Origin of the sequence: Phocaeicola sp. ICN-14070 (assembly GCF_037892625.1) — a bacterium.
Taxonomy (GTDB): domain Bacteria; phylum Bacteroidota; class Bacteroidia; order Bacteroidales; family Bacteroidaceae; genus Phocaeicola; species Phocaeicola plebeius.
The window spans coordinates 1-47,932 of record NZ_JBBKBF010000028.1 but is presented as its reverse complement, the minus strand read 5'-3'; the positions used below and the strand labels follow the sequence as shown (position 1 = coordinate 47,932).

Below are 47,932 nucleotides of genomic sequence, written 5' to 3'. Positions count from 1 at the left end.
AATATGGAGGGAAATGCAAAAATAGAAGCGTGTGATACGGTGAATGTAACTCCGCGTTTCAAGGTGCTTCAAGCTGTAGATTGCCCGGATTTAGGACGGGAAAAAGGTAAGTGGTACACTGCTGTTCCTCCTTTGGCAAGATGTGGAACGGGTTTAACTCCAGCAGACTATTTTGGACGAACATTGGCAGATAGCCTTCCAGCTGATGTAGAAATAGGTGTTATTAATGTGGCTGTGGGAGGATGTAGAATAGAATTATTTGATAAGGATAATTATGCTTCGTATGTGGCCGGATCTCCAGATTGGTTAAAAAATATGGTCGCTGAGTATGATGGAAATCCTTATGCCAGATTAATCGAGCTTGCTAAACAAGCTTCTCGGTGTGGAGTTATAAAAGGTATACTTCTTCATCAAGGAGAATCCAATACCGGAGATCCGGATTGGCCGATGAAGGTAAAAAAAGTATACGATAATATTCTTTCAGACCTTGGTTTGCAGCCTAACTCATTGCCTCTTTTAGTTGGTGAGCTTGTTTCTGAAGGGCAAGGGGGAGCTTGTGCATCGATGAATCCGGTGATTCAGAAATTACCTGAAACGATTCCTGTAGTACATGTGGTTTCTTCTGAAGGATGTGAGGCCGTATCCGATCGATTGCATTTTAGTGCAGCTGGCTATAGAGAACTTGGCAAGAGATATGCCCTTACCAGGCTTGAACTTTTGAAAAAGAGTAAGTAATAGGGTATTATACGAAGAGAGGAGATAGACTCGGTCAACCCCGTCTATCTCCTCTCTTTTTATTCATCTTTCTTCTCCTCTTCTTTTTCTTTACAGCGTTCCGTATATTTACTGGGGGATACTCCGTACAATTCTTTGAATGCATTGGAGAAGTAAGTTGTATTGTTGAAACCTACCAGTTGGGCTATTTCAGACATACTGTAATTCTTCTCAGATTTCAGCAGGATTTCTGCTTGTTTCAGTCTGATATTCCTGATAAAATCCCGGGTAGACTGGTTGGTCAGTTCTTTTAGTTTTCTGTATAGGTGTACACGACTTATACCCACTTCGGCTGCAATCATTTCTGCATTTAAATCTGGATTATTCAGGTTCTTATTGATTACTTTTAGAACCTTTTGCATCAGCTTTTCATCTGCAGACTGAGGTTGTGCCACTTCAATATTGTTGTTTTGTTCTTGTTTTCCGCTAAAGTTATTGCGTAATATTTCTCTGTTTTTAATCAGGTTTTCAATAGTTGTTATTAAAATATCCAGGTTGAAAGGTTTGGCTATATAGGCGTCTGCCCCTAGGGAAAGTCCTTCGATATAATCCTTTTCACTGTTTTTGGCGGTAAGAAGGATTACCGGGATATGATTGGTTTTGATATTCTGCTTTAATTTACGAAGCAACGTGATACCGTTTACTTCCGGCATCATGATGTCACTTAGAACCAAATCAGGCATGTGGTGCATAATAAGGTCGAGTGCTTCCTTCCCGTTGCTACAACTTAACACACGGAAATGACTTCCTAATTCAGTGAGCAGATAATTTCGTATCTCATCTTCATCTTCTACAATTAATATAGAATGCTTTTTCCTGATTACTTTTTTAGTGCCGTCTTCGCTATTTTCGTTTTCTTCAATAGAAGCCGGAATATGTTGTAGAGGCTGATCTTCAATGGATGGTTGCTCTGAAATATTCTTATTACTATTCTGATAAAGTTCTTCGGTTGACAGATGGCTACATCCCAATGGAATATGGATGGTAAAACTACATCCGGACTTGTTTTCATTGTTCTTGACCGTGATAGTACCATGATGCATCTTTATGAGCGACATAGATAGATGAAGTCCGATTCCGGTTCCTTTGCTTCGTGACCGGTCATCGCTTATTTGATAGAATCTTTCAAAAATACGTTCCATCTCACTTTCCTTTATGCCGGTTCCATTGTCTTCAATAATGATTTCTGCATAGTTATTCAATGGATAAACATTTGAAGAGTTATTGACGGAGTTGATATATATGTTGATTTCTCCTTCATTCTGGATATGTTTGAAGGAGTTTGAGAGTAAATTAAAGATTACTTTGTCAAAGTTATTAGGATCCAGCCAAACTTTCAGGCTCTCCATTTGGGTTATAATGTTTAATTTAGCTCCTTTAGCAGCTGCTTGATATGCAAATGTATTTTTTATGTCATTGATAAAGCTGATTAAATCCACTTCTGTGAAACTTAGCTTCATTTGGTTCTTATCTATCTTTCTGATGTCCATTAATTGGTTGATCAGGTTTAGAATTCTTTGCGCATTACGTTCTATCAATGAATAGCTTTTTTGTCTTTCGCTGTCATTATCTGTAGATATTAATTTCTGTAATGGGCTGATAATTAAAGACATCGGAGTTCTGATTTCGTGAGAAATATTAATGAAGAACTGTAATTTACTTTCATTAATCTCTTCCAAGTGTTTGTGCTTTAGCATCTCCTGTCTTACTCTGTATTTTTCTTTAGCCTGATGTATAAAGATGGCTATTATACTAATGATGATTAAGATATAGATAACCCATGCCAGACTGGAGTTGTACCATGCAGGATGTATATTAATGACTATTGTCTTTATTTTAGATTCAGAAGTGCCATTGATTGCTTTTACTTTAAATTCGTATTTTCCTACAGGAAGATTACTGAAGGAAACACGGGAGCTTCCTTTGGGCAAAGAGTTCCATGTTCCATTATTCATGGAATATAAATAGTTTTGTGGGGAAATGAAATTGTCTGTAGCAAATTCTATATAAAACGAATTGTCATAGTGGGACAGATTGATTTCTTTGGTATGAAATATATCATTATCTATCACATGATAACTTCCGGATTGAGTCATTTCGTTGACTGCTTTATCATGCAGATAGAAACCGGTAATTCTTATATTGCTTTGAAACTTCTGTGTTTCGATGTCATTCGGGTTAAAAAAGACAATACCATTGGTTCCTCCAAACAGAATTTTTCCGTCGGGAGATATGCAATAGGCATTTCTTGAAAATTCATTATTGTATAATCCGTCTGATGCAAAGAAAGGAATAAACGATTTGTTGTGTGAATTATATTTGGCAATTCCCTGACTTGTACTTACCCATATATCCTTGTTTTTATCCACAATGATTGATGAGATCAGATTATTGGGGAGTCCATTGTGAGTTGTAAATTTCTCAATTATATTCAAATTATAATCCATTACATAAATTCCTTCCGGGGTTCCTGCCCATATATGGTCGTCTGGCCCTTGTGCAATGGTATTTATACTTAAGCCTATGAGCACTTTTTCCTTACCTACGACTTTGAGTTTCTCAGTATCTATGCATTTAATACCATCATAAGTACCTATATACAATCGTCCGTTTGGAATATACAATAAAGTATTAATCCATTGATTGATTTCTTTCTCTGATAGAGCCTGATGTACTTTCAGGTCACTATAAGAAGCCGATGAAGCTGGTAAATCTACATAATAAAGCCCTGTTCCCATTGTGCCTATCCACAATCTTTTATGAGGGTCTTCTACGAATCTATATACTTTTGTTATTTCATTCCCTTCATTATTTCGCAGTGAAGTTTTTGAAAGTTTGTTTGTTTGCGAATCGAATAAAGATATTCCACTAAGGTATGAACCTATCCATACCTTTTTATTGGAGTCTTCAAAAAGGCACATGACGGTAGGAGGAACATCCGGGTTTTTATCTTGAGTTAGATGTTGAATAAAGTTGTAGTTTTTGTCTAATAAATAAATACCATCATTGTCTGTACCTACAATTAGTTTACCCTTATCTGTGGTTTCGCACAAAGCTGTAATACAATTGCTTCCTATGTAATTTCGGATAGATGAGAAGTTTCCGATGTAGTTAAACATATTCGCTTGTGAAGGAATAAATGCTACTCCTTTCTGGTAGATACCAATCCAAAGATTATTGCTGCTGTCTGTCAGCAAAGAATGTACTTTGCTTTTCTTGATGTTTATGTTGTCTATGTAAAAATCCGTGTTGGCTATGGATTTTTTTGAAATGTCATAAGCTACAATTCCTTCTCCATCAATACCAATCAGCATGAGATTATTATTCTGCTTAAATACTTTAATGGGGAAACTGGAATGAAATATTTGATGAAAGGTGTCATCTTCTTGATTGTATATAAATACTCCTCGTCCGCTGGTTCCTGCATATATATTGCCATTTGAGTCTTCTGTACAACAATTGATAAATTGATTTCCATAAGGCTTTCCAAGAGTATAGTGATGAATTTTTTTATTTTTGTCAATTCTGACCACTCCATGGTATTCCGTACAAATCCATATATTCCCCTTATGGTCTTCCATGATATCATTGATAGTATGTCCAATTAAAGATGTATTCCAATCTTTAACTTGAAAATTTCCACTATCGTTAAAAGATAGTTCTTTGATGCCATACCCACTTGTTCCTATTAATATGCTGCCGTCGCTGAGCTGTGCAATACTTTTATTGTTGTATTCATAACTTGAGTTGGATTTATTAATTGTAATGAAAGAATCTGATTTATAATTGTAAATCTGAAGTCCTTTGATTGAAAGTACGTACAAATTGCCTTTGGCGTCCTGAAATGTTCTGTATACATGATTCCCAAGTAATGAAGTAGAATCATTGAAATGATTTTTGTAATTAACAAATTTGGCGCCATCGTATTTGTTTAATCCATCTTCTGTAGACACCCATATATATCCTTTGGAATCTTGGTATATATGGTTAATCATACTGCTGGATATATCTCCATGAGTTGAATATAACTTACAAAACTGTCCTTTACAAAAAAGAGGTAGAAAACACAGAAAGATGATTAAAATAAAAGTTTTGTTTTTCATTATCTGTATCATAAGTTTACACTTGGTTATTTCCCTAATGGATAAGTTTGTTGAAATGTACGTATTGTTAGTGATGCAAAGTAAATTCTTTTTTTTCATTTCTCAATGAAAAGTAAAGGAATTAAATAGATACTTTTTATAGAGTTTCTGGTATAGGGCGGTGCTTAAAATAAGCAGTGTATGTGGACGTTAATACCCTTATTGTAGAGATGGTGTAACATATACATATGCTTTTTGTTACAATAGAAAATGAAATGTAACCATAGATGTAAGCTTGGTATCCTGTCGGACATACGTATTAATAACCTTTCCCTATTTTTGTTACAGTGAAAAATCAATGAAAAATACAATGAAAAGTATATGAAAACACATTTTATTATTAAACGTTTTTTATTAGGCTTAGCCTTGCTTGCTTCTTGTGATTTTGGAGCTTTTGCAAAGGTGGTTTTACCGGTGCTGGTATCAGACGGTATGGTGTTGCAGCGAAATGCTCCGTTAACAATATGGGGTAAGGCTGATCCGTCTGAGAAGGTTTGTGTAAAGTTTCAGAAGAGGCAATATAAGGTAACGGCGGATGAGAATGGGAAATGGGCTGTAACACTGCCTGCTATGAAAGCCGGAGGACCTTACTCTATGACAATTAACGACATTGTTTTAAATGATATTCTCGTAGGAGATGTCTTTTTATGTTCAGGTCAGTCTAATATGGAACTTCCGGTTAATCGAGTAATGGATAAATATGCAGACGAGATAGAAGGATATGAAAATACCTCTGTTCGATATGTGAAAGTTCCTTATTCGTATGATTTTTCTCAACAGAAAGAAGATATTCGTCCTGTAACCTGGCGTCCGATGACGACCGAAAATGTAAAAGATTTTTCTGCGATATGTTATTTCTTTTCCCGGTTGCTGGAAGAAAAGACTAATGTGCCGGTAGGTATTATTAATGCAAGTTGGGGAGGAACTCCGGTGGAAGCTTGGGTTAGTGAAAAAGGATTGCAAAACTTTCCGGAGTATGTACATCAGAAGGCCTTGTATGAGGATACAAAATTAGTTTCTCGGATAACAGAAACTGAAAGGCTGCATCAACAGGCATGGAATAAAGTATTGTATAAGTCTGATGCAGGACTTCATGGTGTGACACCCTGGTATGCGGAGGATTATGATGATTCGGATTGGGAAAAGGTAGATATGTTTTCAGATAACTGGGCCATTCGTAATGGCCGTCCTTTGAACGGAGTTCATTGGTTCAGGAAGGACTTTTTTGTACCAGAGGACTGGAGTGGAAAAGAAGCCGTTTTACGTTTAGGGTGCATTGTGGATGCAGACTCTGTGTTTGTAAACGGACATTTCGTCGGCACTGTTTCCTATCAGTATCCTCCTCGTATTTATAAAGTACCTTCCAAGTTGCTGAAGAAGGGAAAAAATCAACTTACTGTACGGTTGTTTAGTTATGGAGGGCGTCCTTCTTTTGTAAAGGAAAAGCCTTATAAGTTGATTTGTGACGGGAAAGAAGTAAATCTGGAAGGGGGATGGAAGCACAAAATAGGTACGGTGATGCCCCCTTCTCCTTCTTCTACAGCCTTTCATTACACTCCTGTTGGCTTGTATAATGGTATGATTTATCCATTATGTCATTATACGTTCAAAGGAGTGGTGTGGTATCAGGGAGAGTCAAATGTGGGCCGTTGGAGCGAATATTCGTCTTTGCTCAGTGCATTGATAGCCGACTGGAGAACACTTTTCAAAGATGAAACTCTTCCTTTCTATATCATTGAATTAGCTGATTTCCTGGCATCGGATGATCCGGGAAGAGCAGCATGGGCTGAGTTGAGAAAACAGCAGGCGAAAACTGCCCGTGAGAATGCACACGTTACACTGATAAAGAACAGTGATACGGGAGAATGGAATGACATTCATCCTTTGGATAAAAAAACAGCAGCTACCCGTCTGGTGGAAGCAGTAATACAGAATGAAAAATAATAAACAGATATGAGTAAGATTCAGAATCAGAAAGTATCCATGGCCGAAAAGGTGGGCTATGGATTAGGAGACTGTTCCGCAAATCTGGTATTCCAGATGATGATGATTTACCAGACCAAATTCTATACGGATGTGTTTGGGCTGGAAGGAGCAATTGCAGGAACCGTCATGTTGGTAGCACGTATTGTGGATGCGTTTGTAGATCCCACTGTCGGTATTTTGTCTGACCGGACTCAGACGAAATGGGGAAAATATCGTCCATGGGTATTATGGACAGCACTTCCTTTCATGGTGTTCTATGTATTGGCCTTTTACAATCCGGGTATTGAAGAAAAAGGACTGGTAGCATTGTATGCTACAATTTCATACACCTTGCTGATGACGATGTATTCTTTTAATAATACACCTTATTCTTCATTGGGAGGAGTCATGTCGTCAGATATTAAAGAACGTACCAGTATTACCTCTGTGCGTTTCGTCTTTTCTACGATTGCACAGTTTGTGGTACAAGGGCTTACCTTACCGTTGGTCAGCAAGTTTTCGGAAGGTAGTGACAAGGCACATGGCTGGCTCTGTACCATATCCTTGTTTGCTGCCGTTGGTTTCTTGTTTTTGGTAATTGTATTTTTCTCGGCAAAAGAACGTATTACTCCGCCTGCCAATCAGAAAAATGATACCCGTCAGGATATAAAAGATGTATTAAGCAGTGTGCCCTGGCGTGCCATGTTTGTCTTGACTCTTTTTGTGTTCATCACACTGGCTATGTGGGGAAGTGCCATGAACTATTATTTTGAAAACTATGTGGATAAGGCAGCTTTGTTTACTTTCCTGGATAATATCGGGTTGGTAGCCACTGACGGTGGAACTTCAGTCGGGTATCATATACTTGATGCTTTCGGGTTGATTGTAACTTCTCCGGACAAAGCATACGAAGTGGGCTTTGGCGTATTCAATATGGTGGGAGCCTTGGTTCAGTTTTTCGGCGTAATTTGTTTATCAGAATTTTTAGCCAACAAATATGGCAAGAAGCGTACGTTTATTGTATGTCTTGCGCTGACGGCTATTTTCACGGCTTTGTTCTATTTCCCTTCAAAATACGATATTGAAATGATGTTCGTATTGAACTTCTTGAAAAGCTTGGCCTATGCACCTACAGTTCCTTTGCTTTGGGCTATGATTGCCGATGTGGCCGACCATTCGGAATATATCAATTACCGTCGTGCTACGGGATTTATCTTTTCAGGAGTGGTGTTTGCCCTGAAAGCCGGATTAGGTATTGGAGGAGCTGTATTGGGCTTCTTGCTGTCGGGATTTGGTTATGTTTCTGGAGTGGATATAGCTCAAAGTGATACAGCTGTTCATGGCATCATTCTTTCATCAAGTCTGATTCCAGCCGCATTCTTTTTTGTTGGTGTGGTGGCATTATGTTTCTATCCTATCAGTAAAGAATACAATGAGAAAATGCAGGCAGAATTAACTGCTCGAAGAAGTAAGAGTGACTATTAATTAAGAAAAAGCTATATGAGGAACAAACACATTGCATCATGGATGCTGTGCAGCCTGTTTATTATGGGGTGCGGGAGTAAGGTTTCTGATACGGTTGTATCAGAGAAATCTTTGAAAGAGGTTGTAGGAGACAAGTTTTTAATGGGGGTAGCGCTGAATGTACGTCAGTCATCTGGTGTTGATACTTCAGCAGTGAAGATTGTGAAGCAGCATTTCAATTCCATTGTGGCAGAGAACTGTATGAAATGCGGAGAAATTCAGCCTAAAGAGGGAGAGTTCCATTTTGAGGATGCCGACCGCTTTGTGCAGTTCGGAATAGATAATGGAATGACGGTGATAGGACATTGCTTGATTTGGCATTCTCAGCTTCCGGACTGGTTCTGCGTAGATGAAAAGGGTCAGAATGTTTCTCCTGAAAAGTTGAAACAGCGTATGAAAACGCATATCCAGACCGTTGTAGGACGATACAAAGGAAAGGTAAAAGGCTGGGATGTGGTGAATGAAGCTATTGTGGAAGACGGCTCTTATCGCAAAAGTAAATTTTATGAAATCTTGGGAGAAGAGTTTATTCCACTGGCCTTCCAGTATGCGCACGAGGCTGACCCGGATGCCGAACTTTATTATAATGATTATGGTATGGACGTGCAGGGTCGTCGGGAAGGAGTTGTGAAGCTTGTCCGTTCATTGAAGGAAAAAGGATTGCGTATTGATGCTGTAGGCATGCAAGGACACATGGGAATGGATTACCCCGACATTCAGAAATTTGAAGAAAGTATGCTTGCTTTTGCTTCTGCTGGTGTCAAGGTGATGATTACAGAATGGGATATGAGTGCGCTGCCTACTGCACTTCGCAGTGCCAACATTTCGGATACGCTTGCGTTTAAGAAAACATTGAATCCTTATCCGAAGGAACTTTCTGACTCTGTCAGCCAGGCATGGAATAAAAGAATGCAGCAGTTCTTCCAGCTTTTTGAAAAGCATGCCGATATTGTGACGCGTGTAACGGCATGGGGAGTTACAGACGGAAATTCATGGAAAAACGATTTCCCGATTCGTGGAAGAAGAGACTATCCTTTGCTTTTTGACCGAAACTATCAGCCTAAGGAGTTTATACAGAAAATGATAGATAAGCAGTCGGATACGACAGCTATTGCACAGAAATAACGTTTAACAGGAGACAGAGTCTCGTAAATCAATATAAAAATGAAAAAGGAAGAAAGATATTTGTTTCCTGCCGACTATATGGCAGATCCATCAGTACATGTATTTAACGGACGTTTGTATATTTATCCTTCACACGACCGTGAATCAGGTATTCCTGAAAATGACAACGGTGACCATTTTGATATGAATGATTACCATGTATTGTCAACGGATGACGTGATGCAGGGTGAAATTGTCGATCATGGAGTAGCTTTGAAGGTTGCTGATATACCTTGGGCCGGACGCCAGCTCTGGGACTGTGACATTGCTTGTAAGGATGGAAAATATTACTTGTATTTTCCGTTGAAAGACCGGAATGATATTTTCCGTATGGGGGTAGCCATTAGCGATAAACCTGAAGGTCCGTTTATTCCTCAGCCCGATCCTATTCGTGGAAGCTACAGTATTGATGCGGCAGTTTTCCGCGATGATGATGGAAGCTATTACATGTATTTTGGCGGAATCTGGGGAGGACAGTTGCAGCGTTACCGTGATAACAAAGCCATTGAAAGTCCTTGTCTCCCAGCTGATAATGAACCGGCTTTGCCCAGTCGTGTGGTAAAATTATCGGATAATATGTTGGAATTTGCAGAAGAACCCCGTCCGGTCATCGTATTGGGAGAAGATGGCAAACCTTTGTTTGCAGGCGATCCGCATCGTTTCTTTGAGGCTTCGTGGATGCATAAATATAAAGGTAAATATTATTTCTCTTATTCTACGGGCGATACCCATCTGTTGTGTTATGCGGTAGGCGACAATCCTTATGGACCGTTTACATATCAGGGAGTAATTCTGACTCCGGTAGTAGGATGGACTACCCATCACTCTATTGCAGAATATAAAGGAAAGTGGTATCTTTTCCATCATGATTGTGTTCCTTCAGGTGGAAAGACCTGGCTTCGCAGTTTAAAAGTGGTTGAATTGGAATACGATGAAGAGGGTAAGATTCAGACCATAAAAGGAAGTGCGGATGAATAAAAAGTACTTGTTGGGTATATGTCTTTTGTCTTTCGGACTGACCTTATTTGCGGAAGATGGAAGTAAACTCTGGTTGCGACAGGCGTCTTGTGAAAAGGCGTCTGTCTGTTGTTCAATTTCTTCTCCTACCATTACCATAGCTCGTGAGGAACTGGCCTCTTTATGGCGTGGAAAGGCGGTTGAACTACAACTGTTTGCTGATGAAGTTCATCACAAGCTGGGGAAGGAAGGGTACACCATACGTACTTCCGATGAAAAGATAGTACTTGGCTCTACTACTGAACAGGGTTTGCTTTATGCGGCCTATCATCTTTTACGCTTGCAGGCAGAAGGGGCAGATTGTACCCGTCTGGATCTTGCAGAAAAACCAGCCTTCGATGTACGTGTACTGAATCATTGGGATAATCTGGATGGTACGATAGAGCGTGGATACGCCGGTAAGTCCTTGTGGCAGTGGGACGAACTTTCAGATACTATGTCGGCACGTTATCAGGAGTATGCCCGGGCCAATGCTTCGGTTGGTATCAACGGGACAGTGCTTAACAATGTCAACGCTTCGGTTAAAATACTTTCCAGCGAATACCTTGAAAAGATACGCGTGCTTGCGGATATTTTTCGGCCGTATGGAATAAAAGTCTATCTTTCGGTCAACTTCGCTTCTCCCATGCAGTTGGGAGGATTGTCTACAGCCGATCCGTTGAATGAGGAGGTCGTTGAGTGGTGGAAAAAGAAGGTACATGAGATTTACAGTCTTATTCCTGATTTTGGAGGTTTTCTGGTCAAGGCTAATTCAGAAGGACAGCCTGGTCCGTGCGATTACGGGCGTACGCATGCCGAAGGAGCGAATATGATGGCAAGGGCCCTGAAACCCTACGGAGGAATCGTGATGTGGCGTGCGTTTGTGTACAGTCCGTCGGATGCCGACAGAGCCAAACAGGCTTATCTGGAGTTTAAACCTTTGGATGGAAAGTTTTTAGATAATGTGATTGTGCAGGTGAAAAACGGTCCGATTGACTTCCAGCCGAGAGAACCTTACAGTCCGTTGTTTGGTGCGATGCCCCACACCCCGTTGATGGCTGAATTTCAGGTTACACAGGAATACTTAGGGCATTCCAATCACCTGGCTTACCTGGCTACTATGTGGAAGGAGTTTTATCGGTATGTGTCTCCTGCTTCTTTAAAAGGGGTGGCTGGAGTGGCCAATATAGGTGATGATACCAACTGGTGCGGACATGATTTTGCACAGGCTAACTGGTATGCGTATGGCCGGCTGGCATGGAATCCTTCGCTTTCTTCTGAAGAAATAGCTAAAGAGTGGCTGGCACAGACTTTTACGTCCGACCCTAAGTTCGTAGAGCCCATGACGCAAGTAATGATGGATAGTCGGGAGGCGGTGGTAGATTACATGATGCCGTTAGGATTACATCATATTTTTGCCTGGAGTCATCATTACGGACCAGAACCCTGGTGTGAGGTACCGGGTGCCCGTGCAGATTGGTTGCCGTCGTATTATCATCAGGCAGACAAAAAAGGTTTGGGGTTTGACCGGAGCCGTTCTGGAAGTGATGCGGTGTCTCAGTATCCAGACTCTTTAGCCCACGTATTCAATTCATTGGAGCTATGTCCGGAGGAATTTTTGTTGTGGTTTCATCATGTAGACTGGAATCATTCATTAAAGTCTGGACGTACTCTTTGGGATGAATTGTGTTATAAATATCAGCAAGGCGTTGATAAGGTACGTGAATTTCAGAAAGTGTGGAACCAGATGAAACTGTATGTGGATGAGGAGCGTTTTCAGGCGGTGGCTAAACGGCTGGATATTCAAGCGAATGATGCGGTGTGGTGGAAAGATGCTTGTTTAGAGTACTTTCGTATCTATTCTCGTAAGAAGTACCCTAAAGGTGTAGATATGCCTAAATTCAGATTGAAAGATCTGAAAAAAGTGAAATTGCCGATTACTAACTACGAGTGTCCCTCGGCGAATATACTTCCAAAGAAAAAATAATTTTTGTATGATGTTTGTAATCGGAGGAAACTGATATTCTTTAGTCATGATAAGGAACGGAAATTTCATTGATTTTTAGCTTTATTCTTTTGTAAAAATAAGAATATTTCCTATCTTGTATGCAGTTTACTAAAAAGAAAAGATATGGAAGTAAAACATGATGAGTCCCAGCAGGAGTTCTATGTGGAACTGGAGGGGCATAGAGCCCATGTGAGTTATAAAATTCACGACGAAGGGCTGGATATCCGACACACGATTGTGCCGGAAGCTATTGGAGGGAAAGGCATAGCTTCTGCGTTAGTACAGGCAGCTTATGATTATGGACGATGTAAAGGACTGAAGGCTATTGCTACTTGCTCTTATGCTGTGGTATGGTTGCAGCGGCATCCAGAATATCAGGGAGAAGTGAGCAGTGATTATATTGGAAAAGGAAGCTGTGCCTTGTAAGGGCACAGCTTCCTTTTTTAATTGCGATAGATTTTCTTTTTCTTAATAAAAAACAGCCATCGCAAGAAAGAAGCGGTGAAAGTATGGCTGAATGAATTGATTTCATCCGTACGTTCGTCAATGTCGTCCAGGATTCTTTCTGCATCTTTCTCGGAAAGCATACCGTTACTGATAAGCTGTTTTACAGTGTGGCGCTCATTGCTCAGTAGCATGCGGATGGACTTGATGGTCAGTGCATGGCCGTATGCTTTGGGGAAATTATCGGCCAGGTTATTGATAAAGGCACTCATGCGATTGATATTGTCATTTATCTCTTCCCGTAGTGTGTCCAGCACGGAGTCCTGTTCGCCGGTCACCCATTCTGATGCACGCAGGTCCTCCAGTAGTTTCAGACTTCCTTTCTGAAGAATAATGAAGCCACGGCCTAAGTCGTACACCACCGTGATGCGTTCGCGGAAATAGAAGGTCATCCAGTTTTGCAGATAAGGAATATTTCGCAGTGTGTTCAGCAGGTCTGTACGCTGGCAGAACTTGAAAATGGAGGTACGAACGTTCAGCGGGTAGTTTCCGTCGTGGTCATACAATTCATCCAGCGAGTTCATGAGCCGGAGGAATACGGGTTTGGAGATGACTCCTTCTTCATAGATTTCCCGGCAGATGGCTTTTTCCTTATCCAATACACGCAGACGGATTTCCGGCAGCATGGCTTTGTTTTGTGGATTTTTGGCCGGCTCCTGCGGTTGTGCGGTCATGTAGCTTTCCACTTTGTGCCAGTTGGCTCCTTCTAAGGCGTCTCTCTTTTTCAACCCTTCCAGATATTTTTCGGAATTCTCGCGTATTGATTTCTCTATACGATAGGCCAACATGGTGCGTGCAGAAGGTACGTGAGTCAGTCCCAAGCGGTTCAGCAGTGCGCGCATGGTGGTGGCATTGATGCAGAGTGTCAGGGTAACGATGCCGGCCGTGAAGAACAATACCTGGCTGCGGATGTCCTCCGGAATAGCCGGGGTATAAGATACCATCAGGGCCAAGATCATGGCCAATGCACCACGTAATCCTCCCCAGGTAAGGATGACCGATTCGCGTCGGGTCAGTCCGTATCCCAAGCGTTTCATCACAGGGTAGAGCAGCATAATCATAGCAAAGCGGATAAAGTTAAGAGCGATGTAGATAAGTATCAGCACGCCTAATGCTCCCCAGGAGAAATCCACTTTTTCGGCAATGACTACTCCTACCAGGATAAAAATCAGGGTATTGGCTATGTAGGTCAGCAACTCCCAGAAATGTTCCATGAACGTATTCACTTGGGGTTTCAACCGGGGCTTTCCTACGTAAGTGACGGTCAGTCCGAAAGCCACGAGGGCAATCACTCCCGATACGCCAAGATAATATTGGGAGAGAATGAAGGTGAGGTAAGCCGCTAAGATGATAACACTGTTCTGTACCATCTCTTCCGAGTTGATGCGCGTGATGAACCAGATGACAATCCGTGCCAACAGAAAGCCTAAAAGGGTACTGAGGCCCACTTCACGGATAAACGTAATGACAGGAGAGGCATGAGTAGCTTCTCCGGCGGCGTATGCTCCGAAGAAAAGCATGAAGCAGACGATGCCCGTACCATCGTTCAGCAGGGATTCTGCATCGACAAGGGTGGAGAAGCGTTTGCTGGTTTTCAACTCGTGCAGCAGGGCTACTACGGCTACCGGGTCGGTGGCACTGATCAAGGCTCCGAACATCAGTGCAAATGCCCATGTCCACGATTCAAAACCGGGGATGAAGGTCGCTACTCCCATCATGAGGGCGCCCGTCAGCAGCATGCAGATGATAAGTCCCGGTGCCGACAACAGGGTAGCGTTGGCCAATGTTTTCTTGAAAATGTGCAGGTTGAGTTCGTAGGCTGCATCGAAAATCAGGATGGGCAGGAAAAGATAAAGAATCAGGTCGGGATTGATATTGGCGACGGAACTGACCGCATCATGCAGTTCCGGTAGCGATTGAAAGACGCCTGTACGGTTCATGACTCCTAAAATGATTCCAATGGCAAACAGACCTACCGTGTAGGGCAGGCGGCTGTGCTTGAGCAATGATTTCAGTATTGCTCCGATAATGAGCCCCCCGATAGTCAGCAGCAAGGGGGCGAGGAAAGTGTATTCTTCCATAGTTTTGATGTCGGCTAAAAAATGAGCATTTGAATTTTAAACAAAGTTAAAGAATCAAATGCTCATATACAAGGGGATTTTCACTTATTTCTTTTTCGTACTTGCGATTTCTAGGGCCACTTTCCGTGCGGTGGCACGGTCGGGTTTTCCGGTTTCGGTTTGTGGAAGATGCTGGAAGAAGAAGGTCTGTTTCGGTCGCCAATAGACCGGAAGTTGGTTGTAAGCCTGTGCTAACAGAGGGGGAACATCGGTCTGTTCTTCGCTTTCCAGCAGCAGGACGATGCATTCTCCAAACTTCGGGTCGGGCACGGCAGTCACCATGAAGGGAACCGGCAGCGCAGTTTTCAGTGCATTCTCCACCTGCTCAATCTGTACCTTCACTCCTCCGGTGTTGATGGTATTGTCTTTCCGTCCTAAGATATGAAACTGTCCCTGGGCATTGAACTCACAGATGTCGTTTGTTATCAGTTTCTCTGCACAAACGGCTGGTGCTTCAATGGTCAGGGTGTTTTCCGGAGAGAGTGAAACCTTGACTCCCTGGAAGGGGGTGTACCAGTCGGAGGCATTCGGTCCGTTCAGCCGTCGCAGGGCGATGTGCGAAAGAGTTTCGGTCATTCCGTAGGTGCTCCATACGGCATAAGGAAATGACGCTAATTCCGTGGATAATGTACTGTCTATTGCTCCACCGCCGATAATGAGATGACGTACTTGTTTCAGGCATTCCTTTTCGGCAGATACTTGTAGCGAGTTGTATACCTGCATGGGTATCATGGCAGCAAACTCAGGGGCGGTATTTATTTCTGCCAAAGGATGTCCGCAAGGAGCAACAGGTAACAAGTTCAGGCCGGCTACCAACGCACGGACGACCACCATTTTTCCGGCAATGTATTTCAGAGGCATGCAAAGCAAGGCGGTGTCTCCCTGTTTCAGACCTAAAAAACGGACTGTCAGCATGGCACTTTGCATCATGCGCTGTTTTTCTACCCGGAGTGGTTTGGGCGTTCCGGTGGAGCCGGAGGTATGCACCAGTACGGTAGTGCTGTCGTCAAACCATTCTGCTAAGAAATCGGCAAGTGAAGCTTGGAAGCTGTCTGCTCCATATTCCGCATGGAATCGTTTTTGCAGCAGACTTTGTGATTCGCCTTCAGGTATCCGGACTTCGTGAGCGGTGTAGCATTTCCCGTCAATCAAAATGGACTGACGGGCTATTTCTGTAATAAATGGAGTGGCACTCATATCAGATGGTTTGCAGATAAGTCGGGAAATCGGGCGTTTTTTCTTCAGGATGGAACCACAGACAATCGCTTTCAATGTGCAACGGGTAGTCAATGTTGTCGGTGAAAAGCATACCGGTGCCCAAACCCTGAGGCATTTCAGGCCGAAGAGTGGCACACCACTGTGCGATGGCATTGAGTCCGATATTGGATTCTAAGGCGGAGGTTACCCAATAGCCTATGCCTCTTTCCTGAGCCAATGTAATCCATTCTTTGCTTCCCTGAATACCTCCGTGCAAGGACGGCTTTAAGATGATGTATTGTGGGCGGATGGTGTCCAGCAGCTGGATTTTCCGTTTCGTTTCATTTACTCCAATCAATTCTTCATCCAGTGCGATAGGGAAGGGCGAAGTGGCACACAGTTCTTTCATGACCTCCCATTGGCCGGCGCGTACGGGCTGTTCGATGGAGTGAAGCTGAAATTCGTTCAGTTGTGTCAGTTTCCGTAAGGCATCTTCCGGACTGAAGGCTCCGTTGGCATCCACCCGGAGTTCGATGTCGGCAGCTGAGAAATGGCGACGGATGTGAGCCAGCAGTTCCAGTTCACGCTCAAATTCAATTGCGCCGATTTTCACCTTGATGCACCGGAATCCGGCTCTCATCTTTTCTTCAATGCGGCGGTACATTTCATCGAAATTTCCCATCCAGATGAGTCCGTTGATGGGAATACCTTGTTCACCGCGACTGAAAGCGGTATCCCAAAACTGCAGACTGTTTGCTTGCAGATGGGCAAATGCGGTTTCCAGTCCGAATAATATAGAGGGGTAAGGACGAAGTGCTTCATAATCAATGTAGCCATTTGCAGCTGTTTTCTCACAGATTTCAGCTAGCAGGCGAGGATAATCGGGCAGGTCGTCGCAGCTTAACGCGGGCAGCGGAGCACATTCACCTACGCCATATTGTCCGGTTTCAGTGTCGGTAAGTAGCAGATACCATACCTGCCGGGTGTGATATACTCCGCGTGAAGTACCGGCCGGTTGTTTGAAATGAAGTGTGCGCGGAATGATTCTCAGTGTGTGCATATGGGTCTGTTGTGAAGGGAATAAAAGCGGACAGAAAGCGGAAGTGGTTTCTGCTTTCTGTCCGATAAAAAATGAGATGAGAGAATAATCAGGGGAATTTAGGGTATTTGCTCCAGTCGGGTTTCCGCTTTTCGAGGAAAGCTTTTCCACCTTCCTGTGCTTCTTCCGTCATGTAGTAAAGCATGGTTGCGTCACCGGCGAGTTCCTGAATACCAGCCTGTCCGTCGAGTTCTGCATTGAGTCCAGCTTTAATCATTCGCAGGGCGAGCGGACTGTGCTGCATCATGGTTTCAGCCCATTCTACCACTTCATCTTCCAACTGGTCGAACGGTACGACTTTGTTGACCAGCCCCATATCCAGTGCTTCCTGGGCAGAATACTGGCGGCAGAGGAACCAGATTTCGCGGGCTTTCTTCTGGCCTACGATACGAGCCAGATAAGAAGAACCAAATCCGGCATCGAAGCTGCCCACGCGAGGCCCTGTCTGACCGAAGATGGCATTTTCTGAAGCAATGGTCAGGTCGCAGACTACGTGAAGCACGTGTCCACCACCGATGGCATATCCGTTGACCATGGCAATCACCGGTTTTGGGATGGAACGAATCTGTTTCTGTACGTCGAGCACATTCAGGCGGGGAACTCCGTCAGTGCCTACGTATCCGCCGTGGCCTTTCACGTGCATGTCGCCTCCTGAGCAGAAAGCCTTGTCGCCAGCTCCTGTCAGTACGATAACATTGATGTCCTGACACTCGCGGCAGTAATACAATGCGTCACTGATTTCAGTAGTAGTGGTCGGAGTGAACGCATTGCGGTATCTCGGGCGGTTGATGGTAATCTTGGCGATTCCCTTATAAAACTCAAAAAGAATATCCTGGTATTCCTTGATGGTTTTCCATTCTCTGGATTGTGACATATTGCTATTTTTTTAGGTTGTGATAATACGTTTTCAGGTGTTCGATGTCCTTGTCCTTTTCTGTAAATACTTCCATCAGCATAGGCTGTGAGGTAATGGATGGCTGGGTGAATATCTCTACTGCCTGGTCAAGTTCCTCTTCATTGTGGACAGAAAGGTACTGGAATCCCCGGTCTTCAGCCCATGCTTTGGCAGAAGTGCGGTGAGTGGCCGTAATGAAGCGTCGGCTACTGTCTGCCATTTCCAGCCCTGGAAGCGCATGGAATATTTCTCCACCTTCGTTGTTGAGGAGCAGGATGCGTACGTTGCTTCCATAGTTGGCATTCCAGAGTGCGTTCATGTCATAGAAGAAACTCAGGTCGCCGATGAAGATGAAATTGAGCTTGTCGGACGCCGTAGCATAGCCGATGGCAGTAGATAAAGAACCTTCGATGCCATTGGTTCCCCGGTTGGATAACACCTCCACGTCGTTTGGCAGAGGGAACAACTGGGCGTAACGCACAGTGGAGCTGTTGGCCAGGTGAAGGGAACAAGGAGTTGGCAGGTGATTGATGACTTTCCCGATGGCCCTCATTTCGGAGTAGGGGAATACGGCTTGCGGAATATTCTTCGACAGAGCCTCCCATGTGCGGGGATATTCCGGTGTGCGGCTGTCCATCATCGGAGCTATCTTTTCTAAGAACTCAAACGGGTCCATTTCAATCACGGTGGTCAGTGAACCGAAAAGGTCTGCTACCTGTCCGTCAGTAGCCACGTGCCAGTGTTCTACCGGCGGATGACGGCGAAGGAATTTCTTCAATCGTTTGGAGATGATATGTCCTCCGTAAGTAATCAGTAACTCCGGACGCATCTTCTGCTGGGCTTCGAAATCCATAGAGCAGAGCAATGGCTCGATGTTGCGGATAGGCATGCCCGGAATGGTCTGGTTGCTGATATTCTCGGTAAACCAGGCAAAATGCTTGTAGAGCATCTTGGTGTATTTCTTTTCAAACAAGTAAATCAGGTTCATTTGCCCCACTATGACCATCCGTCGCTGGTAGCGGTTCAAGCGGTCGATGAGTGGCTGGTAGTCCTTGTCGTACACATTCAGCCCCTGATAGCGGGTAATGACACGTGCTTCAGGAAGTTCCGTGACCGGTAGCTTGAAAAAAGGTTCACTGATAGGTACATTGATATGTACAGGTCCTTTTCCGTGATGGTCAAGTTCCATGAGTGCCTCGTTGATGAGGCGGTTGCAGTACCATTCGTCTTCTTCACTCTGTACTTCTGGCAGGTTGACTGATTTTTTCACCAAACTTCCGAATACGCCAGGTTGAGGAAGTGTCTGTCCGTCCATTTGGCCAATCCATGCGGCAGGGCGGTCGGCCGAAATGACGACAAGCGGTACCTGCTGGTAGAAAGCTTCGGCTACGGCCGGGTGGATATTGAGCAAGGCTGTACCTGATGTGCAGCAGATGGCAGCCGGGCTACCTCCGTTCAGTGCCAGTCCCAAGGCAAAAAATCCTGCACTTCGTTCGTCTGTGACGGGGTAGCAGGTAAATTCCGGAATATTGACCAGCGTTTGCACGATCGGGATATTCCGGCTTCCGGGGCATAGCACAATTTTTTGTATCCGGTGCGCCTTTAGTAGCGCCACAAGCTGAAGAATATTTTTCTTGTCTGTGTACATGATTTTTAATATGTTAGATTTACAGGATATTTCGCATGGTATTCATTTTTTGCTGTGTTTCTTCCCATTCTGCATCAGCTGTGGAATCGGGAAGAATACCTCCTCCTGCATAGAGTGTCGCTTTCTTATTTTCTATGTGCATACACCTCAGGTTGACATAAAGTGTGGTGTCCCCTTCGGGATCTATCCATCCGATGATGCCTGAATAGAAAAGACGGTCGTGTGGCTCTGTATCCAGAATGAACTGGTAAGCTTCTTCTTTAGGCAATCCGCAGACAGCTGGAGTAGGATGCAATTCTTGTAATACATCGCCCAGATGAGAAGTATCTTTCAGACAGAAATGGAAATCCGTTTTCAGATGGACTAACTGACCGGCACGTGCGGTATACGGACCTTTTTCGGTCAGTTTGCTGCCAAACTTTTTGATAGCCTTACGGATATATTCTCCTACAAAGGCCTGTTCCTCTTTGTTCTTTTTACTCCATTCTGTAGGCATGATTTCTCCTTGCATAGGCATAGTTCCAGCCAGTGCTACTGTATGCCAGTCTTTTTCGTGTCCGCTGAGTATAATTTCGGGGGTACTGCCTATCCATGTGCCGGTACTAGGGGTATGGCATAGCGAAATCATCATTCGCGGATAGCTGTTGCAAGCCTTTATAAAGGCAGAAAGAGGAGAAAACTGTTCATTAATTGCCTGTGTGGTACTTCTGGATAGCACAAGTTTTCGGAACTGCTTCTCTTTAAGCGGCATGATGAAACGGCTGAATGTTTCGGTGTACAAGTCTTTTTCTTCTTTTTCAGAAGTTGTATAAGATTCTTGTACACTTTCTTGTGCAGTGGCATGAGAATCTGTATACTGCGGATGGCGTGTAATCCATTCTTGCAGGACCGATTTTATTTCTCCCCAGTCGTGTGCCTGTATGTCCGGACGGATTAATGTAGCCGGGCGGAATGAGGTGAGATGAAAAGGAGAAAGAAGAAATCCTTTTTTCTGATTTAACTCATTCAGGCTACTGATACATTCAGGTTGGCCTTCCTCTTGCATGATGAGAATGGGTTCATCAGTCCAAGGAAGTCTGTACAACGCAAAAGATACGTTGCTATGGGTGAATGAGTCAATAAGATGGTGATATATAGTTTCCGGCGTTTTCATGGTCTTTTCTTGACTATTTGATTGACAATGCGAGCTGTAGAAATTAGTTTTCCTTCCTGGTTGGTAATATCTACATTCCACAGGTGAGATGTCCGTCCACGATGGATGAGACGTCCGGTGGCTATGACAAATTCTCCTTTTGGAACCATGTGAAGATGATTGGCGCTGACTTGAATACCACAAGGCATTTCATTTGCACTGCATAATGGAATGGAGCCATGTCCGGCTACGATTTCTGCGAGGGCTAGAGATGCACCGCCATTAAGTATGCCAAATGGTTGGCAGGTCCTTTCGTCTACCGGCATTTGGGCTTTGACATATCCCTCTTCCATTTCGAGGAACTGAATGCCTAGATGTGCTCCCATGGAATGAGCCAAATCTGGCAATTCGTAAGAGGATTTACCGTTCATTTGTATGTATAGTTCTTGTTTCTAGTTGCAAATGTACATATTTCCCAGCAAACATGGGGGCGCTTTGTCCAATAATTAAAAAGTTTACAGGTATTTTACCGATAAGAATGTATGATAAAAAGCTATGTTTTGATAACTTATTTTGTCTATTTGTAAATCTTTTTTTACGTCTTATGCGAAAAAATTAGACTTTTTTTGTAGCCTGAATAGTTTTACGTATTTTTGTTTGGTTAATACTTGGGTAGAGATATATGAAACTGAATGTGAGGAATCATTATATCGTTATATGGATTAGCTGTTTGTGTTTCTTTTCTGCCATGATTGGGTGTAGGGGAAAGAGAGAGGTAAACAGGGTGGACTCAATAGAGAAACTTTATCAGCAGATGGAGCAGTTGTCGGCTGATTCTCCGGAAAAGGTAAATCGGATGGTTGATACATTACTCCCTTCCGTTACAGATAGTATGATGTATTATCGTTTGCTTTTTTTGAAAGTCAGAAACTGTTTTCTGTCTTTTAAGCTTGATTCAGCAGATTATTTCATGGATAGAATCAGTTCTTTCTGTGACAGACATCAAGGTAGTCAGGAGATAGACCGATTGTATGCATTGGTGTATAATGCACGTGGAAATATTTTTGTGCGTACCTCTCAAGTGGATTCTGCCTGTTATTGCTATCTGAAATCCTTTGACTATGCTAATCGTGGAGGTAAAAGGGAGGTTTTGCCCGATATTTGTTTGAATCTGGCCGATGTATATGTCAAACAGGGACGTTACGATTTAGGCTCTTTGTGGTATAATCGCTCACTTACCATTGCCGATTCTTTGAATATGCCAGATGAGCAAAGGTTTCCTGCTTATTATGGTTTGGCTCAAGTAAATATGGAGTTAAGGGATTTCTCCGCATGCGATTATTATTATGATTTAGCCTATAAGTATTATGATAAAATGCATCCTTTTGAGAAGCATATTTACCTGAATAATAGGGGTAATTCTTATTATTACAGGCAAGACTATATGACAGCGTTGAAGTATTTTCGTCGTTCATTGGCCGTGGTGAATCAATATCCCGATATGACCTTTGAACGAAATTTGACCATGATTAATTTGGGTGAAGTTTTTCTCCTTCTGAATAACACGGACTCTGCTTCTTATTATTTGCAAAAATGCCGAGGCTTTTTTGATTCTATACATCATTCTACGGCGTTATATTGTATTGATACTCAACTTATGGAACTGGCTCTTAAGCAAGGAAATGTAGCATTGGCCAGAGAACGTTTAAAAAAGGCTGTTAAATATGACGAGGTGGAACCTAACATGATTCACGTACGTAATCGTTATTTACAGCGTTATTATGAGAAAGTTGGGGATTATAAACATGCTTATCATTATTTAAAGGAAAATCATCGTATAGATGATTCCATTCGGAATGAAAGGGTAAAAATGAGGGCTGCAGAAATTGAGCTGAAATATACTCAGGATAGTACGTTGATGAAAAAAGAAATCTCTATTCGAGAAAAAGAAAATCAGGTACTTCAGTTACATCAGTTGATGTATGGAATTGTGGGAGGATGTTTTTTGTTGATAGCTGTTGTGTCTGCAGTCATATTGTATCGTAAGCGACAGAGAGATAGAGAACAATGGCGCATGCAAAATGCCATGACCTCCTTGCGTTTGGAAAATGTACGAAACCGGATTTCTCCTCATTTCATTTTTAACGTATTAAATCGTGAAATGAATTTGCATAAGGGAGATAAAGAGAGTCAGAACTTGATTGGACTTACAAAATTAATACGTCGTAATTTGGAACTGACAGATTGCTTGGCAGTGTCATTGGCTGATGAATTAGACTTTGTAGATACGTATGTAAAATTGGAAAGACAGTCGTTAGGTTCTGAGTTTGAGTATCGTCTGGATTTGGCTGAACAACTGGATTTACAAGAAATGAAGGTTCCTTCTATGTTGTTGCAAATACCGGTGGAAAATGCAATTAAGCATGGTCTGCGTTTAAAAGAAGGAAAGCGCTTGTTGCTTATACAAGTTCATAAATTAGAAAACAATCAGGTGGAGATTGTGATTTGTGACAATGGGGGAGGTTACCGTAAAACGAGTGTAAGCTATGGAACAGGAACTGGCATGAAGGTAATAACGCAGATTATTCAGTTATTGAATATGTATAATTCTCGTCCTATTCTTATGAAAATTAATAATGTACTTATCGGGGAAGAGAAAGAAATGGGATGTGAAGTACGTTTTGTGGTTCCTTTGGATTATTCATATCAATTAAAGAAAAACAGAAAAGTATGAATGATAAGATTAAGGCTGTCATCATAGATGACGAAGAAACAGCCATTGATAACCTTTGTTTTGAGCTTAAAAAATATCAGTGGATTTCTGTAGATGGTATTGCCCGTAATGGCAAATCGGGGATTCGTTTAATAGAAAAGGAACGTCCGGATTTATTATTTTTGGATGTGGAACTTCCGGATATGTTAGGGATGGACTTGGCTATTAAGGTGCATGAATTTCAGAACTGGGATATGCATATAATTTTTTATACTGCCTATAATAAGTATCTGATTGATGCATTGCGTAATTATGCTTTTGATTTTCTGTTAAAGCCTGTTGCCCCGAAGGAGTTATCGGTGGCTTTGGAGCGTTTGCGGTCTGCAGATGGTATTAAAAGTCCGACAAATATCCAGTCGGATGGTGGACGAGTTGGAGAAAAATCGTTTATGGTAGTGACTCCAATGGGAGACTTACGCGTGTTACGTGTGTCGGATATCGGATATTTTCGGTATGTTTCCGATCGTAAAATTTGGGAAGTGGCTTTGGTGAACGGTTCTTTTATTCCTTTAAAACGGAATACAAGGGCTGAAAATTTGTGCGCTTATGATTCTGCTTTTGTACAGGTTCATCAGTCTTATATTATAAATATGAACTATTTGTTGATGGTTCAGGGATGTCAGTGTGTGATGTATCCGCCTTTTAATAATGTAGATGAAGTACAAGTTTCTAAAAAATTCCGTAAGGAAATGATGGAACGTTTCTGTCAGTTGTAGTAAAATGTTTTTTTATCCACTTAGTATCAAAAAACGATTGTTTAGTATTAAATATATAATGTTTGGTTAGCGTGCTTTGCTTACCTGTTTCTTCTATATTACAGATATTTTTATTTTTGCATTAAAATTAACTAATAAAATTTGTATGAGAAGAATTGGGTGTAAGGCTATGCTTCTGTTAGGAAGCATAATGGTGTTGGGGGGAACAGCGCAGGCTCAGTATTTGCGTTCCTCTTATTTTATGGAAGGGACTAATGCCCGTTTACAGTTAAATCCAGGTTTGCAACCTACCAAGGGGTATTTTAATATGCCGATTATTGGGTCTATTAATATGTCGGCCTCTTCTAATGTGTTAGGAACAAGTGATATTATTGATATCCTGAATTCTGGAAGTGATTTATATTCAAATGATAAGTTGTTTGATCGTTTAAAGACAGACAATCGATTAAATGTAAACTTGAATACGGATATTCTTTCTTTTGGCTGGTATCGGGGAAAAGGATTTTGGAGTTTTAATGTGGGATTACGTGCTGATTTCGGTGCAGCGTTGTCAAAGGATATGTTCTCTATGATGCGTACAATGAATGGTTTTTCATTGGAAAATATAGCAGGAACTAATCAGAATTATAGTTTGTCCAACCAGACCTTGAATATGAAAGCATATGCGGAAGTTGGTTTGGGGTATTCTCGTCGGATTACAGAGAAATTAACTGTAGGTGCACGTGTAAAAGTGTTGTTAGGTTTAGCTCGTGCAGAAATGAATATTAATCAGCTTGATCTGGATTTGGAAGTACCGAATCCTAATTATGCAAGTTATCAGGATTATAGTTCTAATGGTGAGTTATCTCCTTCTGACTGGTATGGCGCGCATTACAATTATTCAGCTGATGGTAATGTTATTACTACTCTGAAAGGCGGTGGTATGACTTTTGATAACAATGGAATGATTGATGATTTTGATTTGGATGCAGGGGATTTAGGTATTGCTGGTTCTGGTTTTGGTATTGATTTAGGAGCAAGTTATAAAGTTTGGGATAATTTGACTGTATCAGCTTCAATTCTTGATTTAGGTTTCTTAAAATGGAAGGAGAGCGAAACAACAGTGGCTACAGTGAGTGGTAGTGAAAATGTAACTATTACTTCAGAGAATTATGACCGTTATATCGGCGGTGATTTCTTGTCATTTGAACGTTTTGATTTTGAAGAAGGTTCACCAGAAAAGGTAAAGACAAAAACTCGTTTGTATTCTACACTGTTGCTGGCTGGTGAGTATGGGTTGTTGAATAATAAGCTGAGTGTTGGTGCAATGTATACTGCTCGTTTTGCAGAACCGAAAACATTGAATGAATTGACATTCTCGGCCACACTACGTCCGAAAAATTGGTTGAATGCAGCAATTAGTTATTCTCCGATTCAGGCAAGTGGAAAATCAATTGGTCTTGCTGTGAAATTAGGTCCCTTGTTTGTAGGAACTGACTATATGTTCTTTGGAAGTAATTCTAAGTCAGTAAATGGCTTTTTGGGAATATCTTTCCCTTTGGGAGGAAAACCAAAACCATTCTCTGAACTCTAAAAACATACTTGTCTATTACTATAATTAAATAATTGAGATGGGGAGTGGCTGCCTTCCGAATCGTAATGTTATGTATTGTCTGTTATGGGTTACGATAGGTTGGCAGCCTTTTTTGTATTCTTTTATATCTGAAGTTCTTTTAAGGTTTCACCATTTAAATGGTGTACGGTGATTTTTCCGTTCTCATAGCTTGCGAAAGTGGGAGGATTGCCTCCTTTTGGAAAAGTGATGGAACCTGTATTACAAATCACTGTATCCCCTGCTTTTTCTAGTTTCCATAAATGGGTATGTCCGTAGAAGAATATGTCATATCCGTTTTGTGGATGTTTTTCTTCGTTGTAAATATGGCCGTGTGTGAGGAATAACTTTTTTCCGTTATCTACTACCAATGTGTAATCAGACAAAATGGGGAAATTTAATAGCATTTGATCTACTTCTGAATCACAATTTCCTCGTATCGCTACAATTTCATCTGCCATTTCATTTAATCGTTCTGCAATGCCTTTAGGATTTAGTCCTTCAGGAAGACCGTTTCGAGGCCCATAGTTTAATATATCTCCTAAGATGAGAAGCATGTCAAACCGGTGTTCTTGATAAAATTGTAGGACTTTTTCTAAAGCAGGAAGGCATCCGTGTATGTCTGAAACAATCAAATATTTCATATAAACTGTTTGGTCATTATAGAATTCGATACAAACTTAAGAAAAAATTGTTACTTTTCGTCTTCTTATATTTTAAAAGCAAGATAATGTTATCTTATTTATATAAAAAACGGCCACCTTTATAAGGCAGCCGTTTTCTGTTATTATGCTAAAATAAATTATTCAGCTTTTTCGTCGCTCCAGTCCATTGCAGCCATACGTTTGTAAGAAGCATAGCGTTTCTTAGCCATATCTTCACAAGCAGCGAACAAGTCAGCTGCTTCAGCAGGATATTGTTTTGCTACAGAAGCAAAACGAACTTCACCCTTCAGATAGTCTTGGAAGTTATCCCAGTTAGGTTCTTTAGAGTCGAGTGAGAACGGATTCTTACCTTCATCTTCCAGAGCCGGGTTGAAGCGCCACAAATGCCAGTAACCACATTCTACAGCCTTAGCTTCTTCAGCCTGAGATTTACCCATACCGGCTTTCAAACCGTGGTTGATACATGGAGCGTAAGCGATTACCAATGACGGTCCAGGATAAGCTTCTGCTTCACGGATCGCTTTCAGAGTCTGAGCTTGGTCAGCACCCATTGCAATCTGAGCTACATATACGTAACCGTAAGTAGTAGCAATCATACCCAAGTCTTTCTTGCGTACACGTTTACCAGAAGCGGCAAACTTAGCGATAGCACCCAGCGGAGTAGCCTTAGAAGACTGACCACCTGTATTAGAGTAAACTTCTGTATCCAATACCAGGATGTTTACATCTTCGCCAGAAGCAATCACGTGATCCAAACCTCCGTAACCGATATCATAAGAAGCACCGTCACCACCGATAATCCATTGAGAACGTTTTACCAAGTAGTCTTTGAATTGGTAGATAGTAGCGCAAGAAGCACACTGGTCTTTTGTAGCTTCTACCAACGGAATGATCTTTTCAGCAGCAGCTTTGCTCTTGTCAGCATCGTTGCGTCCTTCAATCCATTCCTGGAATGCAGCTTTGTGTTCAGCCGGGCAGCTATCGCTGGCAATAGCAGTCTTCATAGCTTCTTCCAGACGGCTACGCAATTTCTTATTCGCCATTTCCATACCCAAACCGAATTCGCAGAAGTCTTCGAACAATGAGTTAGCCCAAGCCGGACCCTGACCCTTTTCGTTTGTAGTGTAAGGAGTTGAAGGTACAGAACCAGAGTAGATAGAAGAACATCCGGTAGCGTTAGCAACCATTTCACGGTCACCGAACAACTGAGAAATCAGTTTCACATACGGAGTTTCACCACAACCAGAGCAAGCTCCAGAGAACTCGAACAACGGAGTAGCGAACTGAGAGTTCTTCACGTTAGCCTTGATGTCAACCAAGTGCTGTTTGCTCTTCACGTTGTCAGAGCAGTAAGTCCAGTTAGCAGCTTCACCCAACTGAGTTTCAAGCGGCTTCATAGTCAAAGCCTTGCCACCCTTCTTCGGGTTACCCGGACATACATCGGCACAGTTACCGCAACCCAAGCAGTCCATAACGTCTACCTGAACACGGAATGTCATACCGTCGAACTGTTTACCAACAGCCTTCAGTGTAGTGAAGTTTGCACCAGCTTGTTCGTTAGCATCCAATACGAACGGGCGGATTGAAGCGTGAGGACAAACATAAGCACACTTGTTACACTGGATACAAGTTTCAGGATTCCATTCAGGAACGAATGCAGCTACACCACGTTTTTCGTATTTAGCTGTACCCTGATACCAAGTACCGTCTTCGATACCCTTGAATGCAGATACTGGCAACAAGTCACCATCCTGTGCATTGATCGGACGAACTACTTCGTTGATGAATGCAGGATCGTTATTGGCAGCTGCTGCTTCTACTTCAAGGTTAGCCCAAGCGGCATCAACAACCAGCTGTTTGTATTCACCACCGCGGTCAACGGCAGCATAGTTCTTGTTAACCACATCTTCACCCTTCTTACCGTAAGATTTCACGATGAACTTCTTCATCTGTTCTACAGCCAGGTCTACAGGGATAACGCCTGTGATACGGAAGAATGCAGACTGAAGGATGGTATTGGTACGGTTACCCAAACCAATTTCCTGAGCAATCTTAGTAGCGTTGATATAGTAAACAGTGATATTGTTTTCAGCAAAGTATTTCTTCACCTTGTTCGGCAAGTTCTTAGCCAACTCTTCGCCTTCCCAGATGGTGTTCAGCAAGAAGGTACCGTTCTTACGCAAACCACGGGTTACATCATACATGTGCAAGTATGCCTGAACGTGGCAAGCTACGAAGTTCGGAGTATTTACCAAATAAGTTGAACGAATAGGATGGTCACCGAAGCGCAAGTGAGAACAAGTGAAACCACCTGACTTCTTAGAGTCGTATGCAAAATAAGCCTGGCAATATTTGTCGGTATTGTCACCGATGATTTTTACAGAGTTCTTGTTAGCACCTACTGTACCGTCAGCTCCCAAACCGAAGAACTTAGCTTCGAACATACCTTCACCGCCCAATGCGATTTCTTCTTTCTGAGGAAGAGAAGTGAAAGTAACGTCGTCTACGATACCTACGGTAAAGTGATCTTTCGGCATAGCCAATGCCAAGTTCTCATATACAGCCAGAATCTGAGCCGGAGTAGTATCCTTAGAACCCAAGCCGTAACGTCCGCCTACGATAAGAGGCGCATTTTCCTGTCCGTAGAAGCATTCTTTCACATCGAGGAACAAAGGTTCGCCGGTTGCACCCGGTTCTTTGGTACGGTCGAGTACAGCAATACGCTTAGCAGTCTTAGGAACAGCTGCCAAGAAATGTTTAGCAGAGAACGGACGGTACAAGTGTACAGAAACCAAACCTACTTTTTCACCGTTAGCCATCAAGTGGTCGATAGCTTCGCGAGCAGCTTCTGTTACTGAACCCATTGCGATGATAACGCGTTCAGCATCTTCAGCACCGTAGTAGTTGAACAGGCCATAGTTACGTCCGGTAATCTTGTTGATTTCGTTCATGTATTCTTCTACGATAGCCGGAACTGCATCGTAATACGGATTACATGATTCTCTGTGCTGGAAGAAGTGGTCAGGGTTTTCAGCCATACCGCGTGCCACCGGTTTGTTCGGGTTCAATGCACGTTCGCGGAATTCAGCCAAAGCTTTCTGGTCAACCAGCGGAGCCAAGTCTTCGTTTTCCAGCATTTCAATCTTCTGGATTTCGTGAGAAGTACGGAAACCATCGAAGAAGTTCATGAACGGAACGCGAGACTTGATAGTAGCCAAGTGAGCTACACCAGCCAAGTCCATAACTTCCTGTACAGAACCTTCGCACAACATAGCGAAACCAGTCTGACGAGCAGACATTACGTCCTGATGGTCACCGAAGATACACAAAGCGTGAGAAGCCAGTGTACGAGCTGATACGTGGAATACGCAAGGCAAGAATTCACCTGCAATTTTGTACATGTTAGGAATCATCAACAGAAGACCCTGAGAAGCAGTATAAGTAGTTGTCAATGCACCAGCCTGAAGAGATCCGTGTACTGCACCGGCAGCACCGCCTTCAGATTGCATTTCCTGAACCAAAACAGTTTCGCCGAAGATGTTTTTACGACCTGCGGCAGCCCATTCGTCTACATATTCAGCCATTGTAGATGACGGGGTGATAGGATAGATAGCTGCAACTTCTGAGAACATATATGAAATATGTGCTGCAGCCTGGTTACCATCACAAGTGATGAATTTTTTTTGTTTAGTCATACAATTACTAATTAAATATGAAGTAATAAAATCGTTATTGTCAATATAAAAATCCAAATAACCATAAAGGTATCTGGTCACCGTGTCCTATTTCCATTTTATGCATGGCATAGTATATGTTCGGATTGCTTTTATATTTGCTTCCTTCTGCACAAATCCGGAAATGCAGCGTATTGTCCACAAGGAAAGAGGTACCTTTATCTCCTTTGTTGATTTTGTGGTCTTTCCACAAGGTATTGACAAAGAAGGTTTCCAGTACATCTTGTTCCTCCACCTTTACTGGGTAAATGCTGTACATCAGGTTCGTGTTATGCATCATGATTTTAGCCGGCTTTTTAGGGAAACTTTCCCCTTTCGGATAAACCATGTTGATGAGTCGTGCATCTGCCAGGTATTTTATGTAGTTCATGACTGTGGCACGTGATGTCTGAATTTCATTAGCCAATTGGCTGACATTAGGAGCCACAGGACCATCTACCGCTAGCAAATATAATAATTTTTTGATTTTGGACAGATATTTCAGTTCGATTTGTTTAATCAGGAGAATGTCCACTTCAATCATCATGTTCATGGTCTTCAGCAGATTTTCCGAGAAATTTCTTTTTTCAAGGAAAAAAGGATAGAAACCATGATGGATGTAGTCCTGGAAATAATTGAGCGGGTTGATGTGTGGTAAGATTGTTTTCACAATATGCTCGTGATTGTGCAGAATCTCATCCAACGTATAAGCTGAAAAATGATTTCCTGTCTGTAAGTTCAGAAATTCACGGAAAGAAAATCCTCTCAGGTTATATGACTTGACAATCCCGTTCAACTCGGGATTCTCATCTTTCAGGCGCATTACAGAAGAACCGGTAAATACAATTTTCAGTTGCGGATAACGTTCGTAGCATGTACGCAAATCATGACTCCAATCTGGAAGCTTGAAAACCTGATCAATAAGCAGGACTTTTCCCCCTCTTTTAACAAATTCCCCGGCAAAGTCTACTAAACTGTATTGTGAAAAGTAGAAATTATTCATGTTTACGAACAAGCAGGAACGGTCAGTCCCGAATTTTTCTTTTGCATATTGTAAAAGAAATGTGGTTTTGCCTACCCCTCTTGTACCTTTTATACCAATCAAGCGATCATTCCAGTCTATTTCATCCATGAGATCACGGCGAACAGGAGCGTTGGTATGTTCAACCAAATAATTATGTGTTCTGTAAAATGCTTCCATGAATTCTGTTTCTAGGCTGCAAATATACGAATACTTCATAATATTGCAAACTGGAGTTGTCAAAAATTCATCTTTTGATTAAGTTTTTTTGAATCTCTTTTTGGTGCATCAAAGGCGGGGATTTGTTGGTTTGCTTTTCAGGTATAGATTCTCGATTTGATAATTTGTAAAGGGGGAGAATCGTAGCATCATTTGTGTAATCTCAGTACTTTCAAAGAAGTACTATAGTACTCCCGTGAAAGTACTGGAGTACTTCATAGACAGTACTACAGTACTTCTTCGGGAGTACTGGAAACTTACTTCAGTTCGTTTTTTGGGGGGATTAGAATTGATAATTCTTTTCCACCCAGTCGATAAATGCCAGGTTTACTTGGCGTGTTCCTCCCGGAGTAGGATAATCTCCACTAAAATACCAGTCTCCTGGATGTGCCGGACATGCTTCATGCAGTCCTTCCAACGTTTGGTAAACAATCTGTACTTTTGCCCGCGTAGTGGGAGGAGTCAGCAATGCAGCAATCTTTTCTGATATTTCTTCATCACTAAAGGATGCATAGATTTCTTTTACGTAATTGTGCATTTTTTCCTTAGGCAGGTTCATTTGTTCTTTGGATTTTCTATAGGCATATTCAATGACATGCTGCATGTCACGCTCTTCCAGCAGAGCAATGGCTGCCTTGAAGGCGATGAATTGTTCCATGCTGGCCATGTCAATACCATAGTAATCCGGATAACGGACTTGTGGCGAAGAGGATACGATGACAATCTTTTTGGGCTGCAGACGGTCGAGAATGCTGATGATACTTTGTTTCAAGGTCGTTCCTCGTACGATACTGTCATCAATGATGACTAAATTGTCTTCATGTGGCACGAGGCTTCCGTATGTAATATCATATACGTGAGCCGCCAGGTCGTTACGGGTATTTCCTTCTGCAATAAAAGTACGTAATTTAATATCCTTGATGGCTACCTTTTCGCTTCGGATGCGTTGAGAAAGAATTTGTTTCAGCTCCTCATGGTTCGGTGTGTGACCCAGAGCCTCGATTTGTTTGATTTTAAGTTGGTTCAGGTAATTGTCCAGTCCTTCCAGCATTCCATAGAAAGCTACTTCAGCTGTATTGGGAATGAATGAGAATACAGAATGGGCAATATCATGATTGACTGCAGAGAGAATCGGTTCAATCAGTTTTTCTCCTAATTTTTTACGTTCCCGATAAATATCCACGTCACTTCCTCGGCTGAAGTAGATGCGTTCGAAAGAGCAGGGTTTTAATTTTCCGGGTTTGTTAATTTGTGCCAGTCTGAGCTGACCTTTCTTATTGACCAATACAGCTTGGCCAGGCATCAGTTCATGGATGCTTTCAGCAGGGATATTCAATACCGTCTGAATGACAGGGCGTTCCGAAGCTAATACCATGATTTCATCGTCCTGATACCAGAACGCGGGGCGAATACCCCATGGGTCGCGTACGGCAAAGGTCTCGCCGCTTCCTGTCATTCCGCAGATGACGTAACCTCCATCCCAAGATGGAGAAGATGTTTTCAGTACGTTTGTCAGGTCAATTCGGTCTTCAATGGCATGCGTAATGTCCATTCCTTTCAAGCCTTCTTCTTTGCACTGTTTGTAAAGGCGCTCCACTTCTCTGTCCAGCCGGTGACCTACCTGCTCCAGCATGATATAGGTATCTGCGTATTTCCGGGGATGCTGCCCGGCTTCAGTAATATCAGCAAAGATTTCGTCTACATTGGTCAGATTGAAGTTACCGCACAATGCCAGATTCTTGGCACGCCAATTGTTGCGACGGAGAAATGGATGAACATACGAGATACCGCTTTTCCCGGTGGTAGAATAACGCAGATGTCCCATATAAAGTTCTCCGGCAAAGGGCAGGCACTTCTTTGCAAATTCTGCATCGTGCAATTGTTCTTCTGTTAAATCTTTGTATTGTTGATGAACGTTGTTGAAGATTTCTGTAATGGCTCCCGCTCCGAGTCCTCTTTCACGGAACATGTATTCCTCACCAGGGTTGGCTTGCAGTTTTACGCAGGCTAATCCTGCAGCTTCTTGTCCTCTGTTGTGCTGCTTCTCCATCAGCAGATAAAGCTTGTTCAAGCCATACATCCATGTACCATATTTTTCCTGATAATATTCCAGTGGTTTCAGGAGTCGGATAAGAGCGACCCCGCATTCATGTTTTAATGTTTCCATCTGTATTTTGTTTTCAAGCCATATTATGATTTTCGTTTACAAAATAACAGACAATTATTAAAAGAGGTATGTGCTGTGCATGAAAAAATACATTGTTTCTGTCTTTTTGTGATAAATGTAATCAAAATGTATCTATTCTGTTTTATTCTGAAACTTTTTCACTCGCTATATAAATAAAGTGAAAGATGTAGTTTGCACAGATGAAAATATTGTAATGAAAAATCCTACAAAAGTGTCATATTGGAAGTGATATTATTATTTTTGTGGACAAATAGAATGTAAACTCTGTTTTGGGTATTAATAATGAAAGATAAAATGAGGTTAGCAGGAAAATTTATGAGAAAAGAAGAGCAGGAAGTAACAGAATGTCATCAGACATCTTCCGGGCTTTATCAACCGGAGTACGAGCACGATGCTTGTGGAGTAGGTATGATTGTAGACATTCATGGTAATAAATCACATGAATTGGTGGATGCAGCCTTGAAAGTCTTGGAAAATATGAAACATCGTGGCGCAGAAGGCGCAGACAACAAGACGGGTGACGGTGCAGGTATTATGCTGCAGATTCCACATGAGTTTATATTGTTACAAGGAATTCCGGTGCCTGAAAAGGGGAAATATGGTACGGGATTGGTCTTTCTTCCGAAAGATGCGAAGGAACAGGAGTCCATTCTGAGCATCCTGATTGAAGAGGTAGAGCGTGAAGGATTGTCATTGATGCACTTGCGCTCCGTGCCCGTGAATTCTTCTATCTTAGGGAAAAGTGCGTTGGAGACTGAACCAGACATTAAGCAGGTGTTCATTACCGGGGCAACTGACCTGGAAAACTTTGAACGTACCTTATATATTGTACGTAAAAAGATTGAACGCCGTGTACATCATAAGGACTTTTACATTGTTTCGTTGTCCAGCAAAAATATTATATATAAAGGTATGCTGTCTTCGGTACAGGTGCGTGAATATTTTCAGGACCTTACCCAGCCTTACTTTACCAGCGGACTGGCCATTGTACATTCTCGTTTTAGTACGAATACATTTCCGACCTGGAGTTTGGCACAGCCTTTCCGCTTGTTAGCCCATAATGGAGAAATCAATACCATTCGTGGAAACAGAGGATGGATGGAGGCGCGTGAAAGTGTACTTTCCACTCCTTTATTAGGTGACGTGAAGAAAATAGGTCCGATCATACAGCCGGGAATGAGCGACAGTGCCTCACTCGATAATGTGTTGGAGTTTTTCGTGATGTCAGGATTGAGCCTGCCGCATGCCATGGCTATGCTTGTGCCAGAGTCATTCAATGACAAGAATCCGATTAGTGAGGAGCTGAAGGCGTTTTATGAGTACCATTCCATTTTGATGGAACCTTGGGACGGACCGGCTGCCTTGTTGTTCAGCGACGGACGTTATGCAGGTGGTATGCTCGACCGTAACGGTTTGCGTCCGGCGCGTTACCTGATTACTAAAAACGATATGATGGTGGTAGCCAGCGAAGCTGGAGTCATTAATTTTGAACCTGAAGCCATTAAGGAAAAAGGCCGTCTTCAGCCTGGTAAGATATTGTTGGTAGATACCCAGGAAGGACGTATTTACTACGATGGCGAACTGAAGAGCCAGTTGGCGGCTTCCAAGCCTTATCGTCAGTGGCTTTCTACCAACCGTATTGAACTGGATACATTACGCAGTGGCCGTAAGATTTCCAATTCTGTACCTGATTATGAATGTCGCCTGCGTGCATTCGGATTCACTCGCGAGGACATAGAACGTACACTTACTCCGATGTGTATGAATGGGGCCGAACCCACAGCTTCCATGGGTAATGATACTCCTCTGGCTGTGTTGTCCGACAAGCCGCAGATATTGTTCAATTATTTCCGTCAACAGTTTGCTCAGGTGACCAATCCGCCAATCGACCCGATACGTGAGGAACTGGTGATGTCGTTGACGGAATATATCGGAGCCGTAGGAACCAACATCTTGTTGCCGAGTGAATCACATTGTAAGATGGTACGCCTGCCACATCCGATTCTAAACAATACACAGCTTGATATATTGTGCAACATTCGCTATAAAGGGTTTAATACCGTGAAATTGCCGATGCTGTTCGATGCAGCAAGAGGAGCGGAAGGTCTGCGTGAGGCATTGAATGAGTTGTGCAAGAAAGCCGAGGCAGCAGTGGACGAAGGTGTGAACTACATCATTCTTTCCGATCATGAGATTGATGCAGCACATGCAGCCATTCCTTCTTTGCTGGCTGTAAGTGCCGTACACCATCACCTGATTTCTGTACAAAAGAGAGTACAGACCGCATTGGTGGTAGAAAGTGGAGAAATTCGGGAAGTGATGCACGCTGCCTTGTTGCTGGGATATGGAGCGAGCGCCATCAATCCGTATATGGTATTTGCCATTCTGGATGACATGGTGAAGAAAGGCGATGTACAGTTGAATTATGAAACTGCCGAAAAGAACTACATAAAAGCCGTTTGCAAAGGACTCTATAAAGTAATGAGTAAGATGGGTATCAGTACGATACGTTCTTACCGTGGAGCGAAGATATTTGAAGCCGTTGGTTTGGGCAGCGAAGTGCTTTCTACTTACTTTGGTACCCCGTCTTCATCCATTGGAGGTGTCGGGTTGGAAAGCATTGCCAAAGATTACCAGGCGTTCCATGATGCAGGTTTTGCAAAAGAGGTCGACGATTTATTGCCTTACATCGGTCAGTTCTCCTACCGTAAGGATGGCGAGAAACATGCCTGGAATCCGGAAACTATCAGCGCTTTGCAGTTGGCCACTCGTTTGGGAAGCTATGCCAAGTTCAAGGAATATACGCGTCGGGTAGATGAAAAGGAAAGTCCGATATTCTTGCGTGACTTCTTCTCTTTCCGCCGTAATCCGATTCCATTGGAAGATGTAGAACCGGTAGAGGAAATTGTAAAGCATTTTGTAACGGGCGCCATGTCTTTTGGTTCTATCAGTAAAGAGGCGCATGAAGCCATGGCACTGGCCATGAATAAGTTGAACGCCCGCAGTAATACAGGTGAAGGAGGAGAGGATTCCGACCGTTTCCATGAAACCTACGATGGTATTTCCTTGTGCAGTAAGACTAAGCAGGTCGCTTCCGGACGTTTTGGTGTAACCACTGAATACTTGGTGAATGCCGAAGAAATCCAGATTAAGGTGGCACAGGGAGCTAAACCAGGTGAAGGTGGACAGCTTCCGGGATTCAAGGTGAATGAAGTCATTGCCAAGACACGTCATTCTATTCCGGGCATTTCGTTGATTTCGCCTCCCCCTCATCACGATATTTATTCAATCGAAGATTTGGCTCAGCTGATATTCGATTTGAAGAACGTGAACCCGAAAGCTAAAATCAGTGTGAAACTGGTAGCAGAGAGTGGTATTGGTACCATTGCAGCCGGTGTGGCGAAAGCAAAGGCTGATTTGATTGTCATTTCAGGAGCAGAAGGTGGAACAGGAGCTTCTCCAGCCTCTTCCATGCGCTATGCCGGTATTTCTCCGGAAATTGGTCTGAGCGAGACACAGCAGACACTGGTACTCAACGGACTCCGTGGTCAGGTACGTTTGCAGACTGACGGACAGTTGAAGACCGGACGCGATATCATCAGCATGGCTTTGTTGGGAGCAGAAGAGTTTGGATTCGGAACTTCTGTATTGATTGTTTTGGGATGTGTCATGATGCGTAAATGTCATGCCAATACGTGTCCGGTAGGTGTGGCTACACAGGATCCGCAGTTGCGGGCACATTTCCGCGGACATTACCGTTATGTGGTCAACTTCTTCCGCTTCCTGGCACAGGAGGTACGTGAATACCTGGCAGAGATGGGATTCTTCCGTTTGGAAGACATTGTAGGACGTACGGATTTGATTGAAATACGTTCGACAACTCATGAAAAGGCTTCATTGCTCGATTTCAGTAAATTGTTGCACAAAGTCGATAACGGAGCTGCTTTACATAATGTAACAGAACAGCGTCATGAGATAGAGCACGTGAAGGATGTGAGCATGCTGGCTGCCGCACGCGAAGCACTGGAGAACCGTAAGGAGGTATCGTTGGAATATGCCATATCCAATACCGACCGTTCGGTAGGAGCGATGCTTTCTGGAGCCGTAGCTGCCAAGTATGGACAGGCTGGATTGCCTGCACAGACCATTCAGGTGAAGTTCAAAGGTTCAGCCGGACAGAGTTTCGGTGCTTTCCTTCCACGCGGGGTCAGCTTCAAGCTGGAAGGTGAAGCGAACGACTACCTGGGTAAAGGCTTGAGTGGAGGACATATTTCGGTACAGCCTCCGGTAAGAAGTAATTTCCTGGCCGAAAACAACGTAATCGCTGGTAATACCTTGTTGTATGGTGCCACAAGTGGAGAGGTGTATATCAATGGTTGCGTAGGTGAACGTTTTGCCGTACGTAACTCTGGAGCCATTGCGGTAGTAGAAGGAGTAGGCGACCATTGCTGTGAGTATATGACTGGCGGACGAGTAGTCGTACTGGGTAAGACCGGACGTAACTTTGCTGCAGGTATGAGTGGGGGAGTTGCTTACGTATGGGATAAAGACCGCAACTTCGATTACTTCTGTAACATGGAAATGGTAGAACTTTCTCTGTTGGAAGATGCTACAGCCCGCAAGGAACTGCATGAACTGGTTCGTCAGCATTATCTGTACACCGGTTCTCAACTGGCACGTACGATGTTGGATAACTGGAGCCGTTATGTAGAAGAATTTATTCAGGTAACTCCGATTGAATACAAGAAAGTGCTGGCTGAAGAGCAGATGCGCAAACTGCAGCAGAAGATAGCCGAAGTACAGCGTGATTATTGATTAATTGTTGAACAGTAAAAAACTAGATATATGGGAAATCCAAAAGCATTTCTGACCGTTCCCAGACAAGAGGCTGGATACCGTCCGGTACACGACCGTATCATGGACTTCAGTGAAGTGGAACAGACGTTGAACACAAGCGAGCGAAAGCTCCAGGCATCGCGGTGTATGGACTGTGGGGTACCTTTCTGCCATTGGGCATGCCCGTTGGGCAATCGTCCTCCGGAGTTCCAGGATGCCATGTACAAGGGAAAATGGAAAGAAGCTTATGAGATACTTACCGGAACCAATGATTTTCCGGAGTTCACTGGCCGTATATGTCCGGCATTGTGTGAAAAGAGTTGTGTGTTGAAGTTGAGTATGGATGCACCGGTAACCATTCGTGAAGATGAAGCTGCTATCATTGAAGCTGCTTTTCGTGAAGGGTATGTACAGCCTCGTCAATATGAACGAAACGGGAAGTCTGTGGCTGTCATCGGTTCCGGACCTGCAGGACTGGCGGCTGCCAATCAGTTGAACCGCAGAGGATATGCGGTGACGGTGTTTGAAAAACTGGAATACGTGGGAGGCTTGTTGCGATTTGGTATTCCGAATTTTAAGCTCAGCAAATCGGTAATCGATCGCCGTGTGGCAGTGATGGAAGCAGAAGGAATCACTTTCAAGGTCAATGCCGATATTGACGTGACAAATCTTCCCGAAGGATTTGATGCATACTGCATTTGTACGGGTACGCCGCAGGCACGCGATTTGAATATCCCCGGACGTGAATTGAAAGGTATTCATTTTGCCATGGAGATGCTGGCACAGCAGAACCGCGTACTGGCCGGACAGCGCATTCCAGAGGAGGAACGCATCACGGCAAAAGGCAAGCATGTGCTGGTAATTGGAGGTGGAGATACGGGTAGTGACTGTATCGGAACAAGTAACCGTCAGGGAGCACTCAGTGTAACGCAGATTGAAATTATGCCGAAGCCTCCTGTAGGTCATAATCCGAATACTCCGTGGCCGCAGTGGCCGGTGGTTCTCAAAACCAGCAGCAGTCATGAAGAAGGATGCATACGTCGGTGGAGTTTGACCTCCAACCGCTTCTTGGAAGAAGACGGGAAAGTGTGCGGTGTAGAAGTGGAAGAAGTGGAATGGACTCCGGGAGCCGAAGGAGAACGTCCGGTGATGAAGCCGACTGGGAAGAAAGAAATCCTGAAAGCCGATTTGGTATTGCTGGCGATGGGATTCCTTCGTCCGGTACAACCTGAATTCCCGGCAAATGTTTTTGTGGCCGGTGATGCAGCTACCGGAGCCAGTCTGGTTGTGAAGTGCATCGCAGGCGGTCGGAAGTCCGCAGCCGACATTGATGCATATTTAAGCCGAAAATAATTGATTACATACAAAATATAAATACAACTTTACGATTATGTGTGGCATTGCAGCTATTTTAAATATCAGAAAACAGACTCCAGAGTTGCGTGAAAAAGCATTGGCCATGGCTCGAAAGATTCGTCATCGTGGTCCCGACTGGAGTGGAATTTATTGTGGAGGATCGGCTATCTTAGCGCATGAACGTTTGTCGATAGTAGACCCGCAGAGTGGCGGACAGCCATTGTACTCACCCGATAAGAAAGTGGTACTGGCCGTGAACGGCGAAATCTACAATCACCGTGAGATTCGTAAGGAGTATGCCGGAAAATATGATTTCCAGACAGGAAGTGACTGTGAAGTAATCTTGGCACTTTATCAAGAATACGGAATACATTTTCTGGAAAAGCTGAATGGTATTTTTGCATTCGCGCTGTACGATTCAGAAAAAGATGAGTTTCTCATCGCTCGCGACCCTATCGGGGTGATTCCACTTTATATTGGTTATGACAGCGATGGCAAAGTCTATTGTGCCAGCGAACTGAAAGCGTTGGAAGGTTTTTGTGAACGCTATGAACCCTTTTTACCCGGACATTGTTATTATAGCAAGGACGGGAAGATGACCCGCTGGTACGTCCGCGACTGGACTCAGTATGAGGCAGTAGCTGATGCACCGGCATCGGTTAGCGCTTTGCGGGAAGGCTTGGAAAAAGCCGTACGTGAGCAACTGATGAGTGATGTACCCTACGGTGTATTGCTTTCAGGAGGTTTGGACAGCTCAGTCATTTCTGCCATTGCCAAGCGTTATGCAGCCCGTCGTGTGGAAACGGATGGAAAGATGGCGGCATGGTGGCCTCAGCTTCATTCCTTTGCTATTGGTCTGGAGGGAGCCCCCGATTTGGCCAAGGCACGTGAAGTGGCTGATTTCATCGGTACCGTGCACCATGAAATTCACTACACCATTCAGGAAGGTCTCGATGCACTTCGCGATGTGATTTATTACATTGAGACTTACGATGTAACGACAGTTCGAGCTTCTACACCTATGTACTTGCTGGCTCGTGTCATCAAGAGTATGGGTATCAAGATGGTGCTTAGCGGAGAAGGAGCAGATGAAATTTTTGGTGGTTATCTGTACTTCCACAAGGCCCCCGATGCACGGGCTTTCCATGAAGAGACTGTACGTAAATTGTCCAAGCTTTATTTGTATGATTGCTTGCGGGCCAATAAGTCATTGGCTGCTTGGGGAGTAGAAGGACGTGTGCCGTTCCTTGACAAGGAATTCTTGGATGTGGCCATGCGGTTGAACCCGGAAGCCAAGATGTGTCCCGGAAAAACCATCGAAAAGAAAATCGTACGCGAAGCTTTTGCCGACTTGTTGCCTGAAAGCGTGGCATGGCGTCAGAAAGAACAATTTAGTGACGGTGTGGGGTACAGCTGGATTGATACGTTGAAGGAATTCACGGCAAAAGAGGTATCCGACGAACAGATGGTGCATGCGGCTGAACGTTTCCCGGTGAATCCTCCCCGTAACAAGGAAGAGTACTACTACCGCTCTATCTTTGAGGAGCATTTCCCGAGTGAAAGTGCGGCTAAGAGTGTTCCCAGTGTACCGAGTGTGGCTTGTTCTACAGCTGAGGCACTGGCTTGGGATAAAGCTTTCCAGCATATCAATGAGCCGAGCGGACGTGCGGTAACCGATGTACATGAGGAGGGATACAAAAACTAAACTGATTATCAGATATGAAAATAGAATTTACAAAAATGCATGGTCTGGGTAATGATTACATCTATGTGAATACGATGAAATACCCGCTGACTAATCTGGAAGAAAAGTCCATAGCCTGGAGTCGTCCTCATACGGGGATAGGCAGTGACGGACTGGTGCTGATTGGCGATTCGGACAAGGCTGATTTCAGCATGCGTATTTTTAACGCGGACGGTTCTGAGGCCAAGATGTGCGGAAATGCCAGTCGCTGTATCGGGAAGTATTTGTATGAATATGGACTGACTACGAAGACGGATATTCTGCTGGATACGCTTTCCGGTATCAAGGAACTGCATTTGCAGGTGAAGGAAGGAAAAGTAGAGTCTGTTCGGGTGGATATGGGAATTCCTGCCGATATTCACTGGGTGGATTTGGGCGATGCTTATCCCTTCCAGAAAGGAGTGGCCGTGTCAATGGGGAACCCTCATCTGGTTATTTTTGTAGATAAAATGGAGGAGGTAGCTCTTGCTGAAGTAGGACCAGTGCTTGAACGTCATCCACTTTTCCCGGATCGGGTAAACGTAGAGTTCGCTCAAGTATTGGACAAAGAAAACATACGCATGCGGGTATGGGAAAGAGGATCCGGTATCACACAAGCTTGTGGTACGGGAGCATGTGCTACCGCTGTGGCAGCAGCCTTTTCCGGACAATGCGGCTCCCATGCAACAATCTGTATGGATGGAGGTGACCTGACCATCGACTGGGCAGGAGAGGGGCAGCATTTGTATATGATAGGGCCCGCAGTGAAAGTATTTGACGGAACAATCGAATTAAAAGAGTAAGACAAGATATATGATACAAGTAAACGATAATTTCATCAAGTTGCCCGGAAACTATCTGTTTTCGAGCATTGCTAAAAAAGTGAATGCCTTTAAATCGGCTCATCCGGAAGCTGCACTTATCCGATTAGGAATTGGCGACGTGACTCGTCCGCTTCCGCCGGCTTCTATCAAGGCTATGCACCGTGCGGTAGACGAACTGGCCGATGCCGGAACTTTCCATGGATACGGTCCTGAACAAGGATATGATTTCTTGATTCAGGCTATTCTGGAACATGATTACCGCTCGCGTGGAGTAGAATTGCGTCCGACAGAAATTTTTGTGAGTGACGGAGCTAAAAGTGACACCGGTAATTTTGGAGATATTTTAGGCACAGGCAATAAAGTTGCGGTAACAGACCCCGTGTATCCGGTGTATATTGACAGTAACGTCATGGCCGGGAGAGCTGGAGAATTGCAGGCGAACGGACAATGGAATCGTCTGACTTATCTGCCTTGTACGGCAGAAAACCATTTTATCCCGTCTCTTCCCCAAGAATCGGTAGACATGATTTACTTGTGCTACCCTAATAATCCTACGGGAACGACGCTGACCAAAGCCGAATTGCAGAAGTGGGTGGACTATGCACTGGCACATAAGGCACTGATATTATATGATGCGGCTTATGAGGCTTACATTTGTGAGAGTGATGTGCCACATTCTATTTATGAAATAGAGGGAGCTCGTTCGTGTGCCGTAGAATTCCGTAGCTTCTCCAAGACAGCCGGTTTTACTGGAGTGCGTTGCGGTTATACCGTAGTGCCGGAAGAAGTGAAAGCCATGACGGCTTCGGGCGAGCAAGTAGCTTTGAATCATTTGTGGAACCGCCGGCAGTGTACGAAGTTCAATGGTACCAGCTATATCACCCAGCGAGGGGCAGAGGCCATCTATACCGCCGAAGGGCAAGCTGAGATTAAGGAAACCATAGCCTATTATATGGCGAATGCCCGTTTGATGCGTGAAGGACTGCTGTCTGCTGGATTTACACTCTATGGAGGAGTGAATGCGCCTTATATCTGGGTAAAGGCACCCGAAGGGCTGGATTCATGGAACTTCTTTGAAATGTTGCTTCACGAGGTCAATGTGGTGGGAACTCCGGGAGTTGGATTTGGACCAAGCGGAGAAGGATTCCTGCGACTGACAGCCTTTGGCAAACGTGAGGATTGCCAGGAAGCTATGAATAGAATAAAAAACTGGGCCGGACGTTAATCCGACCCAGTTTTTAAAACCGCCAGCCTATCCCGATCGAGAGTGAATGAAAAAATGGGCGCTTCTTTCCGAGATTCAGCATGTTTCCGTCGAAAACGGTTTCCCGGACGCCCGAGTAAGGGTCAAGGTTAGAGAGGGTGTATCCCAGAGAGATTATCAGGCTTTCTTCTATTTCCAACGAAACGGAAGTTTTCAGCTGAAAGGATAAAGGCTCCGCACGGGAAGTTGTGATTTCTTCATAGTGGTGGGGAGTCCATACACCTGTGGAGTTTGGGAAATAGGCCAGGGTTATATGTTTAGTGGGTGGAAACGAACAAGTGATGCCCGGACTGAATGTCAGGTACAAGGCATATTCCTGGTCATGTCCTAATATCCACGAAGGCGTGTAGAATTGTGGCGCAATTCTGCATGCGAGGTGGGTGGACAGAACCTTTTCATCGTTCAATTCAAAGCGGAATTTTTTGTCAGCCGAGACTCCGTTGAGATGGATGCCATCCAGGCTTTTGCTAAAAAGAAAGCTGATTCCGATGCCGGCATACTTGAAGGGCTGGAAAGTGACAGACGGCTCTACTTCCCATCTGTTGTAATTGTCCAGTGCGCCCTCCAGTTGTATCTTCCAAAGTGGGCGCTTTTCAGTCTGACCGTACACTGACAAGCTACAGATTAGCAAAATGATTACAAAAATTCCTCTCATTTTAAGCTATGTCTTGTTATTTCACCGTTACTTCTTTTTTGTCGTAGAAAACCAGTCTGATTTCTCCTTTGGCGGGAGCGTCATTGTCTTTGGTTTCCAGTTTCAGGATGCGTTTCAGCGTAAGCATATATTTTCCTTTCGGCACATTCTTAAACGAAATTCCGTCACGGCTTTCGTTCAATGTACCATAATAAGCGGTATATTCTTCCAAATGTGAGGGGCTGTCCAGCGTGGCCTCCAGTTCTTCATTGGACGCGATTTTCTCACCCTTCCATCCAACCACTTCCTGATTGGTAATCGTGATAAGTTCCGAAGGAATATGTATCTCATTAATCCATTCCTTGTAGGCATAATTGGTCAGCATACGGGTTTCTTGCTGCCGTTTGCGTTGGAATACGAATGAGACTTGTTCGTCTTTTCCGAGTGCCAGTGAATAGGAATAACCGAATATTGTATTTCCATCAAAATAATGGTATTCCATCTCTTTGCCATTGGCCATGATGGATGCTCCGCCTGTCAGTTTGATTTCTTTCAGGGGTACGTCTTTCTCTGGAGAGAAACGGGCGTAGGTCAGGGTAGGCTGTGAATCAGAAAAAGCTACCAGGTAGCTTTGATAAATAGCTACATTATCGGGTAGATTTTCTGAATTTTCTTCACTGCAAGATACAGTGAAGAAAATCAATAAGCCGTACATCATCCCATAAAGTAGTTGTTTCACTTTCATGAGTCGCGTATGTTTAAATAGATTTACGGCTGCAAAGGTAAAGTGAACAGATGGAAGTCAGGGAAAAATCTGATGTACACAAATAAAATTTAATCTATTGGGAATTAGATAGTTGATAATTTTTATGATGTACATAACACTTAAAATGCGGTGATAAACTCGTCAAAACTGCTGTTTTCGATGTGCATTTTCTCCTTCAGTCTCATTTTCCGGCGCGAGATACTTCCTTTGGCAATATGGTAAATTTCGGATAGTAACGACATGGTAAGATCCATCTTTACCAGACAGCAGAAACGAAGTTCCTCTTCCGTAAGTTGCGGGTAACACTCCTTCAGTCGTCTGGTAAATCCGTCGAAGCAAGTGTCTGTGTTTTGCTGAATAATGTCCCATTCCTCTTCCGTCAGGTGAAGTGCACCTTGCGAGTTCCTTTTCCGCAACAGAGAAGGAAGCGTGATGGCATTCAGTTGCCGGTAGTATGCTACGCTTTTATTCAGCCGGTCAATTTCCTGCTGTTTCAATTTTTCCTGTTCGTGGGCCAGTGCCACTTCCGCTTCTTTCCTTTTCAGTGTTTCTTCCATGCGCATCCACTGGGTAGCCTTTAGTTCTTCTGTCAGCTTTTGCTTGTGCACGCGGATGCGGTGAAGAAGTAAAAGCAGGATAAGAATCACCACGCCTAAGGTGACCGCAATCCGGTAGAAAACCAGCTTGTGGTGCGCTGCCTGCATCTCCGCTTTGTTGGCCCGTTCGCGTTGCAACTTGTATTCGTGCATATCTTGTATCTTTTCGATGACCATTTCCTTTCGTTCGGCACTCAGCGAGTCATGCGACAGAATGTATTTTCGCATGTAGATGTTTTCCTGTTTCTCATTCTGTTTCTTTCCGTACATTTCGAATAGACGACGGTAAGCTTCTGTGCGTTGTTTTAAGGAGGCATCAGGTAAAAAAGGCAGGATGTGATGCGTGGCCGAGTCAGCTTGCAGAAGAAAGGCAAAAATGTAGCCCTTCTGAAGGTGTAAGGCGGCAGTTTCCTTTCTCGGCAAATTTTGGCAGATGGCGTTGTTGATGTAATGGAAGGCACTGTCCGTCTGTCCTTGTTCCAAATAAATGCGGGAAAGGTAAAGTTCACTCTGTGCGATGGAGACCGGAGTGCCGGAAGGCATATAGGCAAGTGCTTTCTGAAAGAATTCTTTGGCTTTTTCCGGTTGATGCGGCAGGTAAAGCATGGCTTTCTCCTGCCATAAGTTTGCATATACGGACGAGTCGTTCAGACATTGAGCGATGTTTTCCGCAGCATCTAAGAAATGAGCTTCTTCCTGATTCTCTCCTTTAAAACGGCTGATGCGGGCCTGTTCAAGATAAATCCTGAACTGCAACAGGCTATCGGTATGAGTATTTATTTCTGTAGATTCAGGGGAAGGTGCTTCAGTTGGGGAGGTACACGAAAAAACGTATACTCCCACGGCAAGTATCCCTATAATGATGAAATATCGGAGTACAGACATAGGTTAGTCAGGTTAGTTTGGAGCGAAGATACTAAAAAACTGCCTTTAAATGTATATTTTCTGAATAAATAAAGAAAATTTGGGGCTTTTTAAGCACAGGGGAAAAACGTACTTACGTTTGATAGAAAACACAAGTGCGTTTGGATTCAAACGCAAGTACGTTTTACTTAAAACGCTTAGGCGTTTGAGTTGAAATGTACTTGCGTTTTTTGAGGTTTGAAGTGTACTGAAAATAGTTGTCAGTTTGAAGATTAATTCCTGACTAAGTTGACAAGTCAATATGTGAGGGATAGATTTAAATTTAGACAGAGTAAATTATATCATAATTTTATGCATTATCAGTAGATTTACACCCCCAATTATAAAACCAATAAATGCATAAAAAACTAATAATTGAAATGGTAATATATGGATGGTATTGTATATAGCCCAAATACAATATGGAAGACAGCATAAGGTTGTTACAATTGCAGGTATATATTTTTGCCAAATGATAAATTGCAATAAATGAATGAGGAGATGTAAGCTGAATGCCGCAAGACAACAATACCAGTAGATGATTTGCCCTGTATATATACTGATAGTACAACATGTGGACACAATGATAAATTCTTCAGCAACAATTATAGAAAATTTATGTGTATCAATCTTTGATGCTTTCTTTATTATTGGGTATAAATGGGGGAATCGTTGAGTTAATTTGATTTGATTATGATTTATCCATTTTTGTATCATGATTATTTCTTCAAACTCATGTATCATGAAAAAGATTGGAAAAAGGAATATTATAATTATGAAATCACTCATGTTGTCTGTTCTTATTAAATTCTATATTATTAATTCGTTTGCAAAAAGAAATCAAATATCTTTTTTAGCTAATCGTATATGATGGACATTTTTTATCGCAGCCAGTTATTAATTTTTTGTTTGTTTGCCTATGCAAGAAGTGAAAGTTATAGTATTAATAAAGTGTAATTTGTTTGATTCTCATGAT

30 protein-coding genes and 1 pseudogene are annotated in these 47,932 nt (G+C 43.2%); 15 read left to right on the top strand and 16 right to left on the bottom strand.

The window, feature by feature from the left end; translation table 11 throughout:
• Positions 1-726 (top strand): annotated as a pseudogene (locus WKT20_RS09390) (sialate O-acetylesterase); the annotation flags it as partial.
• 68 nt (positions 727-794) lie between these two features.
• Here the strand turns inward: WKT20_RS09390 and WKT20_RS09385 are convergent.
• A complete protein-coding gene (locus WKT20_RS09385; RefSeq protein ID WP_340417273.1) occupies positions 795-4,877 on the bottom strand; it encodes a hybrid sensor histidine kinase/response regulator transcription factor in 4,083 nt (1,360 codons plus the stop codon).
• Between the two features lie 360 nt (positions 4,878-5,237).
• Here WKT20_RS09385 and WKT20_RS09380 point away from each other — a divergent pair, with 360 nt between their 5' ends.
• The 6 genes from WKT20_RS09380 to WKT20_RS09355 all read left to right on the top strand — a co-directional run bounded on the left by WKT20_RS09380 (position 5,238) and on the right by WKT20_RS09355 (position 12,999).
• Positions 5,238-6,860, top strand: a complete 1,623-nt coding sequence (locus WKT20_RS09380) for a sialate O-acetylesterase (RefSeq protein WP_340417270.1) — start codon at positions 5,238-5,240, stop codon at positions 6,858-6,860.
• A gap of 9 nt (positions 6,861-6,869) precedes the next feature.
• Positions 6,870-8,366 carry an MFS transporter gene (locus tag WKT20_RS09375; protein ID WP_117700498.1) on the top strand — a complete coding sequence of 499 codons (1,497 nt, stop codon included), beginning with the start codon at positions 6,870-6,872 and terminating at the stop codon, positions 8,364-8,366.
• Positions 8,367-8,381: 15 nt separating this feature from the next.
• A complete protein-coding gene (locus tag WKT20_RS09370) occupies positions 8,382-9,530 on the top strand; it encodes an endo-1,4-beta-xylanase (protein ID WP_418944810.1) in 1,149 nt (382 codons plus the stop codon).
• 39 nt (positions 9,531-9,569) lie between these two features.
• Positions 9,570-10,547: a glycoside hydrolase family 43 protein gene (locus WKT20_RS09365; RefSeq protein ID WP_118244341.1), complete on the top strand. Its 978-nt coding sequence runs from the start codon at positions 9,570-9,572 to the stop codon at positions 10,545-10,547.
• Entirely contained in the window at positions 10,540-12,552 is a 2,013-nt protein-coding gene (locus WKT20_RS09360; RefSeq protein ID WP_340417269.1) for an alpha-glucuronidase, read from the top strand. Before WKT20_RS09365 ends, WKT20_RS09360 begins: the two co-directional genes overlap by 8 nt.
• A 144-nt stretch (positions 12,553-12,696) precedes the next feature.
• Positions 12,697-12,999: a GNAT family N-acetyltransferase gene (locus WKT20_RS09355; RefSeq protein ID WP_340417268.1), complete on the top strand. Its 303-nt coding sequence runs from the start codon at positions 12,697-12,699 to the stop codon at positions 12,997-12,999.
• 17 nt (positions 13,000-13,016) lie between these two features.
• On the opposite strand, the gene WKT20_RS09350 is transcribed toward WKT20_RS09355, so the two are convergent.
• From WKT20_RS09350 to WKT20_RS09320, 7 genes are all read right to left on the bottom strand, one after another.
• Positions 13,017-15,158 carry a cation:proton antiporter gene (locus WKT20_RS09350; RefSeq protein WP_278454410.1) on the bottom strand — a complete coding sequence of 714 codons (2,142 nt, stop codon included), beginning with the start codon at positions 15,156-15,158 and terminating at the stop codon, positions 13,017-13,019.
• Positions 15,159-15,242: 84 nt separating this feature from the next.
• On the bottom strand, positions 15,243-16,394 hold the full coding sequence (locus tag WKT20_RS09345; RefSeq protein WP_340417271.1) for an AMP-binding protein: 1,152 nt from the start codon (positions 16,392-16,394) through the stop codon (positions 15,243-15,245).
• Between the two features lies 1 nt (position 16,395).
• Positions 16,396-17,454, bottom strand: a complete 1,059-nt coding sequence (locus WKT20_RS09340) for an o-succinylbenzoate synthase (RefSeq protein WP_340417267.1) — start codon at positions 17,452-17,454, stop codon at positions 16,396-16,398.
• 88 nt (positions 17,455-17,542) lie between these two features.
• Positions 17,543-18,367: a 1,4-dihydroxy-2-naphthoyl-CoA synthase gene (menB, locus tag WKT20_RS09335; RefSeq protein WP_117700506.1), complete on the bottom strand. Its 825-nt coding sequence runs from the start codon at positions 18,365-18,367 to the stop codon at positions 17,543-17,545.
• Between the two features lie 4 nt (positions 18,368-18,371).
• Positions 18,372-20,036, bottom strand: a complete 1,665-nt coding sequence (gene menD, locus WKT20_RS09330) for a 2-succinyl-5-enolpyruvyl-6-hydroxy-3-cyclohexene-1-carboxylic-acid synthase (RefSeq protein ID WP_117700507.1) — start codon at positions 20,034-20,036, stop codon at positions 18,372-18,374.
• Positions 20,037-20,055: 19 nt separating this feature from the next.
• Positions 20,056-21,189 (bottom strand): isochorismate synthase, encoded by a 1,134-nt coding sequence (locus WKT20_RS09325; RefSeq protein WP_118165623.1) that lies wholly within the window; start codon positions 21,187-21,189, stop codon positions 20,056-20,058.
• Positions 21,186-21,599: a PaaI family thioesterase gene (locus tag WKT20_RS09320; protein ID WP_007561498.1), complete on the bottom strand. Its 414-nt coding sequence runs from the start codon at positions 21,597-21,599 to the stop codon at positions 21,186-21,188. The genes WKT20_RS09325 and WKT20_RS09320 overlap by 4 nt, the downstream gene beginning before the upstream one ends.
• Before the next feature lie 251 nt (positions 21,600-21,850).
• Here WKT20_RS09320 and WKT20_RS09315 point away from each other — a divergent pair, with 251 nt between their 5' ends.
• The 3 genes from WKT20_RS09315 (at position 21,851) to WKT20_RS09305 (ending at position 26,230) form a co-directional block, all read left to right on the top strand.
• Positions 21,851-23,902: a tetratricopeptide repeat-containing sensor histidine kinase gene (locus WKT20_RS09315; protein ID WP_340417266.1), complete on the top strand. Its 2,052-nt coding sequence runs from the start codon at positions 21,851-21,853 to the stop codon at positions 23,900-23,902.
• Positions 23,899-24,657, top strand: a complete 759-nt coding sequence (locus WKT20_RS09310) for a LytR/AlgR family response regulator transcription factor (RefSeq protein ID WP_340417265.1) — start codon at positions 23,899-23,901, stop codon at positions 24,655-24,657. The genes WKT20_RS09315 and WKT20_RS09310 overlap by 4 nt, the downstream gene beginning before the upstream one ends.
• A 145-nt stretch (positions 24,658-24,802) precedes the next feature.
• A complete protein-coding gene (locus tag WKT20_RS09305) occupies positions 24,803-26,230 on the top strand; it encodes a DUF5723 family protein (RefSeq protein WP_340417264.1) in 1,428 nt (475 codons plus the stop codon).
• Between the two features lie 122 nt (positions 26,231-26,352).
• Here WKT20_RS09305 and yfcE read toward each other — a convergent pair whose 3' ends face one another.
• From yfcE to WKT20_RS09285, 4 genes are all read right to left on the bottom strand, one after another.
• Positions 26,353-26,892, bottom strand: a complete 540-nt coding sequence (yfcE, locus tag WKT20_RS09300) for a phosphodiesterase (protein ID WP_117700511.1) — start codon at positions 26,890-26,892, stop codon at positions 26,353-26,355.
• A 158-nt stretch (positions 26,893-27,050) separates the two neighbouring features.
• Positions 27,051-30,608: a pyruvate:ferredoxin (flavodoxin) oxidoreductase gene (gene nifJ / locus WKT20_RS09295; protein WP_117700512.1), complete on the bottom strand. Its 3,558-nt coding sequence runs from the start codon at positions 30,606-30,608 to the stop codon at positions 27,051-27,053.
• Positions 30,609-30,648: 40 nt separating this feature from the next.
• Positions 30,649-31,827 carry an ATP-binding protein gene (locus WKT20_RS09290; RefSeq protein WP_040312967.1) on the bottom strand — a complete coding sequence of 393 codons (1,179 nt, stop codon included), beginning with the start codon at positions 31,825-31,827 and terminating at the stop codon, positions 30,649-30,651.
• A 322-nt stretch (positions 31,828-32,149) separates the two neighbouring features.
• Positions 32,150-34,033 carry an amidophosphoribosyltransferase gene (locus WKT20_RS09285; RefSeq protein WP_340417263.1) on the bottom strand — a complete coding sequence of 628 codons (1,884 nt, stop codon included), beginning with the start codon at positions 34,031-34,033 and terminating at the stop codon, positions 32,150-32,152.
• 336 nt (positions 34,034-34,369) lie between these two features.
• On the opposite strand from WKT20_RS09285, the gene gltB reads away from it, so the two are divergent.
• From gltB to WKT20_RS09260, 5 genes are read left to right on the top strand one after another with little or no spacing between them, the layout of a single operon-like run.
• Entirely contained in the window at positions 34,370-38,869 is a 4,500-nt protein-coding gene (gene gltB, locus WKT20_RS09280; RefSeq protein ID WP_340417262.1) for a glutamate synthase large subunit, read from the top strand.
• Positions 38,870-38,899: 30 nt separating this feature from the next.
• Complete coding sequence (locus tag WKT20_RS09275) at positions 38,900-40,243, top strand: glutamate synthase subunit beta (RefSeq protein ID WP_340417261.1); 1,344 nt, start codon at positions 38,900-38,902, stop codon at positions 40,241-40,243.
• 37 nt (positions 40,244-40,280) lie between these two features.
• Complete coding sequence (asnB, locus tag WKT20_RS09270; RefSeq protein WP_118025979.1) at positions 40,281-41,951, top strand: asparagine synthase B; 1,671 nt, start codon at positions 40,281-40,283, stop codon at positions 41,949-41,951.
• A gap of 14 nt (positions 41,952-41,965) precedes the next feature.
• Positions 41,966-42,772, top strand: a complete 807-nt coding sequence (dapF, locus tag WKT20_RS09265) for a diaminopimelate epimerase (protein ID WP_117670897.1) — start codon at positions 41,966-41,968, stop codon at positions 42,770-42,772.
• Positions 42,773-42,782: 10 nt separating this feature from the next.
• Entirely contained in the window at positions 42,783-44,018 is a 1,236-nt protein-coding gene (locus WKT20_RS09260) for an LL-diaminopimelate aminotransferase (protein ID WP_195203889.1), read from the top strand.
• Between the two features lie 13 nt (positions 44,019-44,031).
• Here the strand turns inward: WKT20_RS09260 and WKT20_RS09255 are convergent, their stop codons facing one another.
• From WKT20_RS09255 to WKT20_RS18320, 4 genes are all read right to left on the bottom strand, one after another.
• Positions 44,032-44,712 (bottom strand): hypothetical protein, encoded by a 681-nt coding sequence (locus WKT20_RS09255; protein WP_147331547.1) that lies wholly within the window; start codon positions 44,710-44,712, stop codon positions 44,032-44,034.
• Between the two features lie 16 nt (positions 44,713-44,728).
• Positions 44,729-45,436: a hypothetical protein gene (locus WKT20_RS09250; protein WP_117748417.1), complete on the bottom strand. Its 708-nt coding sequence runs from the start codon at positions 45,434-45,436 to the stop codon at positions 44,729-44,731.
• A 140-nt stretch (positions 45,437-45,576) separates the two neighbouring features.
• Positions 45,577-46,938, bottom strand: coding sequence for a tetratricopeptide repeat protein (locus tag WKT20_RS09245; protein WP_118025975.1), 1,362 nt, complete (start codon positions 46,936-46,938; stop codon positions 45,577-45,579).
• Positions 46,939-47,253: 315 nt separating this feature from the next.
• Complete coding sequence (locus WKT20_RS18320; protein ID WP_117670904.1) at positions 47,254-47,745, bottom strand: HXXEE domain-containing protein; 492 nt, start codon at positions 47,743-47,745, stop codon at positions 47,254-47,256.
• Positions 47,746-47,932: the final 187 nt, after the last annotated feature.

Coding starts and splice junctions, on each gene's coding strand:
- WKT20_RS09385 (WP_340417273.1), bottom strand. CDS start 4,877: ATGAAAAACAAAACTTTTATTTTAATCATCTTTCTGTGTTTTCTACCT.
- WKT20_RS09380 (WP_340417270.1), top strand. CDS start 5,238: ATGAAAACACATTTTATTATTAAACGTTTTTTATTAGGCTTAGCCTTG.
- WKT20_RS09375 (WP_117700498.1), top strand. CDS start 6,870: ATGAGTAAGATTCAGAATCAGAAAGTATCCATGGCCGAAAAGGTGGGC.
- WKT20_RS09370 (WP_418944810.1), top strand. CDS start 8,382: ATGAGGAACAAACACATTGCATCATGGATGCTGTGCAGCCTGTTTATT.
- WKT20_RS09365 (WP_118244341.1), top strand. CDS start 9,570: ATGAAAAAGGAAGAAAGATATTTGTTTCCTGCCGACTATATGGCAGAT.
- WKT20_RS09360 (WP_340417269.1), top strand. CDS start 10,540: ATGAATAAAAAGTACTTGTTGGGTATATGTCTTTTGTCTTTCGGACTG.
- WKT20_RS09355 (WP_340417268.1), top strand. CDS start 12,697: ATGGAAGTAAAACATGATGAGTCCCAGCAGGAGTTCTATGTGGAACTG.
- WKT20_RS09350 (WP_278454410.1), bottom strand. CDS start 15,158: ATGGAAGAATACACTTTCCTCGCCCCCTTGCTGCTGACTATCGGGGGG.
- WKT20_RS09345 (WP_340417271.1), bottom strand. CDS start 16,394: ATGAGTGCCACTCCATTTATTACAGAAATAGCCCGTCAGTCCATTTTG.
- WKT20_RS09340 (WP_340417267.1), bottom strand. CDS start 17,454: ATGCACACACTGAGAATCATTCCGCGCACACTTCATTTCAAACAACCG.
- menB (WP_117700506.1), bottom strand. CDS start 18,367: ATGTCACAATCCAGAGAATGGAAAACCATCAAGGAATACCAGGATATT.
- menD (WP_117700507.1), bottom strand. CDS start 20,036: ATGTACACAGACAAGAAAAATATTCTTCAGCTTGTGGCGCTACTAAAG.
- WKT20_RS09325 (WP_118165623.1), bottom strand. CDS start 21,189: ATGAAAACGCCGGAAACTATATATCACCATCTTATTGACTCATTCACC.
- WKT20_RS09320 (WP_007561498.1), bottom strand. CDS start 21,599: ATGAACGGTAAATCCTCTTACGAATTGCCAGATTTGGCTCATTCCATG.
- WKT20_RS09315 (WP_340417266.1), top strand. CDS start 21,851: ATGAAACTGAATGTGAGGAATCATTATATCGTTATATGGATTAGCTGT.
- WKT20_RS09310 (WP_340417265.1), top strand. CDS start 23,899: ATGAATGATAAGATTAAGGCTGTCATCATAGATGACGAAGAAACAGCC.
- WKT20_RS09305 (WP_340417264.1), top strand. CDS start 24,803: ATGAGAAGAATTGGGTGTAAGGCTATGCTTCTGTTAGGAAGCATAATG.
- yfcE (WP_117700511.1), bottom strand. CDS start 26,892: ATGAAATATTTGATTGTTTCAGACATACACGGATGCCTTCCTGCTTTA.
- nifJ (WP_117700512.1), bottom strand. CDS start 30,608: ATGACTAAACAAAAAAAATTCATCACTTGTGATGGTAACCAGGCTGCA.
- WKT20_RS09290 (WP_040312967.1), bottom strand. CDS start 31,827: ATGGAAGCATTTTACAGAACACATAATTATTTGGTTGAACATACCAAC.
- WKT20_RS09285 (WP_340417263.1), bottom strand. CDS start 34,033: ATGGAAACATTAAAACATGAATGCGGGGTCGCTCTTATCCGACTCCTG.
- gltB (WP_340417262.1), top strand. CDS start 34,370: ATGAGAAAAGAAGAGCAGGAAGTAACAGAATGTCATCAGACATCTTCC.
- WKT20_RS09275 (WP_340417261.1), top strand. CDS start 38,900: ATGGGAAATCCAAAAGCATTTCTGACCGTTCCCAGACAAGAGGCTGGA.
- asnB (WP_118025979.1), top strand. CDS start 40,281: ATGTGTGGCATTGCAGCTATTTTAAATATCAGAAAACAGACTCCAGAG.
- dapF (WP_117670897.1), top strand. CDS start 41,966: ATGAAAATAGAATTTACAAAAATGCATGGTCTGGGTAATGATTACATC.
- WKT20_RS09260 (WP_195203889.1), top strand. CDS start 42,783: ATGATACAAGTAAACGATAATTTCATCAAGTTGCCCGGAAACTATCTG.
- WKT20_RS09255 (WP_147331547.1), bottom strand. CDS start 44,712: ATGAGAGGAATTTTTGTAATCATTTTGCTAATCTGTAGCTTGTCAGTG.
- WKT20_RS09250 (WP_117748417.1), bottom strand. CDS start 45,436: ATGAAAGTGAAACAACTACTTTATGGGATGATGTACGGCTTATTGATT.
- WKT20_RS09245 (WP_118025975.1), bottom strand. CDS start 46,938: ATGTCTGTACTCCGATATTTCATCATTATAGGGATACTTGCCGTGGGA.
- WKT20_RS18320 (WP_117670904.1), bottom strand. CDS start 47,745: ATGAGTGATTTCATAATTATAATATTCCTTTTTCCAATCTTTTTCATG.